This window comes from Floridaenema aerugineum BLCC-F46 (assembly GCF_041929345.1).
In the GTDB taxonomy this organism is placed as follows: Bacteria; Cyanobacteriota; Cyanobacteriia; order Cyanobacteriales; family Aerosakkonemataceae; genus Floridanema; species Floridanema aerugineum.
Genome location: NZ_JBHFNQ010000218.1, coordinates 1 through 57,671 on the forward strand (window position 1 = coordinate 1; position 57,671 = coordinate 57,671).

Here is a 57,671-nt window from a genome sequence, read left to right on the forward strand (position 1 = left end):
AGGATACTTGCCTTCACTCACAAGGTTATGAAGTTGTCAGTACCAAGGATTTAAGTGCTTCTCAACCTATTGGTTACTTGATACTGCTAGTCGTCCCCCGATTTCTCGGTTTTGACTAAACGAATCGCACTTTCTCGCTGCGTTTTCATCTCTGTCGTGGTGAGTTCCACACTTCGGGCAAGTCCATTCTAATTCCTTTAAAGTGAGCAAATCATTCTTGTGTTTGCAGCAATTACAAAGCTTTGTGCTAGGAAAGAATCTGTCAACTTCCACAAGTTTTCCTCCCTCTCTTTTCAACTTGTAGTCTAGGAAGTTTACCAACATCCCAAAACCAGCATCTAAGACCGATTTTGCCATATTGGTACGCGCCATTCCTTTAACACAAAGGTCTTCCACTACAATGACTTGGTTTTCATCAACTAATTTACGAGAGAGTTTATGGAGGAAATCTTGTCTTGTATTCGCTATCTTCTCATGAACTCTGGCTACCCTTTTAATCTGCTTTCTGCGATTACTGGAGCCTTTCTTTTTACGAGATAAAGCTTGCTGTCTACGTCTTAGGCGTTTAGCGTATTTCTTAGTGGTTCTAGCTGGGTCAACCTTATAAGTTGCCTCCCCATCAAACACTGTCACTAAACTATTTAATCCCAAGTCGATTCCAGATATTTTCCCGTCTTTTTCTTTTGGGTCATCAGCAACTTCAAATAAGATTGAGGCGTAATATTTGTCTGTACTTGTTTTACTGATAGTCACAGACTTAATCTTGCCATCAATCTTTTTAGAAATCGCTGCCTTAACAATGCCTATCTTGGGAAGCTTAATATCTTTCTTCTGAATCGAGCAACCTTCAGGATATCTCAGGGATTGTTTGTCATGCTTACTTTTGAAGTTAGGGAATTTTGCCCTGACTTCAAAGAAGTTGGTAAACGCAGTTCCCAGATCCATTAATGATTGCTGAAGTGTAGTAGCTGTTGCTTCCTTTAACCAAGAATACGCAGGTTGCTTTTTGAGTTGGGTTAAGTCTTTTGCCATATCGCAATAACTCATCCCCTTCCCTGTTTCTTGATATTGAGCGTTGGATTTGTTGAGGTAATAATTACGAACAAAGCGGCAACAGCCAAAGTTTTTCGCTAAGGCTATTTGCTGTTCTTTATTCGGATATATTCTTACCTTCAACGCAGTTAGCATTCATTTACTCATGCTCAATGCTAATATTTTAATAGTTAACGCTATGAAATGTAAATCATGTATAATTACGGATTTAGGTCTGTTTACAGGCTTAATGCTCACATAATTCTGGTCGTAAAATACCGAAAGAAAGCTATTAACAAGGTAATTCTATCTAGACTTAAGGAGATATTCATTGACACCCTGAACAAGTGGGATGCTCAATTGGTGGAATTTAATGGAGAGGCAGATCATATTCATCTGCTAATTGACTACAAGCCGGACAAGCCTTTATCAACTTTAATTGGCAATCTAAAGACGGTTAGTAGTCGGCTAATTCGCAAAGAGTTTCCTGAACTTTCTGAGAAATATTTTTACGGTAAGCCTCACTTTTGGACTGGTGCTTATTTTGTTGCCAGTTGTGGCGGCGTTACCGTTGAACACTTAAAGCGTTATGTCGAGAATCAGTCTGAATTATAAGGAAACGCTTGCGCTCAATCTGAGGCGAGTTGGTCGCAATTCATCTCACCGTTAAGCTGCGCTGTAACGGTGAGATGAATTGCGACATTTAAGATAGAAGTCAGAGGGAAGGGTAAAATCTTTCCCTTTTACCTTTGAGGTTCTGTAGCCAAAAGTTGTTTTCTGTCATGAATTGTTTACTTTTGCGACTCTCCGTGCTTGAAAAGCATGAAAGATAACGCCAGATATGGTAATCTCAAACGGTGACTTGTGCCAGCATAAGGAGCAGGAATGTCTCATATCAATTCTCTAAAATGCTGCAAATTAATCTCCGCGTCTGGAGTTTCGCCGCGTCGCCGCGTCAATCATCTGTAGCCAACTTAAGGAGAAATGATATTAGACGGTAGGATTAGCCGAAGTAAAAGATGTCACAAATACCTGTGGACGACTTAGAATACAAGATTATTTTCAAACCAGCTTTCCCGAAGTAGGGACGGTTTCATAGTCAATTCCTTACCGACTTCTGTATAGACAGTTCCTACATCAACCCCCTTGCTTCTTTTGTGCTGGTAATGTCTACTAAAAGACGCATGAAACAGATTTTGAGGAGTTAAGAAATTGAAAAAAATTGAAGCGATTATTAGACCATTCAAACTTGATGAAGTCAAGATAGCCTTAGTTAATGCAGGTATTGTCGGGATGACAGTTTCCGAGGTGCGTGGTTTTGGTCGCCAGAAGGGTCAAACTGAACGCTATCGCGGTTCTGAGTATACTGTGGAATTTCTCCAAAAACTAAAAGTAGAGGTTGTGATTGAAGACGATCAAGTTGACTTAGTAGTTGAAAAAATTATCGCCTCTGCTAGAACTGGAGAAATTGGCGATGGCAAAATTTTCATCTCGCCTGTGGAACAAGTAATTCGGATTCGTACAGGCGAAAAAAATACAGAAGCAATCTAAGAATTTTAGATTTTAGGACTTACGCAACTGGCACAATCAGTAGGGTGCATCAGAGGTTAAAACCCTTATTCTTTCAATCAAGTTTAATGTCTGACGCACCCTACAATTTGATTCAAATGTGACACGCAGCTTTAGTCCTGGATTTTAGATTTTAGATCGCCCATTCAACTAAGTTGTTACGCATTTAAAAGTCATATTGTAGGGTGCGTCAGAAGGGGATATTTTCCTTTCTATATAAGGCTTTACCGTCTGACGCACCCTACTCGTTAATAAGTGATTTAAATGCTCCACAGCTTAGGATCTAAAATCTAATTTTTGTAATTTGGGTAATAAGGCTTGAAATGCTTTTCCGCGATGACTCACAGATTTTTTTAATTCTGGAGTCATTTCTGCAAAGGTGATTTGTTGTTCTGGAACATAGAAAACAGGATCGTAACCAAAGCCATTATTACCTCGCGGAGAATGCAATATTTCTCCAGGACAAATTCCCTCAGTTTGTAAAGCGATCGAACCATCAGGACGTGCGATCGCAATTGCACAAACAAACCTCGCTTCTCGATTTAATTCGTTACCCAATTCAAACAGTAATCTTTCAATTCGATCGCGATCGCTACTCCCATAACGCGCCGAATAAATTCCCGGTGCTCCTTCTAAAGCTTCTACTTCTAAACCGGAATCATCTGCGATCGCCCATTGTCCCATTGCTTTTGCCACTTGAGATGCTTTTAGACAAGCATTTTCGCTAAAAGTTGCGCCTGTTTCTTCAATTTCTAATTCCTCCGGTTTAAGTTGCAATTCTAAATCTAAATCTGTTAAGTAATCTTGGATTTCTAACAACTTACCAGGATTACTTGTCGCAACTACTAATATTTTTGTCATTGGTCATTTGTCATTGGTTATTGGTCATTGGTCATTGGTTATTGGTCATTGGTTATTGGTTATTTGTCATTTGTCATTCGTCGTTTGTCATTGGTTATTGGTTAGAAAACTAACTAAGGACTGACCCAGGGACAAAAACCCGGTTTGTGCTTCAAATTTGCTCATCTAAACCCTGGATTTTTGCTATTAACCGGGTTTTTTTGCCTAAGTTCTCTAACTATTCACAAATGACAAATGACAAATGACAAATGACAAATGACTAAACAGAATTTGCCCAATTATTCGCCCAATTTAGCCTTTTATGCACCTCATCAAGATTGGCAGCTTCGCAATATAAACGCAAAACTGGTTCAGTACCACTAAAGCGGATCATCAGCCAACTACCATCAGCTAAACGGAATTTATAGCCATCAATTGTGTTGCAATCAACTACTGATTGTCCAGCAATTTCCTTCAGAGGTTGACTTTGTAATTGTTCTAAAAGTCGCGCCCGGACATCCATGCTAGCTAAGGGCAAATCTATGCGATCGTAATCAGAACTAAAGTTAGTCATTTCCTGCAAATTTCTGTACAATTGACTTAAATCTTTGCCCGATTCTACAACTGCTTCTAACACATACAACGCCGATAACAAAGCATCTCTTTCGGGAATGTGAGTGCCATAACCAATACCGCCAGACTCTTCTCCACCCAGTAAAACTGAAGTTTCAAGCATCCTGTCAGCAATATATTTGTAGCCGACCGCAGTTTCAAATAATGACAGTTGATAATGTGCTGCTACCTTGGGAATTAAATCAGAACCACTGACAGTTTTTACAATTTCGCCAGTCATGCCTCTTTTAGTTGCCAAATGTTCAATTAAAATGGGAATTAACACTTGAGAACTTAAAAAATTACCTTGCCCATCGACAGCAGCAATGCGATCGCTATCTCCATCAAATACTAAACCAACTGACAAACTATCAGGATTATTGGCTCTGTATTCTTTCATTACCCCGAAAAGTTTGCCCAAATATTTGGGTAAAGGTTCTGGCGCACCGCCTTCAAATAACGGATCGCGATCGCTGTTAATTTCTTTAACAGGTATACCCAATATTTGCTCAAATCCTGTTGCTGCTGCACCGTGCATTACATCAGCAAATACTGTTAATTTACCTTCTTTAATCGCCTGACGAATTTCCTCAATATTTACCTTAGCTCGTAATCCTTCACAATAGCTAGGCCAGGGATTAAACATTTCTAATTTCCCTGGTTCTGCTGCTGGTGTCAATTTCTCATCTAACTTTGCTTCTATTTGCTTAGTTACTTCTGGAGAAACCGAACCCCCAAAAGCACCCTTGACTTTTAAACCTAAATAGCTGCCAGGATTATGGCTAGCTGTAATCACAATAGCACCCAAAGCATTCAGTTTTTTTGCTGCCCAACTAAAAGCGGGAGTAGGAGCAAAAGTTTCTGTCAACAAAACATCAAAACCTACAGCGCGAATCGCCTCTGCTGCTGTACGCGCAAAGGTTTCTGCCATAAAACGGCGATCGTGCCCAACTATTACCGTCCGACTATTGGTAGTATTACCATATTCTTGGGCTAGAACTTGAGCCGCGATCGGTGCTACCAAAGCTACGCGCTCAAAAGTAAAATCTGCTGCTATTACACCGCGCCAACCATCTGTTCCAAATTTAATCGGATTAATAGTTATTGGCACAAAGGAAGAGTGAACCGCCATTAAATTTTGCCTCGCTTACCATTGAGACGCTCACTTTTTAATTTTATCGGCTATTGGTTAAAGCGGGACAATTTGCTCGGGAAAGGCAACAGAGAAAGTTTTCAGTTGTAGGGGCAATTCATGAATTGCCCCGGAGCGAGTTTTGAGTTGTAGGGGTGGGTGAGCGTAGAAGAGTCCTTGGAGCCTAAGCGAGCCCCTGGAATCCGTTTCCTGTTCCCTCTTAAGTTTGGGTTAAATTAACAGGAATTTCTATTAAAAATTCTGTACCTTCTCCTAACGTAGATTGATAAGTCAGTTTACCTTTATGTTTTTCCACTACTATTTCATAACTAGTTAATAATCCTAAACCGCTACCTTTGCCTACTGGCTTAGTCGTAAAAAATGGATCGAATAAATGTTCTCTGACATTTTCAGGAATTCCTGTACCATTATCTTTAATTTTAATAATAGCAGTTTGCCCTTCGGTTAATTCTGTAGCAATGCAGATAGTCGGTGTAATCGATGTATTATCGGCTGACTGCAATTTAGATTCTAGAGCATCGATCGCATTATTTAAAATATTCAAAAATACTTGATTCATCAGACTAGCATAACAATTAATCGCTGGTAATTGCCCATATTTTTTTTCTAGTTTGATTTCCCAGTCTCTTCCTTCTTTTCCTAGTCTTTGCTGTAATAATACTAAAGTGCTATCAATTCCTTGATGCAAATCTACAGGTTTAATATCAGATTCATTCAACCGAGAAAAAATTCGTAAGGCTAAATTCATTGTCGAAATTCGTTCGGCTCCCGTTTGCATAGAATCCAGAACTTTTTCCACATCTTTAACTATAAATTCTAGGTCAATTTCTTCTAGCGCTGCTTCTATAACAGGATTTGGTTGCGGATACTCTTGTTGATAAATATTAATTAACTTTAGTAAATCTTGGACATATCGACGAGCAAATTCAATATTCCCAGCAATAAACCCAATGGAATTATTAACTTCATGCGCCATACCAGCAGCTAGCTGACTTAAACTGAACATTTTTTCTTTTTGAATTATTTGGGCTTGGGCAGTTTTTAGTTCGGCTAAAGTTTTTTGGAGTTGGGCATTTTGCGATCGCATCTGACTTTGCAAATTTTTAATAAGTAACTGATGTTGAATTCGAGCTAAAACTTCTTCAATTTGAAAAGGCTTAGTAATATAATCTGCACAACCCAAATGAAAAGCTTTTACTTTATCAGATACATCATCCAAAGCACTAATAAAAATTATCGGCACTGTCTTAGTTTTTTCATCATTCTTTAATTCCTGACAAACTTCATATCCATTCATCATTGGCATATTAATATCTAATAAAACCAAGTCAGGTAAAACAGTTCTAATTGCCGTCAAAGCCATTTTCCCACTAATTGCTTTCCGCACGCTATAACCTTGTTCTTGCAGCAGAGTGGATAAAAAACGAATATTATCTGGTGTATCATCCACAATCATAATATCCGCTTTCGAGGTAATTATTAAATTATCATTCATTACACTAACCAAGAGAGAAAATACAAAAAAGAGATTTAAAACTCAGCTATTTTTTCAAAACTAACACAACTAATCATTAGTATGTTATTTCTTTATAATTCATTAGTTAAATAAAAAGTTCAGTAAAATTACTGTTAATTCTAGATAAAAAATTAAAAAACCCCCAATATTGGGGGAGGAGAAAATTTTGGTCAGCTTTAGTAAGCATCCTGTAACTCGTAGAAATCGGGAGAGACATAATCCTTACGTAAAGGCCAACCTACCCAATCTTCCGGCATTAACAACCGCTTCAAATTCGGGTGTCCTTCGTAAATAATGCCGTACATATCGTAAGTTTCGCGTTCTTGCCAATCGGCGCTTGCCCAAATCCAGTACACTGAGGGCACTGTAGGATTTTCTCTGGGTAGAAATACCTTTAAGCGCACTTCCTCTGGACGATCGGCATCATCGCTGAGTTTAATCAGATTGTAAAAACTGACCAACTCTTGTCCGGGGCCAACATCATAACCGCCTTGACACTGAAGGTAGTTAAACCCATAAGCATACAAAGCAGTAGCCAAGGGAATCAAGAAATCAGGTTCAACCTTAATAATTTCGATGCCACGAGGATCTGGTTGTAAAGACTCATGTTCAAAACCATTTTCAGTCAACCAGCGAGAAACTTTACCAGCTTCTACCAAAGTCGAAGTTTCTGGTGCAAGAGATTCATCAGCCACGAGAAACCTCCTTTTCTGTTGCTTTGAGTGCTGGTGGTACAGGCATACCCATAGCTTCGGTCAATTCTTTCGGTGGATTGTAGCGAGTATCAGATTGGAGATACTTACCGTCTAAGATAGCTGGCACAGCTTTCATTTTGTGAGTTGTGCTGTAGTAACGGTGAGTTTGAACCAGGCTTCCCCGTTCCTGGATAGAATTATTACTAATTTTCTTTCTCAGTTTGACGATCGCATCCATAATCGCTTCTGGACGGGGAGGACAGCCGGGGATATAAATATCTACAGGAATCAGTTTATCTACCCCACGCACTGCCGTCGGGGAGTCAACACTAAACATTCCGCCTGTGATGGTACAAGCACCCATCGCGATCACATACTTAGGTTCCGGCATTTGCTCATACAAGCGTACCAAAGCCGGAGCCATTTTCATGGTGATCGTACCTGCGGTGATAATTAGATCGGCTTGACGAGGGGTAGCACGGGGGACTAGACCGAAGCGATCGAAGTCAAACCGAGAACCAATCATCGCTGCAAATTCAATAAAGCAGCAAGCCGTACCAAACATTAAAGGCCAAAGACTCGAAAGCCTTGCCCAGTTGTAAAGGTCATCAACCGTAGTTAAAATGACATTTTCCGAAAGTTCTTGAGTAACAGCAGTACGCTCAACCGGGTTGAGAATCTTTTCTTTTAGCTGTTGCTCAAAATTAGGATCTGTAGTTGTGAGATTTGAATTCATGACCATTCCAAGGCTCCTTTGCGCCATGCGTAAACCAGAGCAACGACTAAAATTGCGATAAAGATCAGTGCTTCAATAAAGGCTAAAAGTCCCAAACGATTAAAGGCGACAGCCCAAGGGTAAAGAAAAACCGTCTCCACGTCAAAGACCACGAAGACCAAGGCAAACATATAGTAGCGAATGTTGAATTGAATCCAGGCTCCGCCAATTGGTTCCATCCCCGATTCATAAGTAGTGCGACGCTCTGGCCCACGACGGCTGGGGCGTAGTAGTTTCGATGCAGTCAGAGCTAAAGCTGGGACTAGGCTGCAAATGATTAGGAAGCCCAGTAAGTATTCATAGCCGCTAAGAACAAACACAATTAGTTGCTACCACTTTGGCAAAAGGACATTTGTTACTTATTTTTACAGATAATTCGCCTTTCGGGATGCTTCGGCTTGCTGATGACAATCATCATCAGAGATGGGGAGATGGGGAGATGGGGAGTTCCTGAACTGAGCTTAACTGAGATCTTGCACGCTTGAGGCGGAGCCTGGAGTTTCTCGTTTTCTCGTTTTTCTCGTTTCTCGTTCCCCGGTTCAACCGGGGAACGAGGTCTTGGAGGTTCTACCTCCATTGCTGCAAGATCTCAGTTAATTGTTTCTCGTGACCAGGTTCAGAGGCGGAGCCTCTATTTCTCGTGACCAGGTTGAACCTGGTCACGAGTATTGGGAGGTAGAACCTCCCCACTTCTTGAACCTGGTCACGAGTATTGGGAGGTAGAACCTCCCCACTTCTTCAACTTCTGAGCCAGAAAGACATAATATGTCATAATCTGTAACAGATATTTTAAGATTTCCGCCTGCTTTTCTAATAATCCAAAGAGAGCAATGACTAACCAAGCTGTTGATCCGAAGACGTTGGATCGATATGAGTGTAAAGCCTGCGGCTATGTTTATGAGCCGGAGAAGGGAGACGACAAGAACGATATTGCTGCGGGAATTCCCTTTGAGGAATTGCCAGCAAATTGGCGCTGTCCCGTTTGTGGGGTGCGGCAGTCTGCATTCCAAAATATTGGGCCAAAAGGAACTGCATCGGGATTCAAGTCTAATTATGGCTATGGCTTCGGTGTCAATACTCTTACACCCACACAAAAGAATCTGTTGATTTTTGGTGGCTTGGCACTGGGCTTTTTGTTTTTCCTGAGTCTGTATGGATTACAATGATTGAGTTTTGGCATTCATCGTGGGGAGAAGCATTCTGGCAATAATTTGTTGGTTGTGAACCCAAAGATATTTGCCAGAATGCTGCGCCCCTAGAACATCCCCGATGCGGGAGGATAAAAAATTGGCAGATTTTTAGAAGATGAAAAGTTTGGCAGAAAAACTAGGCAAGACAAATTAGAGAAGATTGGGCAAAAATGCGATCGCTATTGAGAAATTTGCAAAAATTAGGAGTGCTGCTAGCAGTTGTCCTCCTTTGTGTAGCTTGTAGTAAAGTACCCACTATCAGTGAAAATCCTTGGGAAATCATTAATTTACCCACAGACAGTAACCTGTCAGATGTGGCTTTTACTGGCGACAAAAATCACGGCTGGATAGTGGGAAGCAACACAACTTTGCTAGAAAGTACTGACGGCGGGGAAACTTGGCAACCGAAAGTTCTAGATTTAGGTGAGCAAAAGTACCGTTTCAATTCTGTGAGTTTTTCTGGCAAAGAAGGATGGATTGCTGGACAACCTTCACTGTTGCTACACACCACTGATGAGGGACAAACTTGGTCACGGATTACTTTAAGCGAAAAGCTCCCTGGTAATCCTAACACCGTGCTTGCCCTTGGCCCTGACTCGGCGGAAATGACTACCGATGTCGGCGCAATTTACCGGACATCTGATGGTGGTAAAACCTGGAAAGCAATGGTGGAAGAAGCTGTCGGCGTAGTGCGGAATATTTCCCGTTCTGATGATGGTAAGTATGTGGCGGTTTCCTCACGAGGGAATTTTTACTCGACTTGGGAACCGGGACAAAATGCTTGGACACAGCATAACCGCAACAGTTCCCGTCGCGTGCAAAACATGGGTTTCACCAAGGATGGTAGATTGTGGATGCTAGCTCGTGGTGGTCAACTGCAATTTACTGACCCTAAAGATCCAGAAGTATGGTTAGATGCTGATTATCCAGAATTTTCCACAAGCTGGGGTTTGCTGGATGTAGCTTATCGTACTCCTGAAGAAGTTTGGGTAGCTGGCGGTAGTGGGAATTTACTTCGCAGCTTAGACGGTGGCAAAACCTGGGAAAAAGACCGTCAGGTGGAAGATGTGCCTTCTAATCTTTACCGAATCGTGTTTCTGAGTCCAGAGCAGGGTTTTATTATCGGTCAGAATGGCACAGTGCTGAAATATAACCCGAATATTGTTGGCGCAGCTTAAACATTCTCAATGTTGGCTTGTGAGAGTGTTTAATATTTCGTATCATTTGTTTAAGATTCGATCTTGTTGTCGGAGGAAGAAGAATGGCAGGTACTACTGGAGAGCGTCCGTTTTCGGACATTGTTACTAGTATTCGTTATTGGGTAATTCACAGCATCACTATCCCGATGTTGTTTATTGCTGGTTGGTTGTTTGTGAGCACTGGGTTAGCCTACGATGCTTTTGGCACCCCTCGTCCTGATGAGTACTATACTCAAACTCGTCAAGAATTGCCGATCATTAGCGATCGATATCAAGCAAAAGACCAAATTCAAGAGTTTTCTGGTAAGTAGTTTTTAATCATTGGTTGCGAAATATGAATACTCCATCGAATCAACCCGTTTCTTATCCGATTTTTACTGTGAGATGGCTGGCTGTACATACACTGGCTGTACCTACAGTTTTCTTCCTGGGCGCGATCGCCGCTATGCAGTTCATTCAACGCTAGGAGACAGTTATGCCCACTCGTAACCCAAACCCTAATAATCAACCCGTTGAGTTAAACCGGACTTCTCTTTATTTAGGTTTACTCTTGATTTTCGTTCTCGGTTTGTTGTTCTCCAGTTATTTCTTTAACTAACTGGTTTTCAGTGATATTCGGTTGTAAAAATTAGAAAGTTGTTGTTGTTTCAACAGGAGGTAATGCTGTGTCTCAGAGTGGAAGAATTCCTTTGTGGATCGTTGCTACTGTAGCAGGTTTAGGCGTAATCGGCGTTGTCGGCATTTTCTTCTATGGTGCATACGCTGGTTTAGGTTCTTCTCTGTAAGAATTGTCTGAGTTTAAACTTTCGGAAAAAAACCGCTTTTCCTAAATTAGGTAAGCGGTTTTTGAATTTTTTTAGGCGATTGGGGGGAGAACTAAATGTAGGGGTAATTCATGAATTACCCCTACATTTAGATGTTCTGTCCCTTTGCCCTTCCTTCGATTACAAATTATTCAAATCATCGGAGAATTGTGGTAAGTCTGGGGGAACGACGCTGCGATTAATTTGGGCTTTGCGGCTTTCTTGTTTGGTGGCAATGTCGGAGGAAATTGCTTCAAAGCGAATTTCTAAACAACCGAAGGGAACTGTCATTGGGAAAGAGGTTTCTAAGTTTCCCCAAGCGTCGAGATAAAAATCACCTAACCAGCGTGGGCTTTCTACTAGCGATCGCGTTTGCAAATCTACTACCCAAAACTTTACACCGAGTCGGGGTTGCCGCATTGGTACTTTGACGCGCACTCGAATTTGTTGTCCTGCGGTTAGTTCCCCTTGTGGTACATCTAATTCTGGAGTTGGTAAAGCTTCTTCTTCAACTTCTTCAACTTCTTCAGCAGAACTTTCTCCTAGCGAACTTAAACTATTTTCCGGTTTTCCTGGTAGGGGTGCGGGTGGTTCTTCTTCCTCTACGACAAATTCCATTGCAGCTAATTCGGCATCTGGGCCTGTATAAATTGCGGCTGGAGTTTCCGGTTCTGCTTGTGTATCTTCGATATCTTCTATGTCTTCAAAAATTGGATCTTTACTTAATTCGGTGGATAATTCTGCATCGGCTGCGATCGCATTTAGTCGCGACCAAAACCGCTCTTCTAATTTTAATGATTGAAAAGCGGTATCAACATTAGATGAATCACTTTCCTCTGTTGTTGTTTCTTCTTCAGCATTAACTTCAGCGGAAATTTCTGCTACTTCTGTGTTTGTTTCGTCAGTAATATTTTCTGCGGTTAAAGATGTTGATTCTGTTGATTCTGTTGATTCTGTTTCCGTTTCTGTGGTTTCAGGAGTTGGTTCAGTTGTTAATTCTTGCTTTGGTACGGGTTGAGCAAAGTTACCAAACCGGGGCAATTCTATCTTTTTAACTGGGTTTTTTCCCAAGTCGGTTTGATAGAGTTGGGGGGGTAAAATTTGTTTGCCTCCGGGTTGAAAAACTGGGAGGGTGAGATTTTGTGGTGTACTTGCTTGGTTATAGGTTCCCAGATCTAAAGCTGCTGATTTAGATTGGTTTGAGGATAGTTCTAATACTTCTGTTTCCTGAAAATTATCGGCGATCGCACTCAGTAAATCATCTAAATTTCCGGTAATACTAAAAGATTTAGTTGCCAGAACCAATGGCGAATCGTTGGGGATTTCTGGCAGATCATAAATAGTAACTTCACCTAAGAGTAAATGGGTTTTACTTTGAGGAGGAATGTGAATATTGCAAGCAAAAGTAAAAGGTATTTCCTGTTTTGTAATGTGCTGCTGACGTTGGGCTAAAATTTGTCCGCTTTGGGGATCGCGCAGATGAATTCGCATTTCTCCTGTCAATGCTACTTTCGCCTCTGTTTCCTGATTTTCAACTGTATTTGGCAGTTCCAAATATCCCGCTAAAGTAATAGACTGTCCGGGACGCGCCATGTATGTTTCTTGCTTGAGAGTTAAGCGCAAGGGATAAGGATCGGGAGTTGCGGATTTAACAGGAGAAACTAGGATTTTAGATTGATGAGAAATGGTTAAATCTCCTATTTTCCCCTGTTCTCCTTCTCCCGTAGCACCGTGATTTGCTGCTTTTGGTTGAGGATCTGGGGGCAAAATATTTAATTTTAGGGTTTTTTGCCAAGGTTCGCCCATTAAATCTTCAAACAAATCTGGCAAACAGCGAAACTCCCAAATTCCGGGAGTGAGATTGGTAAAAGGAATCAGCACCATTAACCCTTCGGAGTTGATGCGACGCGATCGCTTTTGTAATCTCCGTTTCGGAGGGTTTTCGTGGATTGAGTGGTGAATGATGCGAATGTCTATATCGGTATCTGCACGGTTAGAACGCACTACTAGACGATACCTGCCTTCAGGAAGTTCAACTTCGGGTGATTTCAGGGATTGCCAAGAGCGATCGTTTTCTTTTTGAATGAGAAATTCCCAGTATTCCATCGGTAGCCGGAAAGATAGCGCCAATTCACCCTTAATCGTAGACTAGGGAAGGTTACACGGCAAATGTTTGCTAGTATAAGGCGACTGAAGTCACGGCTACACAAAACTTAGTCCGCCTTCGCGGACTGAAGAAAGTTTTGTCTATGATGGGTGATTTTGCAACCAAATAGTTAAATCAGTTGGTTGAGAGAAATCTAATAATGCTTCTGCCAAATCTTCTAGTTGTGGAATCGATAAAGTCTGAATTTGGGCTTGGATTTCGGGAGTGAGTGGGCCGATTCGACGATTAAGCTGACGCATAATCACTGCTATTTCTCCTCGTTGCTGTCCTTGTTCCAAGATATCTTGATAGATGACAGATTCACGCATAATTTCCTCTCTACGCAAGTTGCTAGTTATTTACATAAAGGTACGTTGTTGGGCTTTAGCCCTCATAAAGCCATGTTTCCTAAGAGGGCTAAAGCCCAACAACGTACAAAGAATCAGACTAATCTTATAACTAACAACTTAGGTTATTAGATGTTTCCGATGGGAGTAGCCAACGGACAAATTCGGCGGGGTATTTTTCAGCTAGGTATTTACAAAGGTTGTCGATGTTCAATGGAACTCTTCACTGAATTGATTGCTGTCAGTCAGGTTAAACAAACAAAGTCTGCTGAGGCAGACTTAAGAAATCTTTGCCTATGATTGGTGATTTTGCAACCAAATTGTTAAATCTGTTGGCTGAGAGAAATCTAATAATGCTTCTCCCAAATCTTCTAATTGTGGAATCGATAAAGTTTGAATTTGGGCTTGGATTTCGGGAGTAATGGAGCCGATTCGACGGGTAAGTATTCGTAGAAGCATTGCTACTTCTCCTCGTCGTTGTCCTTGTTCTAGGATATCTTGATAGATCACAGATTCACGCATAATTTCCTCTCTAAATAGTTGGGTAATCAACTTTTTGTCAAAGCGCAGACCTGCAAGAATTTCCGTACAAGCTACTACATTTTGCCGTTGCTGCGTTTCTTCAATATTAGCTACGCGATCGGCAACCTGAGCCAGTAAAGTTTGGGGTGAGTCTGTTCGCGCTAACGTCGCCAATGGTAAAAGCCCAGAGTTGGCTAACAGTGGCGCGGGATCTTGTTCCCACATTCGGATGACTCGATAGCGATGCTGGGTGTTTGGGGAAGTAAACTCGTTGGTAAAGGCGATTTCTGAAGTTGTGGACTTGAGGAAAATCACTACTTGTTCCACATTACAACGGTATTTTCGATGCAGTCGGAGCCAGTAGTCAAGCATCCGTAGTGGGAGTGGGGGATCTGATGCTGGTAAGGTTTGAAATTCCAGGTGCAGAATTAGATTTGGGGTTTGTAGTAAGGTGATGGAATCGGCGCGAATTGGTTCGAGGTTGAGTTCGGTTTTTAGTACTTGAATATTAGATGTTTCCGATGGGAGTAACCAACGGACAAATTCGGTAGGGTATTGTTCTGCGAGGTATTTACAAAGGTTGTCGGTGTTCAATAGTAAATTGGGTTTTGAATTGAGTTGTTTTGATATTATTTTGACAGATTGAATCAAAAAATGAAAGCTATAGAAACTTGACAAAAATATATTGGAGATTGGCTAAATTCTGTCGCATAATTGCGAAATGATATCGGTATATAGGATAAATTTTACCACAATTTTTAAGGGGTATTTTTGGTAAAGGAATTATTGCGATCGCTCACAATTTGTTCAATTTCATTTATCTCTTCTTCTGATAAACCTGCGTAACCTTTAGCAGCTAATTTAAGCATATTTCGTTTGTTTTTATATATAGATTTTGCATTAGTGGCATTACCGAAATGCCACCCAGGTTCGTGAATAATATTATAGGGTCAATTTATGGATTGACCCTACATTTGGCGTTTTTTGTTAATTTCTAAATCTGCTTACCAATTCCTCACGAGACAGTTGCACCAACAAGGGAGTAAATTCTTCTGGTGGAAAAGTCAAGATAGAGTCAATTAAAGCAGATAACTCTGCATCTAATTCTCCAAATCTCAACTTTAATAAATTTTCCACTATTAAACGCTCTCCTTGTTGGATGCCTTTTTGTTCAACTTGTGCTAGCTTTTCTTGCAGCAAAGGTTGTAATCTCATAACTAACTCCCGATCGTCTGCTTCTAAACTTTGATTGATGTTTAAATTTTCTCGTAATTGATAGAACAATTCCAATATTTTGTCTCGCCATACATTTTCGGGTGGCAGTGCCTCCAATTCATCAATTGCTTGTTCTTGTACTTTCTTCCTTCCAAATATTCTTAGCCAAAGTGTTTCTGGGGTTTTGGGTAATTGATGAATTACGACAATGGCTGTTCTTAAATAATAACCAAGAAAATAAACTCCCGCGCCCCAATCGTCTTTTAGTATAGCGTGGAATCCTTCTAAAATTGAGGCTGAGGCAGTTGGGGTGAGAATCCATAAGAAAGGTAAGCTGATGGGTTCATCGGGTGCATTTTTGCGCTTTGCTTGTCGTTGAATGCTTTCTCGGACTTCTAGTGCTTTCAGAAGGCAAGTACAAATTTCATCTGGGTCAACGGCATTGCGAAAGGGTTCAAAGATTGCGGTTGTTTCTCCCAATTTTCCTAATAACCCTAAATCTTGTGATAGGGTTTCGGGGGAAGCATTGGGAATGAATATGACATCGATTTCTCTGGTTTCGGATGTGACTTTTCGATCGGACCTGACTTGTCCGTAGGGTGTTAGTAGTTCTTCTAGGCAATCTTTGGCGAATTGATCGTGGATGAAGCGGGTCATTATTAGGTGATTGAGAGGTTTTGGGCGTGTTTGTTATTTTATAATAAAATTGTAGATGGATAAATTAATGATCGTAAGAAAAGTGCGATCGCGTGCAATTTTTTCGGTTTTATTTATTGTTTACATTAAAATTTTCATTTATTTATTTTTCTAAGAAATGTGATATAATAATCACAGAAAATATAATTAATTCTAATCAATAGATATGGATTTGATTTACCTTGACTACAATTGTTTTCAAAGGGGATTTGACGATCCTTTGCAGACAAGAATCCAGATGGAAGCATTGGCCTGTCAGGATATTTTTATCAGGGCAGATGCAGGAGAAGTGGAACTGGTTTGGTCTTTTATGCACCAAGATGAGACGATTCTTTGTCCCTTTCCAGAACGAAAATATGCAGTTATTGGTCTAGCCAGTCTTTGTAAAGTAAGGGTAGGCCCTGAAGCAGAAATATATCAGCTTGGACAATCATTTCAGCAATCTAAAAACCTTTCGGCTAAAGATGCGTTACATTTTGCTTGTGCAGTTCATATTAATGCAGATTTTTTCTTGACTTGTGATGATAATTTGAGGAAAAAAGCGCAACAATTGAATCAGCAGATAGCTATTATGAATCCAGTGGATTATGTTAGACAGGAGGAAAGCTAATGGATAAGGCAAAAATCATGGATGATACAGAAATCAGAATTAAGGGAATAGAGGCGTTGCAAAAGTCTCTTGGTTCTGCTGCTGCTTTGCGATTTCTCACCCTTTTGCATCGGGAACCAACTAACTATGTGGCAGTTTCTCAGCGGCTTTATGAAGGACAAACAATAGATGAAATATTTGCCAGGGCAAAGCAAAATTGGCAGGGGTAAATTAAGGTGGATTTGTTTATATAGATTTTGCATCAACCGCATCACCCACCTGCGATTCAAATCGCAGGCTAATAGCGAAAGTCCTCTGAAGAGGACTAGGTTACAAGAGAATATTTTGCCTAGAGAAAACAATTACTTTTGCTTTTCTTCAGTCGGATTTATCCGAGTTTAGCTATTAGCCTGGGAATTGATTCCCAGGCGGGTGATGTATTCGCCACCAGGAGATAGATGCACTTTTGATTATTTGGTAGGAATAATCAGCATCCAAACGCGATCGGGAATACCAATTTTTAACCCAATTGCGCTTTCTTGAATTGCCAAAAAAAAGCCCCGCAGTCTGTATAGATTGCGGGGTAACTTTTATATTTTATCCGCTACCGATGCGAATTAATCGGGCAAAGAATGAGAATTGTGACTGGTAGCGTGTTCGGCGACTGTGGTAGCAGCTATAGCAAAAAATAATAAGCCGCCAACCGCTCCACCAGCAGGCCCACCAATTGCAGTACCGATAGCTGACCCAGTTTTTGCCGCTGTAAGAATTACTACGCTCTCATGGGGAAGATGAGGCCCATGAACAGTGTTACCATCAATCGCAAAGTCAAAGTGGTCGTGATGAAAGTTATCCAACATTGCCTTTCTTTCCTTAAGTTTTCAAAGTTGATGTTTTAAAGGTAGCAGCATTAAATTGGGATGAAAAGCCAAAAGTGTCGATTTTTGTAGATGTCTATTTTGTAGAATTTTATTGACTAAATGTTGATGCTTTTCCATTGCCGTGCCTATAATATCGACTAACCTGCCATCAGAAGGATGGACTATGAATTTACCGAGATATGAAGATTATGAGGGAGATTTCCTCGATGCAATGGCAACCCGTTTTGGTTTTACGGGTAAGAATAGCCTGATATTTGAAAAACGTTTTCTGGAAGGCAATAAAAATTTAACGCATGAAGAATTAGCGACTAAGTTCGCAGAAAAGTTGATCAAGGGAACCGAAGATGGTGATCCTTATCGCATTTTTCGTCAGCAGTTGAGTAAAATTTGTGAGAAGCTTGAGGCGGCTGGGTGTCCTCCTAGCAAAGGTGTCGATCGCTGGAAGAATGCCAAACGTTGGTTGCGCGAAGTAATATTTCCCCAATGGGCGAAAGAGCAAGGTTTAGTAACTCCTCCACCATTTACTATTGACCAAATTTGGCAACAACTGAAAGCAAAGGCGATTGATTCTAACCTATTAGAAGTTGTGCTAGCTGAAGAATTGCGTGAAGTGCCTGTGTTGGGGGCTAGGCATAACAAGTCCCGCAAAACTGTGCCTGTGAATAGTGATATTAAATATCAGGTGAAGGTTGATCGCGAAGGATACTTAATATTATTAGAGAGGGAACCATCGGGGGTGGTTTGTTGTTTGTGTCCTTCTGAATATGCGCCTAACTCTCGTTGCGCTGCTGGGGTAATGGTTTTGCCGCAATGCCCCCCATCAGAGTATGCAACTTTTGGATCGGATGAGGTGGGAAGAGAGCAAATTTTAGCTTTGATTACGCAGGAATTGCCGCGTCTAGATTGGTTGAAAAAAAGTAAAGAAAAGGCTTTGGAATTGGATGGAGATCATTTGTATGGGCTGCTGGAATATGTGGAAGGGAATCGAGATTGTCAGGTGTTGTGGACGGAATATAGTGTGGTTTGAAAATTGGGGTTTTAAGCAATAATTCGTTTTTTGACGGGATACAAAATTCAAACTAGGAGGAAAACTATGGAATTCATTAATTGGTTGGGAAATTTAGGGACGCAGGCACAACAGTTTGCTGGGAAAATATCTTGGCAACAGTTAAACCAACAGGTGATTACGCTTTATCACCAGGGAAAGTTATATGAGGCATCAGTAATTGCTGAACAAGCTTTAGATTTGGCATTATCTCTTTACCAAGGCGATCATCCCGATGTGGCAGATAGTTTGAACAATTTAGCGTTACTTTACCAATCCCAAGGCAGATATAGTGAAGCGGAATCAAAGTATGAACAAGCACTGACGATGACACAGCGCATAATTAAGGGCGATCATCGCGATGTAGCAACCAGTTTGAATAATTTGGCAGGACTTTACGACTCTCAAGGCAAATTAAGTGAAGCAGAACCTTTATTCCAACAAGCACTAGCGATGTTGCAGCGCATAATTAAGGGCGATCATCGTGATGTAGCAACCAGTTTGAACAATTTGGCAGGACTTTACCAATCCCAAGGCAGATTAAATGAAGCGGAACCATTGTTCCAAAAAGCATTGGCGATGAGAGAGCGCTTATCTGAAGGCGACGATCCCGATCTGGCACAAAGTTTGAACAATTTGGCGGATCTTTACCAATCCCAAGGCAGATACAGTGAAGCGGAACCTTTGTGCCAACAAGCACTGGCGATGAGACAGCACCTATTTCAGGGCGATCATCCCTATGTGGCATCCAGTTTAAGCAATTTGGCAAGACTTTACAACTCCCAAGGCAGATACAGCGAAGCAGAACCTCTGTTCCAACAAGCACTGGCGATGAGACAACGCATAATTAAGGGCGATCATCCTGATGTGGCAACCAGTTTGAACGATTTGGCAGGACTTTACCAATCCCAAGGCAAATACAGTGAAGCGGAATCAAAGTACCAACAAGCACTGGCGATGAGACAACGACTTTTTGAGGGTGACGATCATCCCGATGTGGCAATTAGTTTGAATGATTTGGCAGGACTTTACCGATTACAAGGCAGATACAGTGAAGCGGAATCTCTGTTCCAACAAGGACTGGCGATGTGGCAGCGCTTAATTAAGGGCGATCATCCTGGTGTGATACAAAGTTTGAATAATTTGGCAGAAATTTACAGATCCCAAGGCAGATATACTGAAGCGGAACCTTTGTGCAAAGAAGCACTGGCAATGAGACAGCGCTTAACTAAGGCCGATCATCCCGATTTAGCAATTAGTTTGAACGGTTTGGCATTACTTTACCAATCCCAAGGCAGATACACTGAAGCGGAACCTTTGTACAAAGAAGCACTGGAGGTATGGCAGCGTTTGTTTAATGGCGATCAACCCGATCTGGCAACCAATTTGATCAATTTGGCACTATTATTAGCAGCTACCGATCGCCCTACGCAAGCGCTAGAACTGATGCAGCAAGCGGCAGCAATGGAAGGGCGAATCATTCGCCGCCAGTTTGCTTACAGTTCGGAACGCGATCGCCTCACCTATCTCGATACGATCAGAAAAACATTACACGCTTTACTCTCCCTCGTCTGGCGCTACCTTTCCGACTCCCCAGAAGCAGTGCAAATTGCCCTGGATGTAGTGCTGCAACGCAAATCCCTCAGCGCTTCTGCCCTGGCTGCTTTCAACTATGCTTTATATAGCGGACGCTATCCCCACTTGCAAGAAGAATTTACTCAACTGCGCCGCCTCCAAGCAGAACTCGTTCATCTTACCTTCGATCCACCCCTCCCCGATCCAAAAGTTCCTGTAGAAACATACCAATCTCTGCGAAAAGCGCATCAAAAAAAGCTTGCCCAATTAGAAGCACAATGCCAACAATTAGAAAAGCAACTGGCATCCCAAGTCCCGGAAATTCAACTGCAAGAACAAGAATGCGATCGTCGCGCCGTCGCTTTGGAATTGCCGTCAGGTTCTACTTTAGTGGAATTTGTTCGCTTCGATCTATTTGATTTTACTGCCCCAAAAGAAACGAAATGGCAATCTGCCCAATATGTAGCGTTTATCTTACCTGCCCAACAACCAGATGCAGTGCAGATGATTAAATTAGGAGAAGCAGAACCCATTGATAAGTTAATTCGAGTTTTTAGAGAAGCATCTGCAAAACCTGGTAACAAGCTTGGCGCGAGAAAAAAACAGCAAACTCTCGATAACGCCTCCGTCGGGGAAAAACTGCGTCAACAAATATTCGATCCGATCCTTACTGAATTAAGAAACCGGATTTCTGAAGTTTCTGAACATTTCTTCATTGCACCCGATGGCGACTTAAACCTGCTGCCGTTTCAGATATTACCGATGCCAGAAACGGACAAGTTGCTGATGGATGAATACACTATTAGTTATCTGAGTGTCGGGCGAGATATCCTGCGGCAAAAAGTGGAAACAAACCGCCCTGTTTCTGATGCTTTGATTATCGCCAATCCTGATTTTAACTTAGCCGTTGGTAGTGAGGAGTTTAGTCCTAAAAGCGCTGAAGCGCTTACAACAAACCTATTATCTTCTTCCCAATTATCAGCTTTAAGTTCTACTTTTCACCCTGTACCGGAAACGGGTTTTTTAGGCAAAAGAGTTGCCGAAAAACTCGGCGTTAAAGCATATCTGGAACAAGAAGCATTAGAACCTATCCTCACTAGCAGTAAATGTCCCCGCTTGTTGATGATTGCTACTCACGGTTACTTTGCCGAAGAAAATCAACCAGATTATCTCAATTTAATTCTTCAAATCCTCAAATCTGATGACGGTGACGAACTAGAAATCTTACGCCACAACCCCCAATTGCTAGATGAAAAATTGCCGGAAATTATGGAAGATGCCGCCAATTATCTAGCTGCCAACGATAACGAAAATAGCGCCAATTGGTTACGCGATTTCGCCAAGCAATTACCGGAAATCATCAAACAATTAAACCCGAATAATGCCGAAAATCGCCTTACTACTGCCCCAGTAGAAAACCCAATGATGCGTTCAGGACTTGCCTTTGCAGGTGCGGAAACTTGGCTAAAAGGTGGCAAACTTCCAAAAGAAGCAGGCAAAGGTTTTCTGTTCGCCCAAGATATCATCGGTATCGATTTATGGGAGAATGAAATCGCGATTTTAGTTGCCTGCGAAACTGCCATTGGTGATATCAAAAATGGTGAAGGCGTATTCGGTTTACGTCGCGCTTTTGCCGTCGCCGGAGCGAAAACTTTGGTAATGAGTTTGTGGTCAGTTCCTACCAAAGCAACTGTCCTACTGATGGAACGATTTTTCGATAATTTGCAGCTTGGTTTAAGACGGGTTGATGCCTTACAAGAAGCACAAAATTATATTCGCAGAATTACTATTGAAGAATTGCAACAATTTCCTCTTGGTCGTGAGGTAATCGATGAACTTTTGACATTAAAAATGTTATCAGAAAGTAGGCTATCTTGTCAAGAATTTAGACCGATCGAGCATCAATTTTTCTGGGGTGCTTGGGTATGTCAGGGAGAGACAACGGAATTGAAATAAAGGTACGTTGTTGCGCTTTAGCGCTAGCTCTAGCGCTGAAGCGCAACAACGTACCTACTAAATTGGGTCAATTAGAGATATGAGATTATAGGATTAACCAAGTTTAGATTATTGTCCTGATGGCAGTAGAAAACCATTGCAACTGGAAGAAAGGTATTTGAAGGAATCAGACTGGGGGTGTGGAAATGATATAGTAGCAGTAAATGAACTATTCAGAGATAATTAAATATTAGGACATAAGTTGGCACTTATAAATTCATGTATCAGCCAGAATATTGACCACTAACAAGAGTATGAATGTCAAACTACAATCACTAGAACACTCCTGGTCTAAAGCAGCCATTTTTATCGGGACTGCATCATTATTTTTCGCTCTAATTCCGATATCTTTAGCACCAAGCTTGGTGAAATTATGCGAACAGGAAATTGGTGCAAATGCCGTAGCATTTCATCGCAATTGGATCGGGACAATCATCTTTGCTTTGCTAAGTGCGATCGAAACTTTCCAAAAGCCAAATTCAGACGATCGATCTTTAGAAAAAAAGCCTTTTACCAAATGGGAATGGGGGCTATTGCTGGTAATGGGAACTACGGGGGCTACCTACTTTCTCTTGTGGGTTTGGTCGGTGACTAAAACTAGCATTGCTAATGTGGCTTTACTTTCTAATTTAAATCCCTTATTTGTCGGTTTGTTGGGGTATTTTTTATTGGGTCGGCGTTTCGATCAGAAATTTTTTATGGGTATGGCTATAGCGCTGGTGGGTGCGATCGCCTTTGAATTCAATAAGGTACAATTGGGCAGTGACCAAATATTTGGTGATGGATTAGCACTTCTTACTGCCATATTTATCGCTACCTATTTGATGCTGGTAGAAAGACTGCGAAACCGATTTACTACCGCAAACATTATGCTATGTCGCTGCGGAATCACAACACTTTTTATCTTGCCTATTTTGCCACTCACCGAAGATAGATTATTACCCTATTCTGGAATGGGATGGTTTTTCATTATTTTCCAAGCCCTGTTTTGCCAAGTTTTGGGTCAAGGATTGTTGGCTTATAGCCTCAGCAAGTTATCATCAGGAGTTGTCGCTGTTACCCTTCTCCTTGAACCAGTTCTAGCTTCCATATTTGCTTGGTTCATTTTTTCTGAACAGGTAAGTTTGTTTGGATGGATGACGTTTGCTGTGGTTTTATTTGGAATATATTTAGCTCAGACTAGTCAATCTGCTGAATCTGAAATATAACCTTTAACTTGTTCAACTACTAACGCAAGTTGCTAGTTATTAATTCTTTCGGAGTTCCCCCGTGATGTTAATAGCTCTTCTTGGGCTGGTTCCCCCCTTTGTAAGGGGGGCTCCAGGGGGATCTCTTAGGGGGGCGAAGAAAGAGCCAGACTTGTAATTAGCAACTTGAGTTACTAAAAAAATTTTTCCTACCTAACTGCATAGGTCGTTTTCACCCAGACATATAGAGGAGTAGACAAGCAAAAAATCTTTCTACAACTGATTCTGGGTATTTGGTAATTAGCCGGAATTTGAACGATCGCTTTAATGAAGCTGCATACTTAGATTATTTAGGTGTTGTTTATAGAAGACAAAACAAATATGCCCAAGCAATTGATTACCATCAACAATCTTTGGCACTTTTTCGCCAATTAAAAACTCCTCGCAGTGAAGCTATTGTTCTTTGCAATTTAGGTATGGCTTACCTGGGACAAGAAGGATATGAACAAGCATTAAACAGTTTCCAAACAGCTTGAAAAATTGAAGAATCTCTGAATCAGCCAAGGACTAAAGCTGTTACTTATTATATGATTGGTTTAACTTACAGTTATCTTAACCGCCAACAAAAAGCGATGGATTCCTATCAACAAGCTTTGTCTTTGTTCCGGGAAGTTGGCGATCAAGAAGCTGTTCAAGAAACTTTACGCCAAATTCGCGGTGTGCAACAAGCAATGTCTCAAGTTGGATAAGAAAAAGTACGTTGTTGCGCTTCAGCGCTAAAGCGCAACAACGTACTTTTAGGATTCTGGAAAAGTTGAAAGTTGTGATGTAGCTATGGAGAAAGTAAATATGGTTCCGGGAGAAGGAAAAATGCAGGGTTCTTTTAAAATGGGTAATTATTTTGGGGTGTTGATTGGGCTGTTACGCGATCGCAAAACCTTTTTAGAAGAAATTCGTCAAGGCACTAAAATCAATCATAAAATTATTGCCTTGCTGGTTTGTAGTTCCATATTTTTTGCTATTTATGGAGCAATCATTGGTCTATCTCATAGCCCAATTCAAGGATTATCTGCTGCTGTTAAATTACCAATTCTTTATTTGCTCACTCTTTTGATTTGTTTACCTACTCTCTACATTTTTAATATCTTCTTCGGTTCTAGTCGTAGCCTAGCCCAGCATTTTCTCGTTGTATTAACGGCTGCATCGGTGATTAGTGCGCTGTTAATTGCTTTTGCACCAGTGACTTTGTTTTTCCTGATCACTACTAACAATTACCAATTTTTTAAATTACTAAATGTTGCTATTTTCATCTTTACAGGCGTAATTGGTGTACACTTCCTTTATCAAGGAATGCAGCTAATTTCCGATCCTGACACGGAAGGTCAACCAACCCGTACTCGACTGTTACAATTTTGGTTAGTCCTCTATGGGTTTGTTGGTAGCCAGCTAGGATGGACACTTAGACCAATTTTTGGCTCACCAAACACAAAATTTGAGCTATTTCGTCAGTTACAAGGTAACATTTATCTTGATATCGTCAAGGCAATTTCTGAAGTACTAGGTTTTCACTAAATGAACTTTCCTCTGGCGCGGCAATATTTCTACAGAGAGATTCATCAGCCTGAGAAAAACATTAATCTGGCAAAAGCAGCTTTGTATATTGCTCAGGAAGAATATCCCGACCTCGATCCAGAGGAATTTCTCAATGCTTTAGATACAATGGCGGAGGAGATTGAGGAACGTTTACCCAGTGAACCCTATCCTTTACGAGTTATCCAATGTATCAATAATTATCTTTACGATGATTTGGGTTTTACTGGTAATAATGATGATTATTATGATCCCCGTAACAGTTATTTAAATCAAGTACTGGAACGGAAAACTGGGATTCCGATTACTCTTTCTTTGGTTTATTTAGAAATTGCTCAACGTATAGATTTTCCGATGGTAGGAATCGGAATGCCGGGTCATTTTTTAATTCGTCCAGATTTTCCAGATGTGGGAATTTATGTGGATGCTTTTAATCAAGGGGAGATTTTATTTGAGCAAGATTGCGAACAAAGATTGAGTCAAATTTATCAGCAACCTGTAACAATTTCGCCAACTTTATTAGAACCTGTAACTCCCCGTCGCTTTTTGTCACGAATGCTGATGAATCTGAAAATGATTTATCTTAATCGGGGGGAATGGCAGAAGGCTTTAGCGAGTATTGAACGAATTTTATTGTTATTTCCTGGGACTCCGACAGAACTGCGCGATCGCGGTTTGCTTTACTACCAAATTGGCGAATTAGCATCGGCTTGTCAAGATTTAGAAAGTTATTTGATGCAGGTTCCTAACGCCGAAGATTCTAGTTTTATTAGGCAATTAGTAGCCCAAATTCGAGAAAATTTATAATAATTTATTAACTACTTAAAACTTTGAGCTTGTTCTTGAGCAACTATTTTTAATCTGCGTAATTGTGCTTGCATATCTTCCTTTGTCCAAGCCGCAGCGAAAGTATTAAATCCCCAACGAATTAGAGGGTTAGCTACTGTAAATTCAAAGCGATTAACTAATAGTGTACCATCGTCTATAGGTTGGCATTCCCAGCGATCGCGACCTTGGAAAAAACCTGTAAATTCCCATACAATTAAACCGGGTTCTCTTTCCACTACTGTACTGTTTAATGTAGGTTCTAACAGGGGAATTTGAATTACAAATCGACTGCGACTACCAATTTCTGTGTTCCAATCACCTACAGGATCGCAACGCAAAGCTGGATTTAACCAGCGGTGCATTAAAGTGCGATCGGTAATACAGCGTTCTACTACTGTAGCACTAGCTTTGATTTGAATTGATTGTTCAAAAACTTGCCTATCTGTTGTCACTTTTAATTAAAGTCCTTTCTGTTGCAAGTTCAGGGGAAATTTATTCCCAGATCGGTTTGAGTAAATATTCTCATTTACTCTATCATATTTCTCAATTATCCTCCACAGTAATTATTAATCAAGTTTTGCACTTTGGGATCAATACCGAGAAAGCAGAATGAGTGGGATCATTTTTAGAGCTTTAATCTTAATTAATATTTAACTTTTCCGCAATGGTAATTAAAAATACCGGGGCAAGAGGTTGATTTTACGTAATTTCTGAAATAAGCTCTTCTAAAGATTTGTTAATTGGTTAAATAATTTACCGATCGTCCGAGTAAATTCTCTGCTAGGGTATTTACTCATAAAGGTAGATGACAAGTAAAAATCGTGAATTTATGCTTGGCAAAGACAATTTTATGGTATGTTAACCAACAATTCTGACAATAAATCAGAAAAACTATGAATAACATTTGGCAAAGTACAGCACATTTAGTTGTGAGTGTGCCGACTCCTCCTAATCAAATTGTGGCGCAGGTTACAAGGACAACTAACCCAGTAAATGACACGGTGGATGTTGTCCAGCGAACCACTAGCAACATTGGTCAGTTTTTACCGAATTTGTTAGGTGCGATCGTCATCTTAGTTTTAGGCTGGTTATTAGCGGTAATCATCGCTTGGGCAGTCAAGAAACTGCTAAATCGCACTAGCATTGATAATAGGATTACAGCTTGGGTGACAGGGCGACCTGATGCGGAAAGTCTACCTGTAGAAAAGTGGATTTCCGACATAGTATTTTGGATCATTTTCATCTTTGCCCTAGTCGCTTTTTTACAAGCACTTCAGTTGACAGCGGTTTATGAACCGCTGAATAATTTACTCAATCAAGTCTTTACTTTCCTGCCAAAATTAGCAGGAGCAGCTATTCTTTTAGCTATTGCTTGGGTAATAGCAACAGTAGTTAAATTGGTAGTAACACGCTCATTACAAGCGGTGAGACTAGATGAGCGTCTTAACCAAGAAGTTAACGAAACAAACAACCAATTTTCTGTCAGTGAAACCATTGGTAATACACTGTATTGGTTTATCTTTTTGCTGTTTCTGCCCTCGATTTTAAGTACATTAGAATTAGCGGGAACTTTACAACCAGTACAACGATTACTGAATGATATTCTGTCAATATTGCCGAATATATTTGCGGCGATTTTGATTGGTGCAGCGGGTTGGTTAGTTGCTCAAGTTGTGCGGCGAATAGTTACTAATTTGTTAGTAGCTGCGGGAACGGATAGATTAGGTACTCGTTTCGGGATTAATCCTTCGACAACTGGGCAATCTCTATCTTGGATTATTGGTACAGTTGTTTATGTACTGATTTTAATTCCGGTAGCAATAGCAGCCCTAAATGCTCTGAGAATTAGTGCGATTTCGATTCCAGCGATCGCCATGCTGAATGAAATTCTCAGTGCAATTCCGAGAATTTTCACAGCTTTCATTATCTTAGCGGTAGCTTATGCGATCGGTAAGTTTTTAGCGGATGTTGTCACCAGTATCTTAACAAGTATTGGCTTCAACAACGTTTTCAACTGGATTGGTTTACCCACACCCAGAGCAACTCGTAGTAGAATTATTGTCTCTCCCTCAGAAACTTCTGCTGATAGTCCGACACCAGAAACAGTTGAACAAAAAACTGTTTCCAGAACTCCTTCGGAAATTGTCGGAATTATTGTGTTAGTGGGGATCATGCTGATAGCTACAGTCGCAGCTGTAGAAGTTCTCAATTTTGCAGCCCTCACCGCAATTGTTTCGGGAATTGTCGCTATAGCTGGGCAGATTTTAGTTGGGTTAGTGATATTTGCGATCGGTTTGTATCTAGCAAATCTCGCTTTCAATCTGATTACCAGTTCGGGAAATCAACAAGCAGTTATCTTGGGAAATGCGGCGCGAATTGCGATTATTATCTTAGTTTCAGCAATGGCTTTACAACAAATGGGCATTGCTGCGGATATCGTTAATTTAGCCTTTGGTTTATTGCTTGGTGCGATCGCAGTAGCCACAGCAATAGCCTTTGGATTAGGTAGTCGCGATGTTGCTGGCGAACAAGTTCGAGATTGGTTAGAATCCTTTAAACGCAAAAAGAATGAACCACCTCGAATCTAGTTAACCAATTCAACAATTTCAATACTTAACTTAGGGTGCTTTCCAAAGTGAAAAAGCACCTATTTTTATGATTTATATTGAATTAAAATTCAGTCCGTTGTATCGACTTCAGTCGTACCTATCCCAAAGAAAAACACTAAAGTGTTTACAACGAACCTGGTCTGTTGTATCGACTTCAGTCGTTTGATATTCTGGTATATAATTTCGCCCGCAATTCATCTTTTAAGCGATTCAAAATCGAATCTTCATCTAAAGAAGATAAAATTTGATCGACCACAGCTTTTGGCCCTGCTGCGCCCCAAGAAGCACCATTTGCTAAATAAGCTTTAGTAACTTGTCCAATTCCATAGGAAGAAACACCAGCTACGCTTGCTTGAGTTAATGCAACCGAGAAATAAGCACCTAAAGATAAACCTCCGGTTGCGGGTGCGCTTAATCCTAACAAACCTTTTAAAGAACTTAAACCTAAATTTGCGACTAATTCACTAGCACTTAAACCACCCATACAAAGAGCAATTCTTTTTAATAAAGATACAGCCCCTTGTTGAGTCATTTGAATTCCGTAAAGTTTAGACAAAGTTAAAATCAAAGCGACATCAATAATGGCACCACTAAATAAGTCTATTACTGTGAGTGGGTTAAGTGCGATCGCCAATGCTTTTGTCACCGAAGCATTCCAAATAATTCGATTGGCGCTGCTTTCTCGAATTGCCATTTTTCGCTCTAGCACTTTATCATTTACTTCATCAGCAAACAACATCGAATTAAGAGCAATTAAAGACTTACCTTCTCGATGTAAAATCTCTAAAATCTTTAATTTTAATTCCTCAATTTGGGGTTCTCCCAGCTTCATTTGTACGCCTAAACTACCATCTTGGCGGCGTACTGCTTGGGCTAGTAAGGGAGAAGCCGCAGCCATAACAATTTCATCAGGTGAGAGTAATTCTCGCACGCGATCGTCACGAATTTTCTGATAAATTGCCATGCGATCGACTTCAGGATATTGGTCTATCTTGTTAAATACTAATAAAATCGGTTTACCAGCCGATCGTAATTCCGAAAGCGCACTATGTTCCACTTTCGTCATATCGCCAGCAATTAAAAATAAAATTAAATCTGCCTGTTTTGCCACATCTCGCGCCAAAGCTGCACGAGTTTCCCCATCTACTTCATCTAATCCCGGAGTATCAATTAACTCTACTTGGGAATTACCTTTTCCAGGTAAAGCAACTCTTAAAACCTGAGAATTACCATCACCTACAGCTTCTTGAGAATAGTACCAATTCGCCTTTTGACTGCTGCGAGTTACGCCATGCAAAGGGCCAGTTTCAAACACTTTTTCCCCTAATAAAGCGTTGAGTAAAGAAGATTTACCCCGCCCTACCATGCCAAACACAGCAATTTGCACTACTGAATGTTCCAACTTATCCAGCATATTTTGTAAATCATTAATTGCTGGTTCTAGTCCGGCTTGTTCTTGGGGTGAAAGGTCTAATTTAGCAACAATCTCTCTTAAGGCAGTTTGCGCCTGTTTATAATTTAGTTCTTCTTGAATATCGGTAAAGCTAAAAATAGCATTGTCCAGTTCCCTTTCCAGGTCTGGAGAATTTGCGGAATTGTCTTGTAAACTCTTTTGTGACCCAGAAAAAGTAGTCAAAGTGTATCCTCCGGTGGATTATAGGGTTATGGTGGGTATATATTTCGATCCTAATGAGATTGACTCAAATTGCCATCAGTTTAGTATGAGAAAAGAGAGTTAAAGTAGATTGTCCTGAAATCGTGAGCGCAAAACCTCTACCAGAAACCACCGCCTTTGTCCGCATTACCGAACTGTGTTGGCTACAGGGTAAAATTGCCGGGGAAGTGAGAGCCGAAGATTATGAGTGGCACTTCCAATGGTGTTTTAAACAGGGTAAGTTGTCTGTTCAACCTACTCTGGGGCGTGCTTTAATTATCGAGCCTTTGGGCAGATTTTTAGAACAGTCCGATTATCAACTAGAGCCAGGTGGAGATTATGCTTTCAAGATCCGGGCTAAGTTTTAGAACTTAACAACTGACTAAACGTCCTAAATATCTTTCGATGAGTAGAATGGCGACAATATCATCTACCGGACGGGGTAAAGGTCGCATTCCTTGGGGAATTAATTTGTAAAGTCCTTGAGGTGGGTACATTTGCCAATAGCGATCGCGTGCCTCTAAAGTACTATATCGTTCATCAACCAAAATAATTCGCAAAGGCTCTGGCAGTTCTCGATCGAGTTGTTTTTTCCAAGTTTTAGCGGTAGTTTGATCTCCCATGACTAACACAGAAACCGGATAAATTTGTCTTAATTCTTGAATGGTGGCGATCGCTTTTTCTGCCGCAATAACTTCGTGGTAATGTAGTTTGCGATCGACTGCCATTACCGCTAAACCGCATTTTTGCCGCCCTGGATCGAAACCCAAAATTACAGGCTGTTTGGGTGATGCACTAGATTCAGGATTAGGACTATCAGGAGAAAACATCATCTCAATTTTAGATTGTAAATTTAGATTTTAGATTAACCTCTACAGATCAAGCTGAAAATTCTTTAATTCTCCGAGAGCTCCGAGAGCTCCGAGAGCTCCCTTACCCCGTTGAAGATGTCCTAAAAATTACTTGTCCGCCTTGAATGGCGACTAAATCCATTTTCACTGGCCCAGCAGTATAGGTAGTATCTGATGCTACTACCTGTACATCTAAGGGTTCTTTAAATTGTTTTAATTGCTCTAAAAAGCGGGTTAATGTTTCGATGCGATCGTCTCCTATTTGCATTGTATTAGCGACAATTCCCGCACGTCGGGCGCGATACTGAGAAGCTGCTATGAGTAACTCAATTCGCTGACGCAATTGTTCTTCTGTCATCTTTGTGGGATCGGCAGAAGTTACTGCTAATACTTCTCCTGCTTGGAAAATTACGCGATTAGGAGTGACATCAGCAAATACCTGCACGGGCGATTCTCCCAGGACATAATTACCAGCTGAAATAATCCGAACTACATAATCATTGCCATCATTTATTTTGTTAATTAATTGCTCGACTTCTGTTTCTCTAATTACAATTACCTGTTCTTTATTGTTATTTTCTTCAGGTTTAGTGCGTTGGATTGCCGAGCGATTAGCTTGGGATAATAATTGATCTACCACTGCACGAGCAGCTGTGGGCTCAACAATCCGAAATACACCTGATGCCAGTACTTGACCTCGCAGCAATCTGACATTGCCTTGGCGTAATTCTTGATAATCCTGATAATACTGCTCTAATGTGGCAACTTCCTGTTGCAGGAGGTTTAATTCTTTACCTCTTTGGTTAAGTTGTTTCTCTTTTTCTGTGATTAATTTTTCCCGTTCCGCAATTAGTTGTTCGCTTTGGTTAAGTTTAGCTTCTAAAGCTTTCAAACGGCTTTCTTGTTTAGCGATTATTTCGTCTTGAATTCGCATTTTTTGATCGCGAATCCCTATTTCTTGTTCTCTTTGATAAATCCGTTGATCCTGTGTCCTAATTCTTTGATCGCGCTCACTTATGGCAGTATCACGAACCGCAATTTGTTGGTCTTGTAACCTAATTGTGCGATCGCGTGCGGCAATTTTTTCATCTCTTTGATCCAATTGCGCTTTTAGTTCAGTAATTTGCTGCTGAACTTGATCTCTTTGCCCGATCAACTCTTTTCTTTCTGACTGCAAGCGGCTAATTTCTTGGCGCAAGTTTTCCGTTTGCTGAGAAACTACTTTTAACTGTTCCTGAGTTTGACTCAATTGCCCTTGAGTTTCGCTCAATTGCCCTTGAGTGCGATTTAATTGTGCTTGTGTACCAGCTTGTTTGGCAACTGCTTCCGAAAGTTTTGCCAACGCCATCTGCAACGCTTGATTTGTGTCATCCAAGCGTTTCTGTGCTGCTGCTTGTTGTGCTTTAGCTTGCGCTAACTCATTTTCTACTTGACTTTTTTCCCTTTCTACTTGAAATTTCTCTGCTTCTAAAAGCAGTTTTTCTCCTTTGGTTCTTTCTACCTCTTGACGGGCGTTTTTGAGATTTCTTTGAATTGTCCCTAATTTAAAAACACCTGTACGTAATTGGTCACTGGCGGCGAATAAAATTGCCAGTGTGGAACCTGAAATTAAACTACCTGTCAGGAGGGTGATCAACACCGCTGTGTTCTTGGGTCGTAAATTGAACAAGCTGAGTCTAGCTTTGCCCACTTTCGTACCAATGCGATCGCCCACCGATGCGATCACACCTCCCAACACCAAAACTGCTGCTATCAGGATTAACCCGGTGGTCATACTCAGCTAAATTAGCTCCACATCCAGACTATCTCACACCCTACTAAATATTGAAGCTATTCACTTAAATAGAGTAAATAATTTACACCTATTTAAGTTTTTCCCGATCAGGGGAGAAGTAATTTTGATTTCTGTCAAACCGCAATTAGGTAAACTGTTGGCTTAACGCTACTGGGTTATGGACAGTAATCTTTTTCTTATGGATGGAGATCATTTTTTCCTGCCTGAGATCCCCTAGCAAACGAGTCACCGTTACGCGAGTGGAACCGATGGCTTCCGCGATCGCCTGATGGGATAGCTTTAGATCTATAGTAATCCCATCTTGACCGGAAACGCCAAAATCGCGGCAAAGAATTAACAGAAAACTGACTAATCTTGATCCCATATCTCTATGAGCTAAGGTTTCAATCATCATTTCTGTTTGTAGGATGCGCGAAGACAAACCTCGCAGCATTAACATTGCTAACTCAGGATTATCTTTCAGTGCTTGTTCTACTTGATCGATTGGTGCTGAAAGTAATTCCGCTGGTGTAAAAGCGACCGCATGATAAAACCGATCTGAGCGGTTCCCTGTAATCAGAGATAATACCCCAAACACACTATTCTCTCGCAGTAGCGCCACTGTAATTTCTTCTCCTGCTTCGTAAACTCGCGAAAGTTTTACCGCACCTTTGAGAAGAAAATATACCCTTTCGGCTGGATCTCCGGGGAAAAAAATAGTCTTTCCCCTTTCAAAGGTTTCTACAACTGGTGGAAATGCACCACCTCCTATTTGCCGAAATACAGATGCTAGCGGTCTATCGTCTAAAACGACCATGTTTTTTTGCCCTCACCGACACCCAAGAAACTTGTTTAATTCTTGACAATTATCCTTAGTAATAACTCCTACCATCCCACTTCCCAAAATCTAGCTTATAAGTTTTTGCTGTTTGGTCAAGATGTAGTTTATTAGATGTTTGTCTTTTTGACTATTATGTGTTCCCAGACATCCATAATTTGTTTGCCAATCGCATCGGAGATCAATAAAATTCCTGTGCAATATAACACATAATAGCTACTTATATAATTGCATCTTAGCTCCTCATCTTCACAGAAATTTCTCAGCCGCAAAACCGAGTTTATTTCTCGTGGTTCAACCCAAGAAACTAAGGCAAAATTTGAAGTAATTACCAGAATTTTCTGTATTCTAAGATACATTTATCCAAAATGATCTGTAATTTTAGTAAGATTGGGGGAATTTTGGCGCTGTTTGTCGGGTCAACTCTCAGATATAATGAACCACTATGCTGAATTTAACCGGAAAAAACGCACTTGTAACTGGCATTGCCAACAATCGATCGATTGCTTGGGGCATTGCCCAACAGCTTCATGAAGCTGGAGCCAACCTTGGCATCACCTACCTGCCTGATGAAAAGGGACGCATGGAGAAAAAAGTGGCTGAGTTGGTAGAACCACTCAACCCCAGTTTGTTTTTACCATGTGATGTCCAAAATGAAGCCCAAATCCAATCTACTTTTGAGACGATCGCCGAAAAATGGGGTAAGCTGGACATTCTGATTCATTGTTTGGCTTTTGCCAAAAAAGATGATTTGTCAGGGGATTTTAGCAAAACCACTAAAGAAGGCTTTAGCTTGGCTTTAGAAATCAGTGCCTATTCGCTGATTCAGTTGAGTGGGGCAGCTAAACCTTTGATGACAGAAGGCGGTAGCATCGTTACCCTAACATATTTAGGCGGTGTAAAGGTGATTCCTAACTATAATGTCATGGGGATCGCTAAAGCAGCTTTGGAAATGAATGTTCGTTACTTAGCCGCTGAATTAGGCCCGCAAAATATTCGGGTAAATGCGATTTCGGCAGGTCCGATCCGCACTTTAGCTTCTTCGGCAGTTGGCGGAATTTTAGATATGATTCATCATGTCGAGGAAGTGGCACCTTTGAGACGAACTGTTACCCAAACAGAAGTGGGTAATGCAGCTGCTTTCCTATGCAGTGATTTGTCTAGCGGCATCACAGGTCAAATTTTGTATGTGGATGCTGGTTATGAAATCATGGGAATGGGATAGGTTTATTTAGTGATTTGAAATTAGTTTATGCAAATTAGCGATCGCCAAATTCTTTCTAACGAACATCCAGAGCAAATTACCCCCGCACGTATCGCAACTGTCCGACGGACTACGGGCGAAACAGATGTACAAGTAACTATTAATTTGGACGGTACAGGTGTCTGTGTTTCTAAGACAGGAATTCCGTTTTTAGATCACATGATGCACCAAATCTCTTCGCATGGGTTGATAGATTTGGACGTGCAAGCAACGGGTGATTTGGAAATAGACGATCACCACACAAATGAGGATGTAGGAATTACTTTGGGTCAGGCGTTGGGGAAGGCTTTAGGCGATCGCAAAGGCATTGTCCGTTTCGGTAATTTCCTCGCTCCTCTCGATGAAGCTTTAATTCAAGTCGCTTTGGATTTTTCGGGAAGACCTCATTTAAGTTATGGTTTGGAAATACCGACGCAGCGAGTAGGAACTTACGATACTCAGTTAGTTAGAGAATTTTTTGTCGCCTTGGTGAATCATTCCCAAATGACGTTACATATTCGTCAATTAGACGGAATTAATTCTCATCATATTATTGAAGCAACTTTTAAGGCTTTTGCTAGAGCAATGCGAATGGCTGTGGAATTCGATCGCCGTCGTTTAGGAAGTATTCCTAGTTCTAAAGGGGTGTTATAAGATTTTTTTTTGAACCGCGAAGACGCGAAGAGCGCGAAGGAATTTATTTGTAGGGTGCGTTAGCGGTAGCGTAACGCACCATCCACTTATATTTAGTTTTTCTGAGTAATTCATGAAAACTTCTGTTTCCTTAACCCAGACAGCTAGAAATATTTCTCCGGCTGAATTGCGACATGAGAATAGTAGCGATCAATTAAAGTAATCCTATTCTTTAATAGTTTCCAGAAGTTCCAAACTAAGTAGGTAATTATAAATAAAGTGAAAACTGAGGCGGGCTAGGAGAGCCCACCCCATCCTCATATAACTATTATCACTTTATTTATTTACACCTACTTACTACACTCTAAAAAAAAGCTCATTTTCACACCTCATTCAACTTCTAACATTAGCAGGAATTACGCAATTTTTAGGAAATTACCAACCTAAAACCACCCTTCCCCCCACTGACAGACTTCAGCCACCAGAATATATATGTTATAAATGTCATAATTCTTAATGATTTTTTATCAATGGTGGTTTCCTCCTCTGGCTTGTCTAAGCTCAAAGATTCCTTGACAAAAACAACTTTATTTGGTAAAGAACTTACACCTGAGTTAGTCGCTATTTTATTGGTGTACTTCGTTCAGGGCGTTTTAGGGTTGGCACGCCTAGCTGTCAGCTTTTTCCTCAAAGATGAATTGGCACTGAGTCCGGCTCAAGTGTCGGCTTTTATGGGAATTGCGGCTTTACCCTGGATAGTTAAACCTTTATTTGGCTTTATTTCGGATGGTTTGCCAATTTTGGGTTATCGACGGCGACCTTATTTAATTCTCTCTGGGTTTTTGGGATCTGCGGCTTGGATTTCTTTGGCGACGGTGGTGCATAGTGCTTGGGGGGCGACAATTGCGATCGCGCTCTCCTCCCTCTCTGTTGCCATGAGTGACGTAATTGTAGATTCCTTAGTCGTAGAAAGAGCCAGACGAGAATCAATTAGTGATGCCGGATCTTTACAATCTCTTTCTTGGGGCTCTACCGCATTAGGAGGTTTAATTACCGCTTACTTAAGCGGCTTTTTATTACAACATTTCAGCACCCGCACTGTATTTGCTATTACCGCCACTTTTCCCCTCATTGTGTCGATCGTGGCTTGGTTAATTGCTGAGTCACCAATTATTGAAAAACCCGATTTTTCCACATTTTGGCAACAAGTTAAACAACTAAAAAAAGCTGTTACTCAAAAAGCAATTTGGTTGCCCACTGCATTTTTATTTCTCTGGCAATGTACCCCTACCGCTGATGCCGCCTTTTTCTTCTTTACTACTAATGAATTGGGGTTTCAACCAGAGTTTTTGGGCAGAGTTCGTTTAGTAACTAGTGTTGCTTCTTTGGTAGGAGTTTGGCTGTTTCAAAGATTCTTTAAAAATGTTCCTTTTCGCAGCTTTTTTGCTTGGACAACGGTGCTGTCTGCGGCGCTGGGAATGACAATGCTGTTACTAGTTACTCACACAAACCGCGCTTTGGGAATCGATGACCATTGGTTTAGTTTGGGAGATAGTTTAATTCTCACAGTTATGGGACAAATTGCTTATATGCCAGTGTTAGTTTTGGCAGCAAGGCTTTGTCCTCCAGGTGTGGAAGCTACCTTATTTGCACTACTCATGTCAGTGACAAATTTAGCACATTTACTCTCTTATGAGTTTGGCGCTTTGTTAATGCACTGGCTGGGAATTACAGAAAATAATTTCCAATCTCTTTGGATATTGGTAGTAATTGCTAACTTAAGCACTCTTCTACCTTTACCTTTTATAAATTGGTTGCCAAAAGGCGATCCCCAAGCAGAAGTTTCTGAGCAATATATTCAACCAGTTCCTGCTTTGGAACTTGATTCTACTGCTTCTGGGCATATAACACAACCTTTTTTACCTGATTTGATGTCAGAATTGGTGCCTAACTCTTTGTTAATGGAAGCAGAGAAATCGGCTGAATAAGTAGAGACGTTGTATACAACGTCTCTACAATCTAAAAATTATATCGTCTGACGCACTCTCCAGTACTACCAACTACCAAAATATGCAAAACTTCCAACTTTACGAACACGCATCTACAGTTCCGGTCAAATCTTACGATCGCCAAAAATGGCAAAAAGGCTATCAATCCCTGAAACAAGAATTTAATTACTGGATTGATGATATCGAAGGCGAAATTCCCCCTAATCTCCAAGGAACTTTATTTCGTAATGGCCCCGGTTTATTAGATATTAACGGACAAAAAGTACATCATCCTTTTGATGGCGATGGGATGATTTGTGCTTTTACTTTTACTAACGGCAAAGCTTACTTTCAAAATCGCTTTGTCCGAACTAAAGGTTTTGTCGAAGAACAAAAAGCCGGAAAAATTCTCTATCGTGGCGTTTTTGGCACTCAAAAACCTGGGGGTTGGTTAGCTAATGCTTTTGATTTAAAAGTAAAAAATATCGCCAATACTAATGTAATTTATTGGGGGAAAAAACTCCTGGCACTTTGGGAAGCAGCTGAACCCCATCGCCTCAATCCAAATAATTTGGCGACTTTGGGAATGGAATATTTTGATCGCATTTTACAACCAGGAGATGCTTTTGCTGCTCATCCTTGCATCGATCCCAGTTGCGAATGGGATGACGGCAAACCTAGATTAGTTAATTTCTCCATTAAACCAGCACTTTCTACTACTATTACTATTTACGAGTTAGATGAATCTGGCAAAATTGTCCAGCGTCATGCTCATTCTGTTCCTGGTTTTGCCTTTATTCACGATTTTGCCATTACCCCAAACTACTGTATTTTCTTTCAAAATCCTGTAGCTTTTAATCCTTTGCCTTTTATATTTGGTTGGCAAGGTGCAGGTCAATCGATCAAATTTAATCCCAAAGAACCAACACGCATTATCATCATTCCCCGTCATGCTAATACTGCTATTTCGGAAGTAAAGATTTTAGAAACTAAGTCGGGTTTCGTTTTCCATCATGCCAATGCTTTTGAGCAGGATAACGAAATTTATATTGACTCGGTTTGCTATGAATCTCTCCCTACCGTCGATCCGAATTCTGATTACCAAGAAACAGATTTTGATGCGCTTTCTCCGGGACAACTTTGGCGCTTTGTAGTGAATTTGAATGAGCAAACGGTGCGGCGACAAATGTTAGAAAGTCGCTGTTGCGAGTTTCCTTGGGTGCATCCGGCAAAAGTAGGCAGATCTCATCGTTATTTATATCTTGGTGCGGCTCATGCTGCGTCAGGAAATGCACCGCTTCAGGCAATTTTAAAAATTGACCAAGTTTCTGGGGAAAGACAGCTTTGGAGTGCTGCGCCAGAGGGTTTTGTCAGTGAACCTGTGTTTGTTCCGGCTCCTGATGCCGTCAATGAAGATGATGGCTGGATAATGACGTTAGTTTATGATTCTGCACATCATCGATCGGATTTAGTGATTTTAGATGCTCGCAATTTGCATCAAAAACCAGTAGCTCGGTTACATTTAAAACATCACGTTCCCTACGGATTGCATGGAAACTTTACGCCAGAGGTATTTGAGATTCAAGAATTACGTAATTAAAGTAATAAATTGGTAAAAAACTTAATATTTTGAGCGTTACTTTTTTAACTGTTGTGGGATTTCTAATCTTAGAGGGTTGACGGGGAAAAATATAAGCAGTAATACTAATGCCAAACAAAGCATTAGTTGCTCCCCCCCTAGATTAGCCAATCAGCAGGGTGCTAACCAGGTAAACCTCTATGAAATTCACAATAGTTATTACCACTTACAACCGTTTGTCTTTGTTAAGACGCTCAATAGCTTCAGCCTTGGCGCAAAGTGTACCCTGTGAAGTAGTGGTAGCTGATGATTGTTCCTCTGATGGTACAGAAGCATATCTCTGTAATTTGCGGGAAGAACTTCGTGCTAAAGGAGACGATCGTTTAGTTTATCACCGCAACTCACATAATATGGGTCATGCGGCAACAATTAATGCGGGAGTACAAGCTGCTACGGGAGACTGGATTAAGCCTGTAGATGATGATGATTATTTAGCAGATAATTGTATTGAGGAGATTATAAAGGCGATCGCTCTGCGTCCCCAAGCTGTAATTTGCTCCTGTCAAGCAGCACAAGTTGATGTTAACCAAAATGAACTTAGCCGCACCCGCAAAGCTGGCCCCGGTAAAGTTTTTTACATCCCCCAAGAAGACATTCACTACGGAATGTTACTCGAACAAATTCCCTTTGGTACTCCGATTCAAGTAGCTTTTACTCGTGATGCTTTCCTCAAATCAGGAGGTTGGGATTCGCGGTTAGATGTTAATTTTGATGATATCGATTCTTGGGTAAAAATTGCTCAGTTTGGCGATGCTATTTTTATTAATCAATGTTTAGCTTATCGCACGGTTTGGCCTGGTAGTTATAATAAAAAATTCTCCCGGCAAAAACGACTTGATACTCATATTGAACTCAAGGAAAAAATTTACTCTTTAGTTGATGAAAAGCATCGCCAAAATATTCCTAGTATCCGCGCTTTTCGTAATTATCTTAGATTACACTGGGCTTTAGTTGCTGCTAAACAGCGTAGTATTACCGATGTTTTGAGTTTGGCTTTACCTGCTGTTTTTTATCTTCCGGCTTGGAAACTTTTATTCATAGCAATTATTACCCGTTACAATCAACAGTTTTTATTACAAAAGCAATTGGATAAAAACATTTGGGTATGGACGAAACTTTCGATTTTGGTTGGGGAAAATCGCTTTTATAATTATGCAGATTTTTACAAGATTCGCCATTACTTGCGATTACGTCATAGTTTGATAGCATTTAAGCAAGGCAAATTCTCGATCGCCATAACACTCGCTTTTCCCTCAGTGTTTTCTGTCGCAGCTTGGAAACTCTTAATTAAATCAATCATCTCAGAGCACCATCTCCAAAAAGATGCTTTGATTCGGAAGTTTGTGTTAGTTTACTGATTTTTCTGAACAAAAATAAAATCATTCTTTAGAGTCAGACACTTTTGGTTTAGAGATTGTAACTTAATAGTAGGGGCTGTGCGATTCGGTCATCAAATTTGTTTTCAGTAATCAATTGTGACCCGAATGCTAATGCCTACCCTGCCACCCATTAATTCTCTGGGTAGACCAAGAGTAAGTATTTTTACGTTATATTAAGTTAAGTTACGAAATGTAAAGCAATGCCAATCAACGGCATTCTGACAATTACTTTGTACTAGGACAAAATTCTGTGACCACACTACTACAACTTTCCCAAACAGAAAATCTCATCGCCGCGTTTTTCCAAGAGTCGGAGGGGACTTGGCATTCTGAGCGCCGTTATTACACTTTGCCACAGGTGGAAACTAAAGAGATGGTGAGTATCCTAAAAATTGAGTTTCTGGAACAGGGAAGGGAGGAACTGCGAGAGTTAGCGCAATTGCATGGTTTAAGTGATGAAATAATTCTCCGTTGTGGCGCAAAGGTGAGTTGGGAAAGTAAGGAATCGGTGAGTGAGAAAAAGCAGTCGAAAGGGGAAACTTTGTTTGGTGCATGGGGAAATATTTTGTATCGCGATCGCGGTTTCGCCACATCAAAACCTGTAACAGCAAAGTATTATTTCCCCAATCCGCAAACTTTGTGTTTGCGAACAGAATATAACGATTCAGTATTTGAAGAAGAGTTAAAATTAGTGGGAAAAAATTACCGCACCAGACAATCAATTATTTCCCGTGCTGGGGAACAGTTGATGATTGGTCAATATTTAGAAAAAAGAATTTGATGGTAGTTTCTTGTGAGCGTTAATCAGCAGTTAGTTAGCTTTAAAATAAATTTTGTGTTGCGAGTTTCCAACCAGATTCAGCTAATATTTCTATATCGCAGCAGAGGCTAAAACCGAGCTTAGGGTTGTAGAGGGTGGCATAAATTCCTGCGGTTGTTTCGCTAATTTCCACAATATAAGCTTCGGTGCCTTTGCGATCGCTTACTAACTTTTGTCCTACTTTCCAAGCTTTCATTATTTACTCCTGAAATCGCCTTATTAACCAATTTACTATCAAGTTAACTAGATTTAATTCCTGCTTTTGAGTCATCCGATTGGGTGAGATAGGGATTAATTATTAATTAGTCATCAATGCAAATTACTGATTGTTGTAAGTAGTTAATCAATTCTGCTTTGCTAATCTCACCCTGTACTACTTGTAAAACTAAATTATATGCTTGCTCATCTGTTAAATTCAAATAATACTTATTCAACCGCAAAAAAGTATCCATTACCGCAAAAGCCGTGCGCTTATTTCCATCAATAAACGGATGATTCATTGAAATATGATAAAGATAAGCACCAGCTTGCTCATAAATTGTTGAATGTAAAAACTCGCCGCCAAAAGTTGCTTGTGGTTGAGCTAATGCAGATTCTAACAAACCTTCATCTCTGATCCCGAAACTACCACCAAAGCTAGCAATTATATCTGTATGAATCTCCTCAACTTCAGAAAAGGAGAGAAAATTAGGAGTTGGCAAGACGACGGTAAACCTCTTCTCTTTCTCGCTTAGATGCTAGGTAAGCATTCCAAACATCACTGGAATTTGATTCTGAAGAATGCTTAGTTTTCAAAGATAGCACAAACTCAAGCACTTGCTCGATCATAGAGTCTGGCATCTGGTCAATTTCGTGAATTAGTTGTTCTTTAGTAGCCATAGTTTCAGCTGATTAATCTAACTCCAGTTTAATAGCAAAATTGGTCATTAGTCATTAGATAAAATAAATCTTCATCTGCGTTTATCTGCTTTTATCTGCTTCCATCTGCGGTTAAAAATCAGAACTTCACATTTTTACCAAAAACCACAAATGACAAATAACTAATGACCAATGACCAACTAATTAATAATAACTACCAGACTTGCGGTGATGAACAGCAGTAACGCCATCAGCTTGTAACACTTTTCCTTCATCTGCGGTAGCATAAACTAACCAATGATCGCCGCATTCCATCCGGTTTTGTACTGTACATTCTAGATAAGCTAAAGCGCCTGTTAAAATGGGACAACCATTTTTTGATTCTTCAGTTTCCACATTAGCAAAACGGTCTTCTCCGGGAGCAAAACTTTTCATGAAATGCTTCCGTAACTGTCGCCCTTCTGCCAAAATATTCAACACAAATTTATCGCCAATGTGAGTCATTGTTTCTAAGGCGCGATCTTTAGCGACAGCAACAGTAAGTCCTGGTGGATTAAAAGTTGCTTGGGAAACCCAAGAAGCTAACATGGCGCTTTTTAGGTCGCCTTTTTTAGTAGTAACTACACACAAAGAACCGATAATTCTTCCTACAGCTTGTTCAGTTCTCGCTGCTTGAGAGTCGCCTACAGGTTGACGTAATGGGCGAACTTTTTTGGATTTTTTCAAAGCTTGAGCAAAGTCGGTTCCGGCTTCTTCGCAATATTGTAATGTGCTGTCATCGGGTTTAAATTTAACGCGAATTGGTTCAAATCCAAATCGATAACCTGCGTCTTTTAGTTTACCTTCGATCAAATCAATTGCTTCGCCACTCCAACCAAAGGAACCAAAAACACCTGCTAATTTCGTTTTTGCTGCTGTGGATAAAACTATTCCTAAAGCTGTTTGAATTTGGGTTGGTGCATGACCTCCTAATGTGGGAGAACCGATAATAAATCCATCAGCTTTTTCAATTGCGGCTTGAATTTCTGTAGGTTCAGAAAATTCACAATTGATAGTTTCAACGCTGACTCCAGATTTAGTAACGCCGTGTGCGATCGCCTGCGCCAAAGCAGCAGTATTCCCATAAGCAGAAGCATACAATAGCGCCACTGTTGCTTCTTGATTCTTCTGTTGCTGACACCATTCTCGGTAAGATTTGGTTAAATCAGTTAAGCTATAAAGCACCAAAGGGCCATGACCTGTAGCATAGAATTTGACGTTAAATTCTGCTAATTTATCAAGGGCTGTTTCCACTTGACGTGCATGGGGAGCCATTAAACAATCAAAATAATAACGTCGATCTTCTTGGAAAATAGTCCAGCCTTCATCAAATACCTGATCGCCGCAAATATGCGCCCCAAAAAGTTTATCAGTGTAGAGGATTTTTGTTTGCGGATCGTAAGTACAAAGTTGATCGGGCCACCGAGGACTAGGTGTAGCAATAAATTCTAAATGATGACCTTTACCAATGTCTAATGCTTCTTCTCCCTTGACTACTAAAATGTTTAATTCTTGTTCAGCAAAAGCGCTTCTCAGAGCGATCGCACCTGGATTAGAACAAACAAAAGTAATTTGTGGTGCTAATTCTAACAAAGCTTTTAAAGATGCGGCGCGATTGGGATTAACATGACCCAAAATTACATAATCTATACTTTTTGGGTCAATATATCGCTGTAAAGCTGTTAAGAAAATTTCGGTAAAAGATTCTCCCGGAGGGTCAATTAAAACGTTTTTTTCGCCTTGAATTAAGTAGGAATTAGCTGTTGTTCCCCGTTGTAGGGCGTATTCAATCTCAAACTTTAGTCGCTCCCAAGTGCGCGATCGCATTACTACTGTATCTAAGCCGATCGGCAGAACTTGCACATCTCTTTTCTTAATTGCTTGGATCATGATCTTTTAGAGTATTTGGTGATGGGTTTTTGGGAAATTTAACTGCTAACGAGATTCGACAATCTATAAAAAATGCTAGTGATGTTCGCTCACTACATTACCATTTTTTTCTAAGAAATTAGCAGCAATTTTATAATCTTGCTGTTGCTTTTCTGCTGTTGCTATAGATTCATCTGTTTCCTTGCCTTTATGTCTTAAAGAAATCATTTTTTCTGGATCGATTCCTCTAAATGTTGGTGGTAGCCATGCTCTTACTATTAACAACACTGCCATAACTATCAAGAAAGCACAAGCCGATAAAATTTGTGTCCAATGTGCTTCCAACACTCCCCGCACCAACACTTCCCTTAATACAGATACAATAGAAACTTCAACTGCAACTCCGATCGACACTCGTTGTTCCTGTAAGTAAATAATCAAAAGTCGGAACAATTCCACCAAAATTAACAAGAAGAGAATATCCGATGTCACTACTTTAAAATTCAGCGGAGGTAGCAATTCAAAAAACATTGCTCTTAGCTGAATTGCCATCAAAGTAAATAAGCCAATGCAAAGAGAAATGATTAACAAATCTTGAATTGTTTCTAAAAAACGGACAATTCCGCTTTTATTTAACCATCCACCGCTAGTTTGCTCATTCTTTAACAGCTTGTACATTTCTCGTCCCTCTATCTTGATAGTTTTAGCATACCTTTAATTAAATTATAAGTTAACCCACTAGCTATCAAAATAACTAATGATTCGCATCAATAAAGTTCCTAAAATGAGGTGCGTCAGAAAAGCTAAAACTCTTTGAATTTCCCGATTTTCGGTCTGACAAACAATTAATATTAGGTACGTTGTTGCGCTTTAGCGCTATTACCACTGGTAATAATAGCGCTAAAGCGCAACAACCTACCCATTTCTAAATAATTTTTCTTGGTTGTACTAAAGGAATCTTGATAAAAAATTCTGTACCTTCTCCTAAAGTTGATTCGCACCACAGCGCTCCTTGGTGTCTTTCTACTACAATTTGGTAGCTAATTGATAAGCCTAAACCTGTGCCTTTTCCTACTGGTTTAGTGGTGAAGAAAGCGTCAAATAATTGTTTTTTGGCTTTGGCGGGTATACCTGGGCCATTATCAGCAATGCGGATAATAATAGAATTATCATCATAAAGTCCGGTGCGAATTGTAATAGTAGGAGATAAGTTATCTTTGCCTGTTTTCTCTTCTAAAGCATCAATCGCATTGCTGATTATATTCATAAATACCTGATTTAATTGTCCAGCAAAACATTCTATTAAAGGTATTTTTCCGTACTCTTTAATTAGTTCGATTTGGGGAGTTGTACCGTTACCTTTGAGCCGATTTTGCAAGATTAATAAAGTGCTTTCAATGCCTTCATGAATGTCAACTGCTTTCATTTCTGCCTGTTCAAGTCGGGAGAAGTTCCGCAAACTCAGAACAATTTGGCGAATGCGATCGGTCCCTACTTTCATGGAAGATAGAATTTTCGGCATATCCAGCATCAAAAATTCTAAGTCAATTTCTTCGCTACATTCTTGGATTTCTGGGTTAGGATTGGGATAAATTTCTTGGTAAAGATTGATTAATTTTAGTAAGTCTTTGCTGTAATTATTAATATAGGTTAAATTGCCATAAATAAAGTTAACTGGATTGTTAATTTCATGGGCTACTCCAGCTACTAATTGCCCTAAACTAGACATTTTTTCGGTTTGAATTAATTGGGCTTGAGTTTGTTGCAAGTCATACAAAGCTTGTTGCAAAGCAGCGGCTTTCTTCTGAGCAGTAGCAGCAGCAAGTTGGCTTTTTTTGTAAAGTTCTGCTTGTTGAATGGCGATCGCTAACTGTGTACTAATTTGTTGTAATAATTCCACTTCCGAATCTTGCCAAACTCTCGGTAAATTACACTCCTGAACAATCAATAATCCCCAAATTTTATTATTGTTAATTTCTGCATCTAATTCGGTTGTTTCCTCAGTTTTCATAATTGGTACGACTAAACTAGCCCGCACCTGTAACTGCTGCAAAAATACTAAATGGCGATCGCTAATATCCGCATTAGCTACATCATTAATTACCTGTACCACTTCTCCCTGATACGGATAGGAATACTTTCGCAAAAAACAACAATTATGGCTCATCTCTTGCTCAATATCTGAGCAATTTTCCCTTGTTTCTTGCACCAGTAACTCACCTTGATTTCCCTCAGTAAACTGATATATTGCTACTCGATCTGTAGCTAAAAAATTCTGTACTTCCTTGACGGTTGTTTGTAAAATTGTCTTTAAATCTAACGTCCGACGAATTTGGTTACTAATTACTCTTAATAAAGATTCTCGCTCCATCGTCGCCCGACTTTGAGCATATAAACAAGCTTGATGAATAGCAATAGCTAATTGATTCGCTACTGCTTCTGATAATTCTAAATCACTTTTTGTCCAATAGCGATTATAAGCACATTGATTAAGATAAAGAATTGCGTGTAATACATTATTTGCTTGTACGGGAATCACTAAAGAAGATTTAATCGCTGCTTTTTGGTATTCTTCATTTTGTTCCCCAATTCGCGTATCCTGAGCAATATCATTAATTACCACTGATTGTCTGTGTTTAATTACCCATTGAGTAATCGGCCCTTGAGTGTCAAAATCATTTAAAGAAGCCGGAAAAGGTTCCCGATACACTTCATATAAATGCTGACGGCGATAAGCTATTTGATGGGCTGTTTCCCAAAAGCTTTTTGCTTGGCTTTCTGTTAATTCTAAATTAGTATTTTCTAATAATATATTCTGTTTAACTTCCGATTTGGTTGGGCTGACAGTTTCTACTAAATGCACTAAACAACGATCGACTTCTAAGGCATCTAACAACTGCGCGATCGCTGAATTTAAAATTGTTTCTAAATCTAAACTTTGCCTAGTTTGGCTAGTAATTTGATTAATTAGTTTTTCTCTTTGCGCTTGTCTCTGACTACGTTCGTAAATTTGCGATTGCCGAATCGCGATCGCTAATTGTTGGGCAATTAACTGTAAAAAATCTAGCTCATTTACACTCCAATTACGTGGTCCCGAACAATAGCAAGCAATTAATCCTAGCGAGGTTTCCTGAAAAATTTCTTTAGTCGTATCCCGATAAACAGGAATTATTAATTGAGCATAATCTTTCTTTTGTAAGGAACTTTGTTCGCCTCTTCGGCGGCGCGATCGCGTATTTGTTTGCTGCGTCAGCATTTGCGCTATCACCTCAAACGAGGCTAACATTGAATCAGTCCCTGATTTCATATAAATTAAGTCATTTTTAATTCCTGAAGCAATTTTTTCTAAAGCACTAGCTGCTCTAGTAAATATTTCTAATGGGCAATATTCCCCTGACACCAATTTTTGTTTTTCCCCTACCCATTCGTGAGGTACATTAATTTGTTTCGTATTTGGTAAATACCACAAAAAACTACAACGTTCTATATCTAATAACTTGGCTATTTCTTCTAATGCTACTTCTATTGGCGCACAATTTTGTATTCCTAAACTTTCGGAAGCGTTCCAAATTCGCGCAATTATTTTTTGCAAGATTACACTCCTTTTATAGGACTCTGCAATTTCTGGGTTAACTAACTGTTTTTCCTCATAAAATCCAGACGCTAATTTAGGTATTAGGGATATAGAATCTACCATAATTACACCTTTTAAGAATGCTGAATGGGGACATTTTAGAAGCGAAAAGTTTGCCTTTGTGATTTTTCAGCTAACTATAGCCCTCTTCAGTTTTAGTTGAACTGATTTTAACTGCCACTCAATTTAATTTATGTATGAATTGTTAGCGTTTAAATCTTTTGCTAGCAGCTTCACAAGCTTAGCAAGCTTCGTTTGTTAAAAATTTTATTATTTTGATTAAATTTAATTCGTTCTTAATTTTATTTGGTCGCCTTTGACGAAATTGAATCATATCTTACAAATATCTTATATCTTTGTAGTATCGGAGAGAAAGCAAAAAATTTTCGTATAATCCTATACAAATATCCAGAAACACCGTCACAGTTGCAACTGCGACGGCGGGAACAGGTAAAAAAGTAACTTAGCTAAAGATTTTTTCCTAGTTGAAAAACCTGTCATGTGTGTCTTAATCAAGTCGGTAGTTTGCCACTAGATGTCAGATTTTGGACTTGTGAAAACTGTCAAACCAAACATGACAGGGATGTGAACGCAAGTATTAACCTTCGAGATGAAGGACTACGAATTTTGACCTCTGGAACGGGGGATAAAGCCTGTTGCCCAGATGTAAGTCGGAGTAAGGGAGGACGCAAGAAATCCACTACTACGCTTTCTGTTGGACAGGAAGCCCACACGCTCACCGTCAGGTCAGTGTGGGTAGTTCACGCAAGTAGAAGTTGTTGAACAGTGAGAACTAACTTATCTGCCCAGTGATGAGTCAGTTCAGCATTAGCCGCTTCCACCATCACCCGAATTAAAGGTTCAGTACCAGAAGCACGAACTAAAACCCGTCCTTGTCCAGCCATTGCGCTTTCTGCTTGAGCGATCGCATTAGTCAAAGCATCGCAATTTTGCCAATTCAGACGCACTTCCCGATCCTCAACTCGGACATTTTTCAGGATTTGGGGATAAGGTTGGAAACTTTGGTCTACCATTTCCTTTAAAGAAGTTCCTGTTTGCTTGACGATCGCCGCTAAATGCAAAGCTGTCAACAAACCATCACCACTAATTCCATAATGACGGCATAAAATATGCCCAGATTGTTCGCCACCTAACATCGCATCTTGACGCACCATTTCTGCGTGAACATACTGATCGCCCACAGGTGTCCGCAAAAACTGACCACCGAATTTCTGCCAAGCCAGTTCAAAACCCAAATTAGCCATTACCGTAGCCACAATCATATTTCCGGGTAACTTTTGCGCCTTAGCTAAATGTTGTCCCCAGAAATAGAGAATGTAATCTCCATCTACAACGCGCCCTTGAGAGTCTACAGCCAAAGCCCGATCGGCATCGCCATCAAAAGCAAAACCCAAATCCGCTTGATGAGTTTTTACCGCTGCCTGCAACGCACCCAGATGAGTAGAACCGCAATTAACATTAATGCGATCGCCATCCGCCAATTCATGCAAGCAAATCACCTGGGCACCCATCGCCGTAAACACTTCCGGCGCTATCCCCACAGCCGCACCCCAAGCCAGATCTAACACCACGCGCATTCCCCGCAAATCTAACCCTGCTTGCAGCGGTTGAGTCAACGAAGCTGCATAATCTTTCAATAAATCCCGTCGTTGGTAGTGTTTACCCCAACTATTCCCAGTAGTTGCCGAAAATTCCCGCTTTCCGCGCAAACTAGCTTCAATTTCTGCTTGTAATGCCTTGCTCAGTTTAGTACCACTAGGCCCAAAAATTTTAATTCCATTATCCTCTGGCGGATTATGGCTAGCCGAAATCATCACCCCGCCCAAAGCACCCGAAACACTTGCTAGATAAGCCACACCCGGAGTCGGACAAATACCCAAATCCCAAACTTCCAACCCAGCCGCAGTTAACCCGGCAGATAAAGCCATTGCTAACATATTGCTGGAATTTCGCGGATCTTGACCGACAATTACTGTTTTATTACCAGTTTCTTGCTCACAAAAGGTCGATCGCAACACCTGACCACAGTGTAACCCTACCTGCAACGCCAGTTCCGCAGTTAGCAACTCCCCAACTTTCCCCCTAATCCCATCGGTGCCAAATAAAGCCGTCGATGGCAGAGCAATAGAATGGTATCCTTGGCTAGGACTCGGTTGCAGCGATTTTACTGGCTGTACTAGAGATAATCCTAATTCAGCACGTCCAGAAGACTGAGTTTTAACAGGGGTTGAAACCATAAGCTAAAGTCACTCCACACATCACACTTACTTACTAGTGGAGGATAGCACTTTCGGGAGCTAGTCTAAAGTGGTTAAACGCTTTTTACTTCTGCCGATTGACTATTTCACCTGATTGTAATCCGGGACTTGTAGTGTTTATATGTATTTTCTGTGAAGATACAATTAAGTAATTGTAAGTAACCAAGTTAATCTAGTTCTATATAAATAACGAATTATACCTAATACTGCTCGGTGACTGGGGACTAGGGGGGCTAGTAGCAGGTGAAAACTGGAATAGGATTCGCGATCGATCGATCAATTATCTGAAAGTTTGCTACAGATGCTCGCTCCCCCCTAACCCCTCTTCCCAAGAGGGGAACAATACTAGGTTTTAAGTCCTGTTCCCAAGAGGGGAACAATACTAGGTTTTAAGTTTCCCTTATTAAGGTGGATTTAGGGGCATCTGCGATTTTTTACATTCTTTTTTCGATTTGATATAAGTCCTATATCTGTTCAGGAGTTCCCTAAATTAAACTCCTACTTCTAATAACAGAGCTTCCATATTTTCCCAAGTTAAATCTTTCTGTATATAGCGAGGTGCTGAAGGATTATAGGGACTGGCGATGCGATCGACACTGAGAATTTTTGCCTCTTCTGGCAACACTGGCACATCTGGATCGCAAGCCGTAGGATTCATTAAAGAACTGGAAAAACCTTTGAAAATGGCAATTTTGTCTTCCACATCCCCCATTTGCACATTCACTAGCAAAACCTCTTGGGGACATTTTTCCGTATATTTTTCTAAGCGCCTACCAATAGAATCAGTCATATTTCATTATTGTTCAATTGCCGTGCGTCCCTGTTTCCCCAATCTAAAAAACAAAAAGTAACCAAAATACGCCACATAAAACACCAGCGCCATTAAGCCAATAAATCCCAGAAAACCCGCCCTAGTATTAGCGTGGAAATATGCTTTGAATAAAAAAGGTGGTTCTTGCCAAACTTGACAAAACTGCTCATCCATCGCCCCCGCTGAAAACGCGCAACGTAGGAAGGGAATTTGCGCGATCGCTCCTAGCAAACTGTAAACTGTAATTGCCCAGCGCCAGGAACTCACACCTAACCTCAATTTTTGCTCTGGCAAATCATTAATCTCCTCATTAATATCCTGCCAAAACCACAAAGAAGCCGGAATTAATAACCTCGACGCAAAAGCCGTAATAAAACCAATTGACCAACCACCGATCAGCAAATAAATCGTAATCGCTAACAAACTAGCAACCCGCCAGTAAATAATCATCAACCTCTGCACCGCCTCGCTTTTTCCCACAAAAGCCCAAACTAGTAGAATCAGAGGAATAATCACTGTAAACAATACCGCTAGTCGGTAATCCATCCAAACTAACGGTCGAAACCAAATGTTCTCTTGCATCATCTCCTAACTGCTTTACAGTAAAAAATTGGCAACTCGAACTCATTTTACCGAGTTCGGTTGCAGAAATTACTTATTAACTTCATTTACCAATGGGAACTAACAAAAATTAGTCCTCATATAGCCGACACTCAGCAGCATCCGGGTTATCATCACAGTATTGAGCAAAAGAAGTTTTGGGTTTCGTTTGTCGCTGATGTGAAGCTTCTGCTTGTAATTCTTCCACTGCATCCCAAGCCGCCGCACACTCGCCCGATGTCGCACCCTTAGAATCACATACGTTACGAGCTTGTTCCCGTTCTTTTTCGATTTGTTGTTCGATGTTGCTCATAGATCTTGTCTTTGTTTGAGGATTTTCTATCTTTCTGTTTAATCTCAGCTTTTTACCTCTAAAATTTACTCAGAGGCATCTATACTAATGAGATCCTAACTGTCTATTCTTACAATCAGCTTCTTCATTAGGTAAGAATCTGAGCTTATTTCTTAAGATTTAGGCGTTCCTGAATTTACAGGATGTAATAACGCCCTGTATCTTTAGCAGTTTTCATCTTATCATTTGTTTACAAAAAGCTACTAGGATGAAAACCGTAACCTTTCTCTACTACTCAAATTACAGATTGGTTGCTATCCTACCATACAATTAACATAGAACAGTGCCAGAAGGCAGAAGGCTCCAGGGCAGAAGGCAGAAGGGTTCGATCGACTTTTTACCTATTTTCAACTGCTCAATTATTTCTGCTAGGCTGTGATTTCAGATAGCGTAAAATCAGGAAATAGGACGTGACGGTAAACCCATGAGCAACCAAATTAGATGGGCAAATGCCCTCTCCACCCGTCCCTCTTTGGAAGCGGCTGTCGAGGAAGTTGTAGAACGTACAGAACAATCATTACAAGCATCAGCAGACTTAGGACTGGTGTTCATTTCCTCTGCTTTTGCTAGTGAGTATACAAGGTTAATGCCCTTACTCCAAGAACGATTATCAGCAAAAGTACTAATTGGTTGCAGTGGGGGCGGTGTAATTGGCATGAGTCGCTACGGCGAAGCCCAAGAAGTAGAAGGACAACCAGGATTAAGTCTGACTTTGCTACACTTGCCAGATGTAACAGTACAAGCCTTTCATCTCCTACCAGAAGTTTTACCAGATTTAGATAGTTCTCCCGATACTTGGGTCAATTTAATTGCTGTTTCACCTGAAACTCGACCTAATTTCATTCTATTTTCCGATCCCTTTCTATCGGGGATCAACGATCTCCTAGAAGGTTTAGATTATGCCTATCCGGGAGCGATTAAATTAGGTGGATTAGCTAGCGGTGGTAACGTTAGAGGTAATATTGCTCTATTTTGTAATTACGAACTCTATCGCGAAGGAACGGTAGGAGTTGCCCTGAGCGGTAACATTATTTTAGAAACAATTGTGGCTCAAGGTTGCCGTCCCATTGGTGAGACTTATCGCGTTACCCAAGGGGAAAGAAACATTGTTTTGGGATTAGAAGAACAAAGTAGTAATGCTTTTGGTAGTGATAATTCTCGTCCACCTTTAGAAGTGTTGCGAGATTTGTTACAAGGGTTAAGTGATACCGATCGCCTATTAGCCCAAAATTCCCTATTTGTTGGTGTAGCCAGAGACGAATTTAAACAGGAATTAGAACACGGAGACTTTTTAATTCGCAATTTGTTGGGTGTCGATCCCAAAGCAGGCGCGATCGCAATAGGCGATCGAGTTCGTCCCGGACAACGCATCAAATTTCACCTCCGAGATGCCGAAGCATCCGCTGATGATTTAGAAATGATGCTTAAACGTTACCTACAACAAACCCCCGCAGATGCCGATGCCATTGGCGCTTTAATCTTCCCCTGTGTCGGTAGAGGCGAAGGGCTTTATGGTCGCCCTAATTTTGATTCCCAAATGTTCCGTCGCTACATTAAAAATGCCCCTCTAAGTGGCTTTTTCTGTAACGGCGAAATTGGCCCCGTCGGAGGTAGCACCTTCCTTCACGGTTATACCTCCGTATTCGGCATTTGTCGCCAACCCTAGAAGAGGCAGGGGGGCAGGGGAGCAGGGGGGCAGGGGAGCAGGGGAGCAGGGGAGCAAGAAAACTCTTTAACTCAAAACTCAAAACTCAAAACTCAAAACTCGAAACTATCCCAGTCCCCTTCCCTTAAAGCAACAACGTAGCGTAATTGTCAATCATTGCGGGAGTTCGATCGCTTCCAGTAGCACTAAAATTTTGGAAAAAGCGCCTAGCTTTTGGGGGGAAATTTGGATAATCAAACATCCCATCACCAGCGGCAATATCTGCCCAGAAATAACGTAAACTGGGGGCTAATTCGCGAGCAGTTTCTAAGGGTAAACTTAAAGGTGGTTCGGTTAATAAACGCAGCATAAATTGGAGAGAGCGATCGCCCATCCACTCCCGCGAAAAATTCGGTAAATTAGGCCATTCCGGTAAAGAATCAATTCGATGACTTTCAACTTGTAACCATTTTCTTCCCAACTCATCAGCCCGAAAATGTAAAATTCGATAAGGGTGAGGATAACTCACTAAAGAACCAGTCGTAATATCATAAATTCCCCGATCCTCAGCAATATCTTGAACGTGCAAATGTCCCGTAAATACCAACTGCACCTTTGGACGTAAAATTTCCAACAACTGAGGCGCATTTTCTAACATATATCTGCGCCCCATTTTATGCTGAGATTGTCCCGGCAAATGTTCCACCACATTATGATGAATCATCACCAAAATCAACTCTTCCTTAGCAGTTGCCAAAACACCTTTTAACCACTCTAATTGAGTATCATCTAAACGTCCGATTTGATCGCCTTTTTCATGAAAATTATTAGAATTTAAACCAATTAAGCGCACTCCGGGCAAAATTTCACAAGTGTAATAAAGTTGTTTCGGGTTATCATAACCAAACTTTTGATAATAACTCGGAAAATCTGCCCAACTAATAGTTTTTTCATCACCTCGGAAAACAGGTACATCATGATTTCCCGGTACAACGTAAACTGGAAAAGGTAACTGCGCCAACCGCTGTTCTAACCAAGCATGATTCTCCCGTTCACCATGTTGAGTTAAATCTCCTGGTAATAATAAAAAATCCAGGTCGAGTTGCGCCAAATGTTGAAAAATTAATTCTAAAGCTGGAATGCTAACTTCTACCAAATGAAACCGATAAGGATTGTCCCAAATGGTGTGAGGAAGGGCGATGTGTAAATCGCTAGCCACTGCGAAGCGAAATTCTAAACTCATGATGGCAATAAGCGAATTAAATGAGTAAAACCTCGATCGAATGGAACTAAAATAAGCTGTCTAGATCCCCGACCTCCAGATCCCCGACTTCTTCGAGAAGTCGGGGATCTAGAAGGCGAAACTTTTGCTTAAGTGCCATTCAACCTTGATCCCCGTCGAGTATAACTAATACTGAGCCGTTACGACCTCTATCTGTGTAGTTTATTTACGAAAAAGGAGTAAAAATTTTGGCAGCTGTCCGAGTCCGTCAGCACGTTAACCCATTAAGCAGGAAGTATCAAACGCCAACAAGTCCCCCAGACTGGAGTCAAATTTATGCCGATCTGGATCAACCAATACATTTGGACATTGGCTGTGCTAGGGGTAGATTTGTGTTGAGCATGGCACAGATCCAACCTGATTGGAATTTTTTAGGGTTGGAAATTAGGGAACCTTTAGTTGATGAAGCAAATCAATATCGGGATCAATTAGGTTTGGGAAATTTACATTACTTATTTTGCAATGTAAATAATTCTTTGCGCCCTCTCCTGAGTTCCCTTCCTCCGGGAAAGTTGCAGCGAGTGACAATTCAATTTCCCGATCCTTGGTTTAAAAAACGTCACCAAAAACGGCGTATGGTACAACCAGAAACGGTAGCTGATTTAGCTAATTATTTGGTGATTGGTGGCGAAGTGTTTATTCAATCGGATGTGGAAGCTGTGGCGATCGAAATGCGCGATCGTTTTCAAGAACACCCAGCTTTCCAAAAACAAGGTACAACCGAATGGTTAACTCAAAACCCCCTCCCAGTCCCCACCGAACGCGAAATCGCCACCTTTAATAAAGGAGAACCTGTTTATCGCGTCTTGTTTCAGAAAATTGGGACTGGGGACTAGGGAAAGTTTTGAGTGAGAGAGTTTTGAGTTTTAAGTTAAGGAAGAGTTTTAAATTAAAGAACTTCTCCTTGTTCCCCAGTCCCCTTGTCCCCTTGTCCCCTTGTCCCCTTGTCCCCTTTTCCCTTTGTCCCTAGTCCCCAGTCACGAGTACCCGAATTAATTTGTAAGCTTTGGTTTTAGCTAATACTTGATGGGGAGTAGTATCGAGTAATTCGCGATCGACTTGGTTGGATTGACTGAGGATTAAAACAGAAGTGCGATTTGGATTAGCAGCAGCGGTTTTTTTCATGTAATTAAAGGTTTCGTTAAAACCTTCTAAATACTTGACATTTCGTTGAGTGTAGAACACCACACTGGGTTTTTTAAAGCCAATCATAAACAACTCTTCCCCTGGGTTTTCTACTTCTTTGATAACAGCAGATAATTCCCGTAAAGGCATTTGTCTGGCGCTATCCAAGAGAAAAGAGGCGGGTGTGAGGACAAAAGTTAAGAAGGCGACAAAAGCGATAAAATTGGCAACTACTAAGAATGGTAAACGGCGACGATGTAGGAGTAAAAAAATTAGGGCGATCGCACTAATTCCCCAAATTAAAAAACCGCTGAATGTTAACCCAGACTTTTCTAACAGCTGGCGCAAATTAGGTATTGCTGGATCGTATCCCAGTATCTTTGGCAGATAGAGCAGTAAACCTGCAATAGCAATACATAAAACAACGTTGAAAATTCCACTCCAAAACAAACCTTTATTTGTTTGGAACTTCTCGCTGTCGGTAATCAGAAACTTTTCCGAAGTCACAAAAGTTATTTGTTCGCTAAACAACAGCGCCACTAAAATTGCCGCTGCTGGCATTAATGGGATAACGTAGCTGGGCAACTTAGTTACCGCGATCGTAAAAAAGCCAAATATCCCGAAAAACCAAGCCAAAGCAAATAAACCAAGCTGACTGGAACGGGCAGAATTTCGCCATTTTTTCCCTTGCCAAAAGCGCAATTTGACGACCGCTAAAGGCAGATAAATCGACCAAGGGAAAAACCCTACTAACACCACCAAAAAGTAAAAATACCAAGGTGCAGAATGGCGATTAACTACTTGGGTGAAGCGTTCAACATTGTGATAACCAAAAAACGCATCAATGAAAGCATTGCCATTGCGTAAATAGCACAAGATATACCAGGGGAGAGCGATCGCACTAAAAATCAAACTACCCCAAACCGGGCGCATTTCTCGCCAAACTTCCCGCCAATTTCCCAAATAAATTACAAAACCAGCAATAATTATTAGCTGCAAAACAATCCCCACCGGGCCTTTAGTTAATACCGCCAAAGCACTTAAAACATAAAAAGCTATATACCAAGGCGAAATATTTAAAAAGAACTTTTGCTGATTTTCCCCTGAATTACTTTCATCTTTTGTCGCATAACCAATAAAAAAACAGAACAAAGATGTGCCGATACAACCACTGAGCAACATATCAGAAACACCCGTTCTCGCCCAAGCAATTGTAATCGGATTTAACGCAATTAAAGCCGCACCAATCCAAGCAGAAAGGGACTGAGGACTGGGGGAAGAGGTGGGGGGGTGGGTTCGGTCAGAGGGGGTGGGGAGAGAGTTTTTCTCCCCATCTCCCCAGGGGCTAGGAAAACCAAACCGTTGCAGGGTATAAAAACCGAGTGCCGTTAAAGCTAGTGCAGCCAAGGCAGAAGGGAGTCTTACCGCCCACTCGTTGACACCGATCGTTTGGTAGGCGATCGCCATCAGCCAGTAAACTAAAGCTGGTTTGTCAAAACGAGTCTCACCATTGAAATAAGGCGTAATCCAATCCCCCGTCACCACCATTTGCCGCGCCGCTTCCGCAAACAAAGGCTCAGTCTCATCCACCAACCCAATGCTACCCAAATGCCAAAAAAAGGCTAGCCAACCAATCAACAACACCCACAAAATCGAGAGTAACCACACCATTTTCGGATGCGTCTCCCAATACTTCTGCAAAGGAATAGTAAAGCGCTCAAAATACAGTTTCATGCAGCCTTTAACCGT

At 40.7% G+C, this 57,671-nt stretch carries 56 protein-coding genes and 1 pseudogene; 28 read left to right on the top strand and 29 right to left on the bottom strand.

The annotated features are described in order from the left end of the window. Nucleotides 1-66 precede the first annotated feature (66 nt). Nucleotides 67-1,188, bottom strand: a complete 1,122-nt coding sequence (locus tag ACE1CC_RS30015; protein WP_413274102.1) for an RNA-guided endonuclease InsQ/TnpB family protein — start codon at nucleotides 1,186-1,188, stop codon at nucleotides 67-69. 57 nt (nucleotides 1,189-1,245) lie between these two features. Here ACE1CC_RS30015 and tnpA point away from each other — a divergent pair, with 57 nt between their 5' ends. Both tnpA and ACE1CC_RS30025 read left to right on the top strand, forming a co-directional pair. Further along, complete coding sequence (gene tnpA / locus ACE1CC_RS30020) at nucleotides 1,246-1,647, top strand: IS200/IS605 family transposase (protein WP_413274103.1); 402 nt, start codon at nucleotides 1,246-1,248, stop codon at nucleotides 1,645-1,647. A 597-nt stretch (nucleotides 1,648-2,244) separates the two neighbouring features. Beyond that, nucleotides 2,245-2,583, top strand: a complete 339-nt coding sequence (locus tag ACE1CC_RS30025) for a P-II family nitrogen regulator (protein WP_413262371.1) — start codon at nucleotides 2,245-2,247, stop codon at nucleotides 2,581-2,583. A 294-nt stretch (nucleotides 2,584-2,877) separates the two neighbouring features. Here ACE1CC_RS30025 and rdgB read toward each other — a convergent pair whose 3' ends face one another. The 6 genes from rdgB to ndhC form a co-directional block, all read right to left on the bottom strand. After that, complete coding sequence (rdgB, locus tag ACE1CC_RS30030; RefSeq protein WP_413274104.1) at nucleotides 2,878-3,462, bottom strand: RdgB/HAM1 family non-canonical purine NTP pyrophosphatase; 585 nt, start codon at nucleotides 3,460-3,462, stop codon at nucleotides 2,878-2,880. Nucleotides 3,463-3,721: 259 nt separating this feature from the next. Then, on the bottom strand, nucleotides 3,722-5,185 hold the full coding sequence (locus ACE1CC_RS30035) for a phosphoglucomutase/phosphomannomutase family protein (RefSeq protein WP_413274105.1): 1,464 nt from the start codon (nucleotides 5,183-5,185) through the stop codon (nucleotides 3,722-3,724). A gap of 220 nt (nucleotides 5,186-5,405) precedes the next feature. After that, nucleotides 5,406-6,701, bottom strand: a complete 1,296-nt coding sequence (locus ACE1CC_RS30040; RefSeq protein WP_413274106.1) for a hybrid sensor histidine kinase/response regulator — start codon at nucleotides 6,699-6,701, stop codon at nucleotides 5,406-5,408. Between the two features lie 197 nt (nucleotides 6,702-6,898). Further along, nucleotides 6,899-7,417, bottom strand: coding sequence for an NAD(P)H-quinone oxidoreductase subunit J (locus tag ACE1CC_RS30045; protein ID WP_413274107.1), 519 nt, complete (start codon nucleotides 7,415-7,417; stop codon nucleotides 6,899-6,901). Continuing rightward, a complete protein-coding gene (locus ACE1CC_RS30050; RefSeq protein WP_413274108.1) occupies nucleotides 7,410-8,153 on the bottom strand; it encodes an NADH dehydrogenase subunit K in 744 nt (247 codons plus the stop codon). The genes ACE1CC_RS30045 and ACE1CC_RS30050 overlap by 8 nt, the downstream gene beginning before the upstream one ends. After that, entirely contained in the window at nucleotides 8,150-8,512 is a 363-nt protein-coding gene (gene ndhC, locus ACE1CC_RS30055; protein WP_193981533.1) for a photosynthetic/respiratory NAD(P)H-quinone oxidoreductase subunit C, read from the bottom strand. The genes ACE1CC_RS30050 and ndhC overlap by 4 nt, the downstream gene beginning before the upstream one ends. Before the next feature lie 510 nt (nucleotides 8,513-9,022). On the opposite strand from ndhC, the gene ACE1CC_RS30060 reads away from it, so the two are divergent. From ACE1CC_RS30060 to ACE1CC_RS30085, 6 genes are all read left to right on the top strand, one after another. Then, a complete protein-coding gene (locus ACE1CC_RS30060) occupies nucleotides 9,023-9,358 on the top strand; it encodes a rubredoxin (RefSeq protein ID WP_413274109.1) in 336 nt (111 codons plus the stop codon). Between the two features lie 194 nt (nucleotides 9,359-9,552). Further along, nucleotides 9,553-10,560 (top strand): photosynthesis system II assembly factor Ycf48, encoded by a 1,008-nt coding sequence (locus ACE1CC_RS30065; protein ID WP_413274110.1) that lies wholly within the window; start codon nucleotides 9,553-9,555, stop codon nucleotides 10,558-10,560. Between the two features lie 83 nt (nucleotides 10,561-10,643). Then, nucleotides 10,644-10,892 carry a cytochrome b559 subunit alpha gene (psbE, locus tag ACE1CC_RS30070; RefSeq protein ID WP_413262378.1) on the top strand — a complete coding sequence of 83 codons (249 nt, stop codon included), beginning with the start codon at nucleotides 10,644-10,646 and terminating at the stop codon, nucleotides 10,890-10,892. A gap of 23 nt (nucleotides 10,893-10,915) precedes the next feature. Continuing rightward, entirely contained in the window at nucleotides 10,916-11,047 is a 132-nt protein-coding gene (gene psbF / locus ACE1CC_RS30075; protein ID WP_193980582.1) for a cytochrome b559 subunit beta, read from the top strand. Nucleotides 11,048-11,056: 9 nt separating this feature from the next. After that, nucleotides 11,057-11,179: a photosystem II reaction center protein L gene (locus tag ACE1CC_RS30080; protein WP_413262379.1), complete on the top strand. Its 123-nt coding sequence runs from the start codon at nucleotides 11,057-11,059 to the stop codon at nucleotides 11,177-11,179. 67 nt (nucleotides 11,180-11,246) lie between these two features. After that, on the top strand, nucleotides 11,247-11,366 hold the full coding sequence (locus tag ACE1CC_RS30085) for a photosystem II reaction center protein J (protein WP_413262380.1): 120 nt from the start codon (nucleotides 11,247-11,249) through the stop codon (nucleotides 11,364-11,366). Between the two features lie 159 nt (nucleotides 11,367-11,525). On the opposite strand, the gene ACE1CC_RS30090 is transcribed toward ACE1CC_RS30085, so the two are convergent. The 4 genes from ACE1CC_RS30090 to ACE1CC_RS30105 all read right to left on the bottom strand — a co-directional run bounded on the left by ACE1CC_RS30090 (nucleotide 11,526) and on the right by ACE1CC_RS30105 (nucleotide 16,271). Further along, nucleotides 11,526-13,514, bottom strand: coding sequence for a hypothetical protein (locus tag ACE1CC_RS30090; protein WP_413274111.1), 1,989 nt, complete (start codon nucleotides 13,512-13,514; stop codon nucleotides 11,526-11,528). Nucleotides 13,515-13,631: 117 nt separating this feature from the next. After that, a complete protein-coding gene (locus ACE1CC_RS30095) occupies nucleotides 13,632-13,859 on the bottom strand; it encodes a DUF4351 domain-containing protein (protein WP_413274112.1) in 228 nt (75 codons plus the stop codon). Between the two features lie 312 nt (nucleotides 13,860-14,171). Then, a complete protein-coding gene (locus tag ACE1CC_RS30100) occupies nucleotides 14,172-14,993 on the bottom strand; it encodes an Rpn family recombination-promoting nuclease/putative transposase (protein ID WP_413274113.1) in 822 nt (273 codons plus the stop codon). Between the two features lie 393 nt (nucleotides 14,994-15,386). Continuing rightward, nucleotides 15,387-16,271, bottom strand: a complete 885-nt coding sequence (locus ACE1CC_RS30105) for a hypothetical protein (protein WP_413274114.1) — start codon at nucleotides 16,269-16,271, stop codon at nucleotides 15,387-15,389. A 205-nt stretch (nucleotides 16,272-16,476) separates the two neighbouring features. Between ACE1CC_RS30105 and ACE1CC_RS30110 the strand changes: the two genes are divergently transcribed. Both ACE1CC_RS30110 and ACE1CC_RS30115 read left to right on the top strand, forming a co-directional pair. Next, on the top strand, nucleotides 16,477-16,920 hold the full coding sequence (locus ACE1CC_RS30110) for a PIN domain-containing protein (RefSeq protein WP_413274115.1): 444 nt from the start codon (nucleotides 16,477-16,479) through the stop codon (nucleotides 16,918-16,920). Further along, nucleotides 16,920-17,129 (top strand): hypothetical protein, encoded by a 210-nt coding sequence (locus tag ACE1CC_RS30115; RefSeq protein WP_413274116.1) that lies wholly within the window; start codon nucleotides 16,920-16,922, stop codon nucleotides 17,127-17,129. The genes ACE1CC_RS30110 and ACE1CC_RS30115 overlap by 1 nt, the downstream gene beginning before the upstream one ends. Nucleotides 17,130-17,516: 387 nt before the next feature. Here ACE1CC_RS30115 and ACE1CC_RS30120 read toward each other — a convergent pair whose 3' ends face one another. After that, nucleotides 17,517-17,759: a hypothetical protein gene (locus tag ACE1CC_RS30120; protein WP_413274117.1), complete on the bottom strand. Its 243-nt coding sequence runs from the start codon at nucleotides 17,757-17,759 to the stop codon at nucleotides 17,517-17,519. 184 nt (nucleotides 17,760-17,943) lie between these two features. On the opposite strand from ACE1CC_RS30120, the gene ACE1CC_RS30125 reads away from it, so the two are divergent. From ACE1CC_RS30125 to ACE1CC_RS30155, 7 genes are all read left to right on the top strand, one after another. Next, entirely contained in the window at nucleotides 17,944-18,807 is an 864-nt protein-coding gene (locus tag ACE1CC_RS30125; protein ID WP_413274118.1) for a DUF4384 domain-containing protein, read from the top strand. Between the two features lie 66 nt (nucleotides 18,808-18,873). Then, nucleotides 18,874-22,356 (top strand): tetratricopeptide repeat protein, encoded by a 3,483-nt coding sequence (locus ACE1CC_RS30130; protein ID WP_413274119.1) that lies wholly within the window; start codon nucleotides 18,874-18,876, stop codon nucleotides 22,354-22,356. 293 nt (nucleotides 22,357-22,649) lie between these two features. Beyond that, a complete protein-coding gene (locus tag ACE1CC_RS30135; RefSeq protein ID WP_413274120.1) occupies nucleotides 22,650-23,603 on the top strand; it encodes a DMT family transporter in 954 nt (317 codons plus the stop codon). 272 nt (nucleotides 23,604-23,875) lie between these two features. Beyond that, nucleotides 23,876-24,118, top strand: coding sequence for a tetratricopeptide repeat protein (locus ACE1CC_RS30140; RefSeq protein WP_413274121.1), 243 nt, complete (start codon nucleotides 23,876-23,878; stop codon nucleotides 24,116-24,118). 51 nt (nucleotides 24,119-24,169) lie between these two features. Beyond that, nucleotides 24,170-24,331, top strand: coding sequence for a tetratricopeptide repeat protein (locus ACE1CC_RS30145; protein ID WP_413274122.1), 162 nt, complete (start codon nucleotides 24,170-24,172; stop codon nucleotides 24,329-24,331). A gap of 121 nt (nucleotides 24,332-24,452) precedes the next feature. After that, nucleotides 24,453-25,154 (top strand): actin-binding WH2 domain-containing protein, encoded by a 702-nt coding sequence (locus ACE1CC_RS30150; protein WP_459563940.1) that lies wholly within the window; start codon nucleotides 24,453-24,455, stop codon nucleotides 25,152-25,154. Continuing rightward, complete coding sequence (locus tag ACE1CC_RS30155; protein ID WP_413274124.1) at nucleotides 25,155-25,979, top strand: SirB1 family protein; 825 nt, start codon at nucleotides 25,155-25,157, stop codon at nucleotides 25,977-25,979. A gap of 11 nt (nucleotides 25,980-25,990) precedes the next feature. Here ACE1CC_RS30155 and ACE1CC_RS30160 read toward each other — a convergent pair whose 3' ends face one another. Further along, a complete protein-coding gene (locus ACE1CC_RS30160; protein WP_413274125.1) occupies nucleotides 25,991-26,452 on the bottom strand; it encodes an SRPBCC family protein in 462 nt (153 codons plus the stop codon). Between the two features lie 441 nt (nucleotides 26,453-26,893). Here ACE1CC_RS30160 and ACE1CC_RS30165 point away from each other — a divergent pair, with 441 nt between their 5' ends. Beyond that, nucleotides 26,894-28,588, top strand: a complete 1,695-nt coding sequence (locus ACE1CC_RS30165; protein ID WP_413274126.1) for a mechanosensitive ion channel — start codon at nucleotides 26,894-26,896, stop codon at nucleotides 28,586-28,588. A 175-nt stretch (nucleotides 28,589-28,763) separates the two neighbouring features. On the opposite strand, the gene ACE1CC_RS30170 is transcribed toward ACE1CC_RS30165, so the two are convergent. After that, nucleotides 28,764-30,245, bottom strand: a complete 1,482-nt coding sequence (locus tag ACE1CC_RS30170; RefSeq protein ID WP_413274127.1) for a GTP-binding protein — start codon at nucleotides 30,243-30,245, stop codon at nucleotides 28,764-28,766. Nucleotides 30,246-30,367: 122 nt separating this feature from the next. Here ACE1CC_RS30170 and ACE1CC_RS30175 point away from each other — a divergent pair, with 122 nt between their 5' ends. Further along, the gene (locus ACE1CC_RS30175; RefSeq protein WP_413261582.1) at nucleotides 30,368-30,631 is read left to right on the top strand and encodes a DUF3146 family protein; all 264 of its coding nucleotides are present in this window, start codon (nucleotides 30,368-30,370) and stop codon (nucleotides 30,629-30,631) included. 3 nt (nucleotides 30,632-30,634) lie between these two features. On the opposite strand, the gene ACE1CC_RS30180 is transcribed toward ACE1CC_RS30175, so the two are convergent. From ACE1CC_RS30180 to ntcA, 3 genes are all read right to left on the bottom strand, one after another. Beyond that, nucleotides 30,635-31,096 carry a pre-16S rRNA-processing nuclease YqgF gene (locus tag ACE1CC_RS30180; protein ID WP_413274128.1) on the bottom strand — a complete coding sequence of 154 codons (462 nt, stop codon included), beginning with the start codon at nucleotides 31,094-31,096 and terminating at the stop codon, nucleotides 30,635-30,637. A gap of 100 nt (nucleotides 31,097-31,196) precedes the next feature. After that, nucleotides 31,197-32,888, bottom strand: coding sequence for a DUF3084 domain-containing protein (locus tag ACE1CC_RS30185; RefSeq protein WP_413274129.1), 1,692 nt, complete (start codon nucleotides 32,886-32,888; stop codon nucleotides 31,197-31,199). Between the two features lie 145 nt (nucleotides 32,889-33,033). Then, nucleotides 33,034-33,705, bottom strand: coding sequence for a global nitrogen regulator NtcA (gene ntcA, locus ACE1CC_RS30190; RefSeq protein WP_193980593.1), 672 nt, complete (start codon nucleotides 33,703-33,705; stop codon nucleotides 33,034-33,036). Nucleotides 33,706-34,171: 466 nt separating this feature from the next. On the opposite strand from ntcA, the gene fabI reads away from it, so the two are divergent. From fabI to ACE1CC_RS30220, 6 genes are all read left to right on the top strand, one after another. Next, nucleotides 34,172-34,951, top strand: a complete 780-nt coding sequence (gene fabI, locus ACE1CC_RS30195) for an enoyl-ACP reductase FabI (protein WP_413274130.1) — start codon at nucleotides 34,172-34,174, stop codon at nucleotides 34,949-34,951. 27 nt (nucleotides 34,952-34,978) lie between these two features. After that, nucleotides 34,979-35,623, top strand: a complete 645-nt coding sequence (gene hisB, locus ACE1CC_RS30200; RefSeq protein ID WP_413274131.1) for an imidazoleglycerol-phosphate dehydratase HisB — start codon at nucleotides 34,979-34,981, stop codon at nucleotides 35,621-35,623. Between the two features lie 509 nt (nucleotides 35,624-36,132). Then, nucleotides 36,133-37,590 carry a folate/biopterin family MFS transporter gene (locus tag ACE1CC_RS30205; RefSeq protein ID WP_413274132.1) on the top strand — a complete coding sequence of 486 codons (1,458 nt, stop codon included), beginning with the start codon at nucleotides 36,133-36,135 and terminating at the stop codon, nucleotides 37,588-37,590. Between the two features lie 82 nt (nucleotides 37,591-37,672). Then, nucleotides 37,673-39,190 carry a carotenoid oxygenase family protein gene (locus tag ACE1CC_RS30210; RefSeq protein ID WP_413274133.1) on the top strand — a complete coding sequence of 506 codons (1,518 nt, stop codon included), beginning with the start codon at nucleotides 37,673-37,675 and terminating at the stop codon, nucleotides 39,188-39,190. A 179-nt stretch (nucleotides 39,191-39,369) separates the two neighbouring features. Next, nucleotides 39,370-40,587, top strand: coding sequence for a glycosyltransferase family 2 protein (locus tag ACE1CC_RS30215; RefSeq protein WP_413274134.1), 1,218 nt, complete (start codon nucleotides 39,370-39,372; stop codon nucleotides 40,585-40,587). A 271-nt stretch (nucleotides 40,588-40,858) separates the two neighbouring features. Continuing rightward, nucleotides 40,859-41,389 carry a phycobiliprotein lyase gene (locus ACE1CC_RS30220; protein WP_413274135.1) on the top strand — a complete coding sequence of 177 codons (531 nt, stop codon included), beginning with the start codon at nucleotides 40,859-40,861 and terminating at the stop codon, nucleotides 41,387-41,389. A 40-nt stretch (nucleotides 41,390-41,429) separates the two neighbouring features. Here ACE1CC_RS30220 and ACE1CC_RS30225 read toward each other — a convergent pair whose 3' ends face one another. The 6 genes from ACE1CC_RS30225 to ACE1CC_RS30250 all read right to left on the bottom strand — a co-directional run bounded on the left by ACE1CC_RS30225 (nucleotide 41,430) and on the right by ACE1CC_RS30250 (nucleotide 47,891). Next, on the bottom strand, nucleotides 41,430-41,624 hold the full coding sequence (locus tag ACE1CC_RS30225; RefSeq protein ID WP_413274136.1) for a hypothetical protein: 195 nt from the start codon (nucleotides 41,622-41,624) through the stop codon (nucleotides 41,430-41,432). Between the two features lie 106 nt (nucleotides 41,625-41,730). Continuing rightward, the gene (locus tag ACE1CC_RS30230; RefSeq protein WP_413274137.1) at nucleotides 41,731-42,129 is read right to left on the bottom strand and encodes a type II toxin-antitoxin system death-on-curing family toxin; all 399 of its coding nucleotides are present in this window, start codon (nucleotides 42,127-42,129) and stop codon (nucleotides 41,731-41,733) included. Further along, nucleotides 42,116-42,307, bottom strand: coding sequence for a DUF2281 domain-containing protein (locus ACE1CC_RS30235; protein ID WP_413274138.1), 192 nt, complete (start codon nucleotides 42,305-42,307; stop codon nucleotides 42,116-42,118). Before ACE1CC_RS30235 ends, ACE1CC_RS30230 begins: the two co-directional genes overlap by 14 nt. A gap of 183 nt (nucleotides 42,308-42,490) precedes the next feature. Further along, the gene (locus ACE1CC_RS30240) at nucleotides 42,491-44,215 is read right to left on the bottom strand and encodes a diflavin flavoprotein (RefSeq protein WP_413274139.1); all 1,725 of its coding nucleotides are present in this window, start codon (nucleotides 44,213-44,215) and stop codon (nucleotides 42,491-42,493) included. Between the two features lie 75 nt (nucleotides 44,216-44,290). After that, nucleotides 44,291-44,872 (bottom strand): phosphate-starvation-inducible PsiE family protein, encoded by a 582-nt coding sequence (locus ACE1CC_RS30245; RefSeq protein ID WP_413274140.1) that lies wholly within the window; start codon nucleotides 44,870-44,872, stop codon nucleotides 44,291-44,293. A gap of 247 nt (nucleotides 44,873-45,119) precedes the next feature. Further along, complete coding sequence (locus ACE1CC_RS30250; RefSeq protein ID WP_413274141.1) at nucleotides 45,120-47,891, bottom strand: GAF domain-containing protein; 2,772 nt, start codon at nucleotides 47,889-47,891, stop codon at nucleotides 45,120-45,122. A gap of 408 nt (nucleotides 47,892-48,299) precedes the next feature. On the opposite strand from ACE1CC_RS30250, the pseudogene ACE1CC_RS30255 reads away from it, so the two are divergent. Further along, a pseudogene (locus tag ACE1CC_RS30255) lies at nucleotides 48,300-48,611 on the top strand (zinc ribbon domain-containing protein); the annotation flags it as partial. Here ACE1CC_RS30255 and glmM read toward each other — a convergent pair. The 4 genes from glmM to ACE1CC_RS30275 form a co-directional block, all read right to left on the bottom strand. After that, nucleotides 48,590-50,086 (bottom strand): phosphoglucosamine mutase, encoded by a 1,497-nt coding sequence (gene glmM, locus ACE1CC_RS30260; RefSeq protein WP_413274142.1) that lies wholly within the window; start codon nucleotides 50,084-50,086, stop codon nucleotides 48,590-48,592. The pseudogene ACE1CC_RS30255 and the gene glmM sit on opposite strands and share 22 nt — an antisense overlap. Before the next feature lie 511 nt (nucleotides 50,087-50,597). Then, on the bottom strand, nucleotides 50,598-50,897 hold the full coding sequence (locus ACE1CC_RS30265) for a DUF7734 family protein (RefSeq protein WP_413274143.1): 300 nt from the start codon (nucleotides 50,895-50,897) through the stop codon (nucleotides 50,598-50,600). Between the two features lie 6 nt (nucleotides 50,898-50,903). Beyond that, nucleotides 50,904-51,500, bottom strand: coding sequence for a DUF3177 family protein (locus ACE1CC_RS30270; RefSeq protein ID WP_413274200.1), 597 nt, complete (start codon nucleotides 51,498-51,500; stop codon nucleotides 50,904-50,906). Nucleotides 51,501-51,609: 109 nt separating this feature from the next. After that, nucleotides 51,610-51,831, bottom strand: coding sequence for a Calvin cycle protein CP12 (locus tag ACE1CC_RS30275; protein WP_413274144.1), 222 nt, complete (start codon nucleotides 51,829-51,831; stop codon nucleotides 51,610-51,612). 463 nt (nucleotides 51,832-52,294) lie between these two features. Here ACE1CC_RS30275 and ACE1CC_RS30280 point away from each other — a divergent pair, with 463 nt between their 5' ends. Next, nucleotides 52,295-53,536: an FIST signal transduction protein gene (locus ACE1CC_RS30280; RefSeq protein WP_413274145.1), complete on the top strand. Its 1,242-nt coding sequence runs from the start codon at nucleotides 52,295-52,297 to the stop codon at nucleotides 53,534-53,536. 124 nt (nucleotides 53,537-53,660) lie between these two features. Here ACE1CC_RS30280 and ACE1CC_RS30285 read toward each other — a convergent pair whose 3' ends face one another. After that, nucleotides 53,661-54,758 (bottom strand): metallophosphoesterase family protein, encoded by a 1,098-nt coding sequence (locus ACE1CC_RS30285; protein WP_413274146.1) that lies wholly within the window; start codon nucleotides 54,756-54,758, stop codon nucleotides 53,661-53,663. A 227-nt stretch (nucleotides 54,759-54,985) separates the two neighbouring features. On the opposite strand from ACE1CC_RS30285, the gene trmB reads away from it, so the two are divergent. Beyond that, entirely contained in the window at nucleotides 54,986-55,633 is a 648-nt protein-coding gene (trmB, locus tag ACE1CC_RS30290) for a tRNA (guanosine(46)-N7)-methyltransferase TrmB (protein ID WP_413274147.1), read from the top strand. Between the two features lie 130 nt (nucleotides 55,634-55,763). Here trmB and ACE1CC_RS30295 read toward each other — a convergent pair whose 3' ends face one another. Continuing rightward, nucleotides 55,764-57,656, bottom strand: coding sequence for an ArnT family glycosyltransferase (locus tag ACE1CC_RS30295; protein WP_413274148.1), 1,893 nt, complete (start codon nucleotides 57,654-57,656; stop codon nucleotides 55,764-55,766). Nucleotides 57,657-57,671 lie beyond the last annotated feature (15 nt).

Bases quoted from the DNA above. Each gene is read 5' to 3' on its own strand.
- ACE1CC_RS30235 (WP_413274138.1), bottom strand. From the start codon at position 42,307: ATGGCTACTAAAGAACAACTAATTCACGAAATTGACCAGATGCCAGAC.
- ACE1CC_RS30035 (WP_413274105.1), bottom strand. From the start codon at position 5,185: ATGGCGGTTCACTCTTCCTTTGTGCCAATAACTATTAATCCGATTAAA.
- ACE1CC_RS30145 (WP_413274122.1), top strand. From the start codon at position 24,170: ATGATTGGTTTAACTTACAGTTATCTTAACCGCCAACAAAAAGCGATG.
- psbE (WP_413262378.1), top strand. From the start codon at position 10,644: ATGGCAGGTACTACTGGAGAGCGTCCGTTTTCGGACATTGTTACTAGT.
- fabI (WP_413274130.1), top strand. From the start codon at position 34,172: ATGCTGAATTTAACCGGAAAAAACGCACTTGTAACTGGCATTGCCAAC.
- ACE1CC_RS30280 (WP_413274145.1), top strand. From the start codon at position 52,295: ATGAGCAACCAAATTAGATGGGCAAATGCCCTCTCCACCCGTCCCTCT.
- ACE1CC_RS30065 (WP_413274110.1), top strand. From the start codon at position 9,553: ATGCGATCGCTATTGAGAAATTTGCAAAAATTAGGAGTGCTGCTAGCA.
- ACE1CC_RS30120 (WP_413274117.1), bottom strand. From the start codon at position 17,759: ATGTTGGATAACTTTCATCACGACCACTTTGACTTTGCGATTGATGGT.
- ACE1CC_RS30165 (WP_413274126.1), top strand. From the start codon at position 26,894: ATGAATAACATTTGGCAAAGTACAGCACATTTAGTTGTGAGTGTGCCG.
- tnpA (WP_413274103.1), top strand. From the start codon at position 1,246: ATGTATAATTACGGATTTAGGTCTGTTTACAGGCTTAATGCTCACATA.
- ntcA (WP_193980593.1), bottom strand. From the start codon at position 33,705: ATGGTCGTTTTAGACGATAGACCGCTAGCATCTGTATTTCGGCAAATA.
- ACE1CC_RS30050 (WP_413274108.1), bottom strand. From the start codon at position 8,153: ATGAATTCAAATCTCACAACTACAGATCCTAATTTTGAGCAACAGCTA.
- ACE1CC_RS30185 (WP_413274129.1), bottom strand. From the start codon at position 32,888: ATGACCACCGGGTTAATCCTGATAGCAGCAGTTTTGGTGTTGGGAGGT.
- hisB (WP_413274131.1), top strand. From the start codon at position 34,979: ATGCAAATTAGCGATCGCCAAATTCTTTCTAACGAACATCCAGAGCAA.
- ACE1CC_RS30245 (WP_413274140.1), bottom strand. From the start codon at position 44,872: ATGTACAAGCTGTTAAAGAATGAGCAAACTAGCGGTGGATGGTTAAAT.
- ACE1CC_RS30270 (WP_413274200.1), bottom strand. From the start codon at position 51,500: ATGCAAGAGAACATTTGGTTTCGACCGTTAGTTTGGATGGATTACCGA.
- ACE1CC_RS30155 (WP_413274124.1), top strand. From the start codon at position 25,155: ATGAACTTTCCTCTGGCGCGGCAATATTTCTACAGAGAGATTCATCAG.
- glmM (WP_413274142.1), bottom strand. From the start codon at position 50,086: ATGGTTTCAACCCCTGTTAAAACTCAGTCTTCTGGACGTGCTGAATTA.
- ACE1CC_RS30115 (WP_413274116.1), top strand. From the start codon at position 16,920: ATGGATAAGGCAAAAATCATGGATGATACAGAAATCAGAATTAAGGGA.
- ACE1CC_RS30150 (WP_459563940.1), top strand. From the start codon at position 24,453: ATGCAGGGTTCTTTTAAAATGGGTAATTATTTTGGGGTGTTGATTGGG.
- ACE1CC_RS30095 (WP_413274112.1), bottom strand. From the start codon at position 13,859: ATGCGTGAATCTGTCATCTATCAAGATATCTTGGAACAAGGACAGCAA.
- ACE1CC_RS30285 (WP_413274146.1), bottom strand. From the start codon at position 54,758: ATGAGTTTAGAATTTCGCTTCGCAGTGGCTAGCGATTTACACATCGCC.
- ACE1CC_RS30110 (WP_413274115.1), top strand. From the start codon at position 16,477: ATGGATTTGATTTACCTTGACTACAATTGTTTTCAAAGGGGATTTGAC.
- ACE1CC_RS30130 (WP_413274119.1), top strand. From the start codon at position 18,874: ATGGAATTCATTAATTGGTTGGGAAATTTAGGGACGCAGGCACAACAG.
- rdgB (WP_413274104.1), bottom strand. From the start codon at position 3,462: ATGACAAAAATATTAGTAGTTGCGACAAGTAATCCTGGTAAGTTGTTA.
- ACE1CC_RS30205 (WP_413274132.1), top strand. From the start codon at position 36,133: ATGGTGGTTTCCTCCTCTGGCTTGTCTAAGCTCAAAGATTCCTTGACA.
- ACE1CC_RS30210 (WP_413274133.1), top strand. From the start codon at position 37,673: ATGCAAAACTTCCAACTTTACGAACACGCATCTACAGTTCCGGTCAAA.
- ACE1CC_RS30015 (WP_413274102.1), bottom strand. From the start codon at position 1,188: ATGCTAACTGCGTTGAAGGTAAGAATATATCCGAATAAAGAACAGCAA.
- ACE1CC_RS30215 (WP_413274134.1), top strand. From the start codon at position 39,370: ATGAAATTCACAATAGTTATTACCACTTACAACCGTTTGTCTTTGTTA.
- ACE1CC_RS30275 (WP_413274144.1), bottom strand. From the start codon at position 51,831: ATGAGCAACATCGAACAACAAATCGAAAAAGAACGGGAACAAGCTCGT.
- psbF (WP_193980582.1), top strand. From the start codon at position 10,916: ATGAATACTCCATCGAATCAACCCGTTTCTTATCCGATTTTTACTGTG.
- ACE1CC_RS30040 (WP_413274106.1), bottom strand. From the start codon at position 6,701: ATGAATGATAATTTAATAATTACCTCGAAAGCGGATATTATGATTGTG.
- ACE1CC_RS30060 (WP_413274109.1), top strand. From the start codon at position 9,023: ATGACTAACCAAGCTGTTGATCCGAAGACGTTGGATCGATATGAGTGT.
- ACE1CC_RS30265 (WP_413274143.1), bottom strand. From the start codon at position 50,897: ATGACTGATTCTATTGGTAGGCGCTTAGAAAAATATACGGAAAAATGT.
- ACE1CC_RS30080 (WP_413262379.1), top strand. From the start codon at position 11,057: ATGCCCACTCGTAACCCAAACCCTAATAATCAACCCGTTGAGTTAAAC.
- ACE1CC_RS30250 (WP_413274141.1), bottom strand. From the start codon at position 47,891: ATGGTAGATTCTATATCCCTAATACCTAAATTAGCGTCTGGATTTTAT.
- ACE1CC_RS30240 (WP_413274139.1), bottom strand. From the start codon at position 44,215: ATGATCCAAGCAATTAAGAAAAGAGATGTGCAAGTTCTGCCGATCGGC.
- ACE1CC_RS30105 (WP_413274114.1), bottom strand. From the start codon at position 16,271: ATGACCCGCTTCATCCACGATCAATTCGCCAAAGATTGCCTAGAAGAA.
- ACE1CC_RS30125 (WP_413274118.1), top strand. From the start codon at position 17,944: ATGAATTTACCGAGATATGAAGATTATGAGGGAGATTTCCTCGATGCA.
- ACE1CC_RS30225 (WP_413274136.1), bottom strand. From the start codon at position 41,624: ATGAAAGCTTGGAAAGTAGGACAAAAGTTAGTAAGCGATCGCAAAGGC.
- ACE1CC_RS30135 (WP_413274120.1), top strand. From the start codon at position 22,650: ATGAATGTCAAACTACAATCACTAGAACACTCCTGGTCTAAAGCAGCC.
- ACE1CC_RS30295 (WP_413274148.1), bottom strand. From the start codon at position 57,656: ATGAAACTGTATTTTGAGCGCTTTACTATTCCTTTGCAGAAGTATTGG.
- ACE1CC_RS30180 (WP_413274128.1), bottom strand. From the start codon at position 31,096: ATGATGTTTTCTCCTGATAGTCCTAATCCTGAATCTAGTGCATCACCC.